This is a genomic window from Sporosarcina sp. P32b (assembly GCF_002743335.1).
Lineage (GTDB): Bacteria > Bacillota > Bacilli > Bacillales_A > Planococcaceae > Sporosarcina.
In genome coordinates this window covers 1-57671 of sequence record NZ_PDZB01000017.1, presented here as the reverse complement: position 1 = coordinate 57671, position 57671 = coordinate 1, and the positions used below count along the sequence as shown (strand labels likewise).

Below are 57671 nucleotides of genomic sequence, written 5' to 3'. Positions count from 1 at the left end.
GAATAGTGGAAGCCGTTGCTGGGAGTCGTGGGATACACGATTTCTAGTAATGGTTTCTTTTTTGGGGTTTGTATTGTTTTGTACAGGACTACTCGTTGAAGTCCTGTCGGATTACGTTTCTGTTAATTTTGCGTAATAAGCGGCAATGGGTTGCGGTTCTTGCACGTACTTTTCTTTTACCTATTCATCCAGGAGGTTGTGGTTTAGCTGTCTATGTAAGTGGCAAGTTCATTGTCCTCACTTCGGCGCTGGTGGATGGCTTTCGCGAGGAGCCATAGACAGGAAGTTCGCCTGTCTTTGTCTCCTCGCTGCGCCTACCACAGCAGGCGCCTTCGTTGGATAGTGTGAATGGCAGTTCCTACACTTCTTTTTCTAGAAATACATACTAGCTATCACAATGTCACTAATCTTCTCCCTATAAGAACCACAACCAAAGTAAATACCACTCAGTAGCGCAGGCACAACTGCGGGGTAGGCCGTGGCCAGGAGACAACTGGCGTCACTTTGCCAGCTGGCTCCTGGCTGGAGGCAATCCCCCACGTGCCTGCGCGAGTCCAGAAAGCAGACACTCACCAACTTCAGTAAACAACAACCAGTCGAGCAACGACCACAACCAAAAGTGCAACGCCCACCACCTCCTGTTTAGGTATTTCCTCACAACGCCTTGAATTTGTAACTATTTATTCAGTTTATACACTGTTCAAAACTACTATTACTACGTATAATTTAGGTAATCAACTAAAGGAGCTGGAGCTGACCTTGAAGCCTATTTCGAAATTAGCATCAAAGATTTTAGTCGTAGCCCTCTTTGTCACGGCGATCGCTGCAGGTGTCACTTGGAACTATTTACAATCCACTGGAGGAAAAGAAGTTTCCTTTGCCCAGATGGAAAAACTGATTGCTGACCAATCAGGTGCTAGTGTCTTATTAAACGAAACGGCCAAAGGTAAGTTATCGATCACTATAGATCACACAACATACAGCACGATGGTGCGTCCACAAAGTACGTTAGTGGATGACTTGGTACAGAAATATAATGTGTCTTATCAATATAAAGCAGCAAGTTCTGCGGGTGGTTGGATTTTTGGTGGGCTTGTATTGGTAGCTCTATTGACGCTTTTCATTCTTCACAAAAAAGGCAAACTCAATATTGGCCCGTCAGCTATGAAACATCAGGCATCAAAAGCGACTCCGCTTCCAGATATTACAATGGATGACATCGGCGGAATCCCCGAAGAAATGAAAGATGAAATTCTCCAGACATTGGAAGTATTCAAAAATCCTGAAGCTGCGAAAGAAATGGGCATTGCATTGCCTCAAGGTATTTTACTGTATGGACCTCCGGGAACTGGTAAAACATTACTAGCCCAGGCTATCGCAAAAGAAATAGGGGCTACTTTTTATTCTTCTAGCGGTGCAGCTTTTACAGAGTTATTTGTAGGCGTTGGTGCCTCACGCATTCGTACACTTTTTGAAAACGCTCGCAAGCAACGCCCTGCAGTTATCTTTATAGATGAAGTAGATGCATTGGCCGGAAAAAGAAAAGAACATGGTGGAGAAGAATCTGAAAAGACGTTAACCGAATTGCTAGTTCAACTTGATGGTGGAAATGATAATAATGGTGTTTTATTCATCGCGGCAACAAATCGAAAAGATATGCTGGATGATGCATTCTTGCGTCCTGGACGTATCGACTTTACTTTTAACGTTCAATTGCCAGATACAAAAGGTCGTCGCGAAATTATTGATATCCATACCAACGGCAAAACATTGGCATCTAATGTAGCAGCATCTCTTGATACACTTGCAGACAGTACTACCGGATTTTCTGGTGCAGAAATTAGCAGTTTGTTCGAAACAGCTAGCCGCCGCGCTATGCGCGAAGGTCGGAAACTAATTGAGAAACACGATTTGGATTTTGCAATTGACCGTACAATCCTCGGAAATACAGCGCGCACGTTAAGCGACCAAGAAACGAAGCGCCGTGTAGCCATTCACGAATCCGGTCACGCCATCATCGCCGCTCTTACAAAGCCAGGTTCTGTGAGAAAAGCAACGATCATTCCACGGGGTCAAGCACTTGGTTATGTAGCCCCTATTCAAAAAGAATTACATTTATCTACAGCTAGCGAATTGCTTGATCAAGTCAGTATGATCCTAGCGGGTGGTATTGCAGAGCGTCTTTATTTGGGTGAGCACAGTATTGGGGTTGGAGGCGACGTGGAACAGGCCAAAGATATTCTTGAGCGTATGGTGAACACTGGATTGTTCCAGGAAGGATTTTTTTTTATTTTCAATAAAGCTGAGCGAGAAGAAAAAATGCAAATGCTATTTAATCAAGCCGCAAAAAAGACGGAAACACTCATTAAAGAACATGCGTATCAATTTGAAGAGTTGGTCAATGCACTATATAAAGAAGAAACGCTTGAAGGTGACGAAGTACAACGCATCGTCGAGTTACCGACTCCTAAAGATGCGGTAGTGTTTATCTGATAACAAAACAGCGATCATCAATAGGATGATCGCTGTTTCTTTTTGTTTTGCGTCGGTTATATGCGCTTCTCTACCTTCATCGGCCAGCCATCTTTGATCCGCAATGAAATTAACGGTTCCGGAACGGGCGGATTGGATCGAACATTATGGAATAAAAACTTCTTATACAGCACTGACAGGATGAGTGTCGCTTCGAGCAGCGCAAATCGCGAACCGATGCAACTGCGTGAGCCGCCACCGAATGGAAAATAACTAAATGGCGCATACTTATTACCTACCGCAAACCGATCTGGGTCAAATGCACTCGGATCGGGAAACACTTTTTCATTTCGGTGAACCGCATACGGACAAATCATAAACGTACTTCCCTTTTTGAAAGATCTTCCGAACATCTCAACAGCTTCGTCAAGTTCACGATAGATTAGCCAGGCAGGAGGATAAAGACGCAAGCCTTCCTCAATAATTTGCTGTGTGTACGGTAATTCTCGCATCCAATTAAATGGGTTACCTACCAAGTCGGCTGTATTTAGTTCTTCTAACAGACGCTTCTCCACTTTAGGATGCCCTGCAATTTCAGCAAATAACCAACCTAATAAGTTTGCTGTTGTTTCATGCCCGGCTAACAACATCGTCATCATCTGATCGCGTACTTCTTTGTCGGGCAATCCGTTTCCCGCCTCATCTGTCACCGCCATCATCATGCCAAGCAACGAATCTTCGAACCATTCAGGATGCTCTTTCGCTGCCACTAACACTTCGTCAATCATGGCTTCTAATGTCTGTATTGCTTCTTTATGTTTTAAGTTGGCTTTAGTTGGAACAGAAGCCGGTATCATTACAGGACTGAATAAAATTTTGACACTTTGCTCAATCGTTGTCGTGACAGCATCCGCTAGCTCTTTCTCTTCTGACGAGACATCTGTCGAAAACATCGTTCGTGTAATGATCGACAATGTCAATCGCATCATAACAGTATGTATATCTAGTTCCTCTTCATGCTCAAGACGTCCGACTAGCTTCTCGGTTTCATCTACGATGGCATAGGCATAGCGCTCCAGTACATCTTTATAAAACGCCGGCTGAATATATTTCTTCTGCGTCGCATGTCGCTCTCCTTCTGTCGTCAGCAGACCTTCCCCCACTGTTCTTCGCAACACAGTCGTTGTCCGTCCTTTAATAAATGATTGGTCTTGACGAATTAAGATTTCACGAATAGCATCGGGACTGTTGACAACAAACGTCGGAGAAATACCCGTCTTCAATGAAATCACATCACCAAGCGGCTGTACTCGCGTAAAAAAAGCAATCGGGTCACGCACGAATTCCAAATAGTTCTGTAAACGTGGAGTCGCAATATCTTGTACAATAACCATGAATTCTCCTCCAAAGTGATCATAATGTATTACTTCCCTATCTCCTGTATGTATGAATTGATTCTGGATATGCTAGTAAAAAGGAGGTGGGTCAATTGGCAAAAGACGTATTATGTGAAGTAACGAACTGTCATTTTTGGGAATCAGGTAATCAGTGTGGAGCAGATGAAATCAAAGTGATTTCACGAAAAGGAAGAAAAGCAAAAGACTCAGCCGAAACAGATTGTGGTACGTTCATTCCAAAAGGATGATCCACCGAGCAGCAGCCAAGCTTTTATGCTTGGCTGCTTTTTAATTGTAAAGCTAGACGCCTATGTAACGCTTCTCGGTTCATGGTTATCATTTCAACTTGAATGTAGCAGTACAATGGGCAACTAATTCATCTTTCTCGTTGAAGAGTGTTCCTTCAACCAAAGCCGTAGAACGTGTTCTATTAATAACGGCAGCTTTTGAATAAACAGCTTCCTGAACGACCGGCTTCAGAAATTGTGTTGTCATTTGTATCGTCATGACATCATTTGCACCCATCGAACGACAAAGCATTCCCATCGTCGTATCGAGAACGGACATATACATACCGCCGTGAATAGTTCCGCGTACATTATCATAGTGTTGACGATAAGGTAAATATAATTCCACATGACCAGCTTCTAATCTTTGGGTTTGCAGACCTGCAAACTTCCAGAAAGGACTTGTCTCGAAATCTTGTCGAACTTGTTCCAAGTATTCCACTGTCGTATCGTTCATATCATTACCTCCAGAAAATGTAGTAATTGTTCTATATACCATATCGTAAAGACGCACTGACGACAATTCAAATCATTTTACCTTACACTTTAAAATATATGTTTTCTAATTCTTTTCAATAAAAAGTATATATTTTTAATTCACTTTCCTTTATAATGAGATTAATTTCATAAGTTTTTTAATTTAGGAAGAGTACCTGCGAGCATTATGCCAATCCAATCACCTGTTATGTAATGGAATAGAGATCCTCTCTATTGTTATATCAACAAGCGAAACAGAGTAAAGGTCCCTCTCCAATCTGTCATGTTTGTATTATTTCATGTGGATTGGAGAGGGACTTTTTTATGTGAACTTAATTTATAAACACTTTATATAGAAAGGACGGATGTTTCGGTTGGAAAATAAGCTGAAGCTCTACGGCTTTAACAACCTCACCAAAACTCTTAGCTTCAACATTTACGATGTAAGCTATGCAAAAAGTAGAAGAGAGCAGAGTGAGTATATCGCCTATATAGATGAGCAATACAATTCAGAACGTTTAACGAAAATTCTCTACGATGTCACCGAAATGATTGGTGCACATGTTTTGAATGTCAGTAAACAAGATTACGACCCTCAAGGTGCTAGTGTAACGTTAATGATTTCAGAGGAAAAATTCCCTGCATCACAAATTGATCCTTCTTGTAATCAAGGTGCGATCCCCATCTTGCCAGATAAGGATTCCGTCGTCAGTCATTTAGATAAAAGTCACGTAACGGTTCATACGTATCCCGAGTATCATCCGGATAACTCTATTGCGACGTTTCGTGTAGATATAGATGTGTCAACGTGTGGAGAGATTTCTCCTTTGAACGCGCTTGACTACCTAATTGGAAGCTTTGACTCGGACATCATTACTGCCGATTATCGCGTGCGTGGATTTACACGTTCAGTAGACGGCAAAAAACTATTTATGGATCATGCAATCACATCCATCCAAGACTTCATTGATGAGAAAACATTACAGAAGTATGATGCAATCGATGTGAATGTTTACCAGGCGAATATCTTCCATACAAAATTACTCATTAAAGAGATCGATTTACAGGATTACCTATTTAACAAAGACGTTTCAGAATTACCACCAAAAGAACGCCTTCAAATCTCTCATAATCTTCGCAAAGAGATGATTGAAATCTACAGCGGTTCTAACGTTTATGAAAATGAGTGAGGAGAGACCGTTGAAATTATCACAACATCGCGTTCCAATTATGGATGCATTGCAACAATATCAAGAAGCACGTGTCGTTCCTTTTGATGTTCCCGGACATAAACACGGTCGAGGCAATAAGGAACTTGCAGATTTCCTTGGGGAAACTTGCTTGCATCATGACGTGAATTCCATGAAACCTCTTGATAATTTATGTCACCCCGTTTCCGTTATTCGTGAGGCTGAAGAGTTGGCGGCAGACGCTTTTGGCGCGAAGCACGCCTTCTTGCTTGTAAATGGGACAACTTCTGCTGTACAAGCTATGGTCATGACCGCTTGTAAAGTAGGTGAGAAAATCATCATGCCGCGAAATGTTCATCGTAGCGCAATTAATGCCTTGATCTTGAGCGGCGCTATTCCTATCTATGTGAATCCTGGAGTTCAAGAAGAGCTTGGCATTCCACTTGGTATGGCTGTGGATGAAGTAAAGAAGGCAATCGTGGAACACCCTGATGCCAAAGCGATTCTTATCAATAATCCAACTTATTATGGTATCTGCTCCAATATGCAAGCCATTACGGATTTAGCACACGCACACGGGATGCTCGTATTAGTGGATGAAGCACATGGCACACATTTTTATTTCAACGATAAATTGCCTGCTTCCGCTATGTCCGTCGGCGCGGATATGGCTTCTATCAGTATGCATAAATCAGGTGGGTCTTTAACGCAAAGTTCATTTTTATTGATCAATAATGAAGTAAGTGAAGGCTATACGCGACAGATTATTAACCTCACGCAGACAACGAGTGGTTCATATTTATTGATGTCGTCATTGGATATTTCACGTAAAAATCTTGCGCTACATGGTCAAGAAATCTTCGATAAAGTGATCAGGATGGCACAGTATACGCGTGATGAAGTCAATAAAATTGGCGGCTACTATGCTTATTCTAAAGAGTTGATCAACGGAGATACCATCTACGATTTCGATGAATCTAAATTATCCATCCACACGCGAAAAATAGGTCTAGCTGGCATTGAAGTCTATGATATTTTGCGCGACGAATACGATATTCAAATCGAGTTCGGGGACGTGGCAAATATCCTAGCTTATATTTCTGTCGGTGACCGGACACTTGATCTGGAACGTTTGGTAGCAGCTTTAGCAGAAATCAATAGGCGTTATAAAAAAGACCCTAGTTCATTATTCGACCATGAGTATATCAATCCAGAAATTGTCCAGTCACCTCAACAAGCCTTTTATGCGGAGAAAGAATTACTTCCGTTGACTGAATCTTCAGGTCACGTAGCAAGTGAATTTGTCATGTGCTACCCTCCAGGCATTCCGATTGTAGCTCCAGGAGAACGCATTACCGATGAGATCATCGACTATATCGACTACTGCAAGGACAAAGGTTGTTTCCTGACAGGTACCGAAGATTCAAATGTTGATTATATTAACGTAGTGAAGGAGGACGTCTAATGAATCTATGGTTTACCGAAGATCATTCACCCCATACCCGCTTTTCCTTTCGCGTTGAAGAACATTTATATTCCGCGACAAGTGAATTCCAGAAAATTGATGTCTTCCAAACGACTGAGTTCGGTAAGATTTTGACACTAGACGGATATGTCATGGTGACGGAGAAGGACGAATTCATTTATCACGATATGATTGTTCACGTGCCGATGGCTACCAATCCGTCCATACAGAAAGTGTTAGTTATTGGTGCAGGTGATGGTGGCACCGTGCGCGAATTGACGCGTTATCCATCGATCAAACAAATCGATATGGTGGAAATTGATGAGGAGGTTGTGAATGTATGCCAGAAGTTTTTACCGCAAACGGCAGCAAAACTAACGGATCCGCGCGTCACGCTATATTTTGAGGACGGCCTGAAATTCGTCCGTCAACAAGAGAACGCCTATGACTTGATTATTGTCGATTCCACCGATCCATTCGGGCCGGGTGAAGGTCTCTTCACGAAAGAGTTTTATGGCAATTGCTATAAAGCGTTGAATGAACAAGGCATTCTTGTGAATCAACATGAAAGTCCTTTCTACGCTGAAGACGCACGTGGTATGCAGCGAGCACATAAAAGTATCATGGGGTTCTTCCCCGTTTCTAAAGTCTATCAAGCGCATATTCCAACCTATCCTTCAGGGCATTGGCTGTTCGGATTTGCTTCCAAGGAATATGACCCCATAGAAGATTTGGATGCTGAAGCATGGAACGCAATTGGTTTACAAACAAAATATTACAATACCAAACTTCATGTCGGCTCGTTCGCCTTGCCAAATTATGTTAAGGAGTTACTGATTCATGCTAAATAAAAATATAGAAACATTTTTAGGTTTCGAAGCAGATTACGAGGTTTCCTCATTCGTAATTTTCGGTGCCCCCTTTGATTCCACAACATCTTTCCGTCCTGGTACGCGATTCGCCAGTAAAGTGATGCGTAGCGAATCATTCGGTCTCGAGACATACAGTCCTTATCAGGAAGCTGATTTAACGGATTACTCATTATTCGACGGCGGTGATTTGGAATTAAGTTTTGGTAATACAGAGCGTGCTCTCGAGCAAATTGAAGAGTTCACTTCACTTGTTCTGAATGATGGAAAAATCTCTTGCATGATTGGTGGCGAACATTTAGTGACATTAGGCGCTGTGCGCGCTGTTGCGAAAATGCACCCTGATTTACATGTCATCCAATTCGATGCACATACAGACTTGCGCGAAGAGTATTTAGATCAACGTCTATCTCACGCTACAGTTATTCGTAGAATCTGGGATTTGCTTGGTGATAATAAAATATTCCAATACGGCATTCGTTCCGGTGATCGTCCAGAATTCGAATGGGCGGCAAAACATCATGTCTATATGAATAAATTTAATTTTGATGGTCTTGAAGATACGGTTGAAAAACTACAAGGTAAACCCGTCTATTTGACGATTGATCTGGACGTACTGGATCCTTCCGTATTCCCTGGAACCGGTACACCGGAAGCGGGCGGCGTGAGCTTTGTTGAATTGCTAAAAGCGATTATGACAGTCAGTGGTTTGAATATCGTTGCCTGTGATATTAACGAGCTGTCTCCTATCTACGACCAAAGCGGCGCATCAACTGCCGTGGCTTGTAAAGTGTTACGTGAATTAACGATTGCTATAAATAAAAATAACTAATTTGGTGGTGTCTTTAATGGGAAAAGCATTAATTATTGGAGCTGGCGGTGTAGCTAGTGTTGTCGTGCATAAGTGTTGTGAGGTACCAGATGTATTTGAAGAAATCTGTATCGCAAGTCGTACGAAATCAAAATGTGATGCGTTGAAAGAAAAGCTGGATGGTGGACAGACGAAAATCCAAACAGCACAAGTAGATGCAGACAACGTGCCTGAGCTAGTCGCGTTAATCAATGAATTCAAACCGGATATCGTCATTAATGTCGCATTGCCTTATCAGGATTTGACGATTATGGATGCCTGCCTTGAAACAAAAGTGGATTATCTAGATACCGCTAACTACGAGCCGCTTGATACAGCGAAATTCGAATATAAATGGCAGTGGGCTTATAAAGAAAAATTTGAGGAAGCAGGTATTACCGCATTGCTTGGGAGCGGTTTCGATCCTGGTGTAACCGGTGTGTTCTCCGCCTACGCATTGAAGCATTACTTCGATGAAATCCATACGATTGATATTGTCGATGCCAACGCAGGTGATCACGGCTATCCATTCGCAACTAACTTTAATCCAGAAATCAACATCCGCGAAATCACAGCAAATGGACGCTATTATGAAAACGGAGAATTCATTGAAACAGAACCTCTCGAAGTAAAACGCGTCTATGATTTACCTGAAATCGGACCAAAAGATGTCTACTTGCTATACCATGAGGAACTTGAATCATTGGCGAAAAATATTACCGGTGTAAATAAAATTCGTTTCTGGATGACGTTCTCCGAAAAGTATTTGACGCATTTGCGTGTACTTGAAAATGTAGGTATGACGTCTATTGAACCAATCGATTACGAAGGTCAGCAAATCGTACCACTACAATTCTTGAAAGCTATACTACCTGACCCTGCTTCTCTTGGACCACGTACGAAAGGAAAAACGAATATCGGTTGTATCTATCAAGGTACGAAAAACGGCGAACCAAAAACGTATTATGTTTACAATATTTGTGATCACCAAGAATGCTATCGTGAAGTGGGATCACAAGCTATTTCCTATACAACAGGAGTACCAGCTATGATCGGTGCCATGATGATGTTAACAGGCAAGTGGAAAAAGCCAGGTGTCTTCAATATTGAAGAATTCGATCCAGATCCATTCATGGAAGCGTTGAATGAGTATGGTTTACCTTGGCACGAAGATTTTAATCCAACTTTGATAGACTGAGGTGAATAGTGTGAACTTCGATGTACAAGCAGTCCCATCACCTAGTTATGTCGTGGATGAAAAACTGCTGATTACTAACTTAGAAAAAATGAAATCCGTTATCGATCAAACAGGATGCAAGATCTTACTTGCGCAAAAAGGGTTTTCAATGTTTGAAGTCTATCCATTAATCGGACAGTATTTGCATGGCGTTACTTCAAGTGGTCTATTTGAAGCGCGTCTTGGCAATGAAGAGATGGGGAAAGAAGTACACACGTATGCCCCTGCTTTCCATGAAGACGAGTTTGAGGAAATCCTTCGTTACTCTGATCACTTAGTATTCAATTCATTTGCGCAGTGGAAGCAATTCAAAGATCGAGTTCAGAAGCAGGAGAAGCCCATTGAATGCGGAATCCGGATCAATCCTGAGTACTCGGAGATTGATGTGGACATGTACAACCCTTGCTTCACCTATTCACGATTCGGTGTTACGTTGGAAAACTTTGAACCCGATGAACTTGATGGAATTAGCGGCCTGCACTTCCACACGATGTGCGAGCAAAACTCCGATACATTGTGGCGGACAATTCAAATCATAGATGAAGAGTTCGGTCATTATTTACAGAAGATGAAATGGATCAACTTCGGTGGCGGTCATCATATCACTCGTCCTGATTACGACCTCGAGACATTGATTCGTTGCATTCGTTTCATGCAAGATAAATATAATCTCGACGTTTATCTAGAGCCAGGTGAAGCTGTCGCCCTCAACACAGGTTTCCTCGTGGCGACAGTACTTGATACGATGCATAATGGCATGGACATTGCTATTCTCGACACATCGGCTTCTTGCCATATGCCAGACGTTCTGGAGATGCCTTATCGACCAGAGATTATCGATGCTGGTGCGGCAAATGAAAAAGCCCATACTTATCGATTAGGCGGCGCAACTTGTTTGGCTGGTGATGTAATTGGGGATTATTCTTTCGATCAGCCGTTGAAGCCGGGTGACCGACTTGTATTTTGTGATATGGCGCATTATTCCATGGTGAAGAACAATACGTTTAACGGGGTTAATCTTCCGTCCATCGTTCTTCATACGCTGGATAATGAAATCAATGTCGTAAAACAATTTGGTTATGAGGATTTTAGGCAGCGGTTGTCTTAAGATATGTGAGTGGGAATGTGAGGGCACGTTGATCTGCGTTCCAGGCGGACGCGTTCGGGAGGGCTCGCGGTGAACCAACTAGTCGCGGTGCTCCTTTAGTTGTTTCACCTGATCGGGCTGATCCTCCCCGAGTCGCCGCCTTCCACTCCGATCAACTAGTGTCTATTTCTGATTTTGAAAGTGGAGTTCAAATTCCTAACTACTAATCAAACTTACATTATTTTCTTTACTCCATTCGACTATTTCTTTTAAGACATAAAAACCCGATTCGCTGAAAAATGCGAATCGGGTTTTTACACTTTGATACAAATAAGTAATGTGTAAAAGTCTATAATAGTTTAAGGTTTCATTAGAATTATCAATCAACACACTGATACTTTTTATATTCTAGTTCAAGTTAGAATAGTACATTAGTTTTTCATTCCACTCATGAACATCATAAACCAACGTTACTTACCTCTATTCCGCTCTTAAACCTAAAACTTACCACTCACAGTAAGAAGAATCCAATACCCATAATTAGATAGGCTGAGAACAGCACGAGGCCTTCAAACCAGTTTGACTCGCCATCTTGACATATGTTGACGACTAGCAAGGTGGCTGTAATCATGGCAATTAGCTCTGGCCAAGTGAATACGAGCGGCATCGCAGTTGGCATCATCAAGGAAATCAATACAAGAACAGGTGCTACAAACATCGCCACTTGCAATGTAGAACCAATAGCGATTTCAACTGAAATATCCATCTTATTTTTCATCGCCATCGTGATCGCAGATGAATGCTCAGCCGCGTTTCCAACGATAGCAACAATGATGACACCGATAAACAGCTCCGTCCAGCCAAACTTCTCACCTAACGTCCCAAACGTATGCACTAGCTTCTCTGAAACAAATGCGACCGCTACTGTCGAAATCATTAATACTAATATAGCTTTCTTCTTACTCCACTCTGGTACTTCATCCGTCTCATGATTTTCCGAACCGAATACACCACGGTGAGTAAATAATTTAAATACTAGGCCCGCTAAATAAATCAGAATAAGTATGATCGAAATTCCAATACTCAGATTCAGTTCAGTTTTTGTATCCATCGTCATCGAGAATACTTCCGGTATCACGAATGCAACAACTATTGCAAACACTAGTAATGCAGAGTTGAATCGCGCATCATAAATACTGAAGTTCTGCCTTTTATGCTTTAGACCACCCGCAAAAAACGATAGTCCGAGAACCAATAATAAGTTTCCTAAAACAGAACCTGTCAACGACGCCAGCACGATGGCAATCAATCCGGCTTTCAGTGTAAATATAGAAATAATTAGTTCTACCGCGTTACCGAATGTTGCATTTAACAAACCACCAATTCGTGGACCACTAACAATTGCCAAACTTTCTGTAGCTCTTCCTATAAATGCAGCCAGAGCAATAATACTGTAACAGCATAACGCAAACATCCATAAATCTGACCAATTCAAGAATGATGCTATAAATACTAAAGGTACCCCTGTGAACGCCATACCAGTAAATACTTTATTCAGTGTCTCCACCTCTTTTCAAATCCAATTTGTTATAATCTTTCCCTTATTCTAGCCTAAATAAACTGGTTAAAAAATGGTTGATCACTGGTATGAAAATTAACTAAATAACTCATTTGTAAATTACTACTATTAGTATTCAAAAAAAGATGGAGGAGAGTCTGTAAATAAGACTCTCCTCCATCCACTATCAGTACCTGGATTATATCAGTCAAAAAACATAGCCTAACTTTTCATTTTCGGATCCAATGCATCACGTAACCCGTCACCCATCAAGTTAAAGCCCAACACCGTCAACATAATGGCAAGCCCAGGGAAAATCATTGTCCATGGGGCATTCTGCAAATAATCTTTAGAGTCAGCTAACATCTTCCCCCACTCTGGATAAGGAGCTTCAGCGCCTAATCCTAGGAATCCAAGTGCTGCCGCTTCTAAGATAGCTGTAGCAATCGCCAATGTACCTTGTACGATAACAGGCGCCATTGAGTTAGGTAAAATATGCGAAAACAGGATCCTGAAATCTTTCATCCCAATTGCTTTTGCCGCTGTAATATATTCATCCTCTTTTATGCTCAACACTTTAGATCGTATTAATCGTCCGAAGTTCGGTACGTTAATGATTGCAATAGCAATTAACGCGTTACGTAAACTTGGCCCCAATACCGATACAATCGCAATCGCCAATAAAATGGAAGGGAATGCGAGCATAATATCGAATATCCTAGAAATAATCGTATCAATCCAGCGCCCGTAATAACCAGCAATAATACCAAGGAAACTCCCCACAACAATCGAACCCACTACCGAGAAGAATCCAACTGATAACGAAATACGCGCACCGTGGATAATGCGTGAGAAAATATCACGGCCGAAGTCATCCGTTCCAAACCAGTATTCCGAAGAAGGAGGTTGCAGTCGATCCGTCATTAATTGTTCGTTGATGCCTTCTTTAGTGACAAGAGGACCGAAGAGCGCAAGTAGGATAAAGAATATCACAATGACTGCGCCTACGACCGCTACTTTACTTTTGCGAAAACCTACCCAAGCTTCCCGCCAAGGTCCTGTTGTTTTTTCTAATTTTGCTTCTGCTACTCCGTCTACCTTAGGCGTAAATTCTGACATGAACTGTTCCTCCTTCCTCAATCATACTTAATCCTCGGATCGATCAGTCCATATAGTAAATCGACGATCAGATTAATCATGACAAAGATAAATGCCACGATGAGAATGCCTGATTGAATAACAGGATAATCTCTAAAGTTGATCGCATCATAGATATAGCGTCCAATTCCAGGCCAAGCGAAGATCGTTTCCGTCAGAATAGCTCCACCAAGGAGTAGACCAATTTGCAAACCGATCACTGTCAAAACAGGAATGATTGCATTTTTTAACGCGTGCTTATACACTACCCAAAACATTTTCTGACCCTTTGCCCGTGCTGTTCGAATATAGTCGGAACGCATCACTTCTAGCATGCTCGAGCGCGTCATCCGGGCAATAATTGCCATAGGAATCGTTGCAAGCGCTAGCCCTGGTAAGATCAAATGTTTGATGACTACCCATAATTGATCAAACCTGCCTTGGATGAGCGTATCAATTATGTATAAATTGGTTATGGCGGATACGGGATCACGAACATTTTCACGTCCAGTTGTCGGCAACCATTGCAACTCAATCGCAAATGCCCACTGCCCCATTAACCCCAACCAGAAAATAGGCATGGAGACACCGACCAGTGCCAATACCATCGCTGAATAATCAAACCATGAGTTCTGGAACCAAGCAGAAATAATTCCTGCATTAATCCCTACAACGACCGCGATAATCATCGCAAATAATGCCAATTCCAATGTAGCTGCTAAATACGGCCAAACTTCATCCGCCACAGGTAGTCGCGTACGCATGGATTCGCCTAAATCACCTTTTAAAATACCACCAAGATAACTGAAATATTGTGTATACCATGGTTGATCAAGACCTAGCTTGATCGTCAAGGCTTCCACCGCTTCTTTTGTTGCTTGTTGCCCTAAAATTACTTGTGCTGGATTACCAGGAATTGCACGAATCAACATAAAAACTAGAAATGTCATACCAAGCAGGACAGGAATTAGCTGTAATAGCCTCTTAATCGTATAGTTGAACAACTCTTTCACCCCTCCGGCTCTTATCATTTATTAATCAAAGAAAGGGAGAATACTAGCTTCTCCCTCTTCTTCCATCATGTAATTTACCTATTACTTATTTGAATTCTACATTTGACAACAAATCAGAACCTGTAGGATGTGGAACGAAACCAGTTAGTTCTTTCGCTCCGCCTAACAATGGAATGGAGTGTGCAAGTGGTACCCAAGGAGCTTCTTCGTGAAGAATTTCCTGAGCTTGTTTATACAACTCTATACGCTTGTCTTCGTCTACTTCTGTTTGTGCTTCAAGGAATAACTTATGTGTTTCGTCGTTCTTAAAGTACGTGTAGTTATTACTTCCGATATTGTCTTCATCTAACAATACATATAGGAAGTTGTCTGCGTCTCCATTATCCCCAGTCCAACCAAGCATGAAAGCATCTGCTTCCCCTTTGCTTGCCTTGTCTAGGTAAGTCGCCCACTCATACGAAACGATTTTTGCTTTAATACCTACATCAGCCAAGTTGCTCTGAATTGCTTCTGCTACTTTTGTGCCGTCTGGCATGTATGGACGTGGAACCGGCATAGCCCATAGCTCCATTTCGAATCCATCTTCAAGACCTGCTTCTTTCAATAGTTCTTTCGCTTTTTCAGGATCATATGCATAATCTTCTACATCATCGTTATAACCTGAAATAGATGATGGCATAGCATTTTTCGCTACTTCTGCACGTCCTTCAAAGAATGAATCAACGATTGATTGTTTATCGATAGCATAGTTCATCGCCTGACGAACTTCTTTTTTATCAAATGGCTCACGCGTTACTGTTAATCCAAGGTACCCTACGTTCATGGAAGGACGCTCGAACAACTGCAATGTATCATTGTCTTCAATCTTTACTCCATCGGCAGGATTGATTCCATCTGCTAAATCAATTTCACCAGATAGTAAAGCGTTCAGACGAGCAGAGTTATCAGGAATTGCTTGGAAAATAATGCGATCCAATTTTGGTAACCCCTCTTGCCAGTATTCTTCGTTCTTTTCAATTGTAATTGTTTCATTTGGCTTCCACTCTACAAACTTGAATGGACCTGTTCCTACTGGATTACGCTCATACTCATCATCGCCCTTTTCAAAGGCTTCAGGACTTGAAATAGCGAACATACTCATCGCCAGATTTTTCAAGAATGGCGCTTGTGGACGTTTCAATGTAATAATCACTGTGGATTCTCCATCTGCTTTAACAGATTCAATTACGTGATCTTCATCATCTTTAAACCCACCGAACATAGAGTTATAGTATGGGAATGTATCTGAATCTCCATTAGCCCAACGCTCAAAGTTCTTTACTACTGCTTCAGCATTAAAATCAGTGCCATCATGGAATTTTACGCCTTCTTCCAATTGGAATGTATACGTCAATCCATCTTCACTTGTGTCATATTCTTTAGCAAGTCCCGGTTGAACCGTAGTATCCTGCTCCCCAAAGTTTAATAATGTTTCGAATAAATTCACTGTTACTTTAAATGTTTCCCCTTCTGTTACACGGGATGGGTCAAGAGATGTTGAATCTCCACCTCGTCCAAATACTAACGTTTTGTTCTCACTGCCGCCTTTATCCGCAGCGTCTTTGTCCTTGTCGCCACTGCCTTCTTTATCATCGCCGCCTGAACAAGCTGCCAAAGCAGTCGATAAGACAAGAAGCATGATCAACGCGAACGACCACAGTTTCCCTTTTCTCATACAGATCCCTCCAATTGTTTTTTTCTTTCTATATCATCGTTGCCTTCCGCAGTATAAAGATGGCAAGCAACAGAATGACCAGTTTTCTCCTCTGCTAATACAGGAGTTATTTTCGTACACACATCCATTTTGAAAGGACAGCGAGTGTGGAATGCACAACCGCTTGGTGGATTCGCTGGACTTGGCATATCCCCTTCAATAATGATTTGTTCCTTTTTATAATTCGGATCTGGTACAGGTACCGCAGACAATAACGCCTGTGTGTAAGGATGGAGGGGGTTTGCATAAAGCTCTTCACTCTCTGTAATCTCCACAATTTTCCCCAAGTACATGACTGCCACACGATCACTGATATGGCGTACAACTCCCAGGTCATGTGCAATGAAGATATAGGTCAAGTTAAATTCCTTTTGTAAATCCTGCATTAAGTTCAATACTTGCGCTTGAATGGATACGTCAAGCGCAGACACCGGCTCATCTGCAATAATTAACTTGGGATTCGTCATCAAAGCACGAGCTATACCAATACGCTGACGCTGGCCCCCACTGAATTGATGAGGATAACGTTTTGCGTGGTATTCACTCAAACCGACAATCCTTAAAAACTCTACTACTTTTTTGCGGCGATCCTTTGCACTGCCACCACCATGAACAATCAATGGTTCTTCTAAAATTTTGCCGATTGTATGACGAGGATTTAATGATGCATAAGGATCTTGGAAGACCATTTGGATATCTCGACGAACCGCTCGAATTTCATTAGCAGAGAGCTTAGTTAAATCTTTTCCTTGGAATTCCACAACACCCTCTGTAGGTTCTAGCAATTGCATAATTGTTCGTCCCGTTGTCGATTTTCCGCAACCACTTTCTCCTACGATTCCAAGTGTCTCTCCTTCATTTACATGAAATGACACATTATCGATTGCTTTGACATGACCCACTGTTTTACCAATCAGCCCTTTGCGAATCGGAAAGTATTTTTTCAGCCCTTCAACTCTTAACAGTGGTTTGTTCATTTGCATTCGTCACTCCTTCTTGTTCGTCATATAAGAAGCATCTCGTTTGATGATTTTCGGAGTTCCGGTACAATTCTGGTGTTTCTATCCAGCATCTAGAGAAAGCGCTTTCACATCTTGCTGCGAATCTACAGCCTTTATCAATGGATCCTGGTTTTGGCACATTACCTGGAATCGAATATAGACGATCTTTTTTATCACGCATATCCGGTACTGACTGGATCAATCCCCGTGTATAAGGGTGACAAGGATTTTCAAATATTTCTTCAGTTGGTGCTTCCTCAATGACTTGTCCTGCATACATAACGACAACGCGTTCACAAGTTTCAGCCACTACTCCTAAGTCATGTGTAATGAGTAATATCGCTGTATTCATGCGTTCATTTAAATCTCGCATCAATTTGAGGATTTGAGCTTGAATCGTTACATCAAGTGCAGTTGTCGGTTCATCCGCAATGAGTACTTTGGGATCACATACAAGCGCCATAGCAATCATGACACGCTGCCGCATACCACCGGATAACTGGTGTGGATATTCTTTCATAATTTCTTCAGAGCGAGGTAATCCGACTAGTTTCAACATTTCTATTGCCCGTTCCTTAATTTGCTTTTTCGACCACTTTTTCTGGTGAAGAGAAATAGCTTCAGACATCTGATTGCCTATTGTGAAAAGCGGATTTAACGACGTCATGGGCTCTTGAAAAATCATCGCGACGTCATTCCCACGAATCTCTCTCATTTCCTTTTCCGTTTTCTTTAGGAGATCTTGACCTTCAAAAAGGATTTCTCCTCCAGTAATTTTCCCTGGCGGACTTGGCACTAACTGCATGATAGATAAAGAAGTAACACTCTTTCCGCAGCCTGACTCTCCTACAATCCCCAAGACTTCTCCTTCTCTTACATAAAAGTCTACATGATCTACTGCTGGAATTTCTCCTGAATCCGTGAAAAAGGTCGTTTGCAAATCGTTCACTTCAAGTAATTTCTTTCTCTCGTTCATTTGCTCACCTTTTTCTATTTTTCTGAAATAACTCATTAATCATTATTATACTTTTATTCTGATTAAACGCAAGATGCTTTTTTGATAAAGTAATATATTAAGAGTATTTTGTTAAAAACAAAAGAAGTGCAATAGGTAATGTTCTACCTACGCACTTCTTAAATGAATTCAAAATAGCGGAATGTTATATTTATTCCTCTAGCTGTATAATTATTTCAACTCCCAAATTGCCTTTCCTTCCACAAAATCTGGAACTTGTAAACCTAATAACTCATATACACTGGGTGCAATATCTGTCATCGTAATTCTATTGCTCATTTCGCCAGGTGGAATCATAGGGCCGAATGCATATAAAACCGGCCGTAATGTTGATCGCTCAGGGTTTCCACCATGACTCCCCAATTCCTGCGTTGGTTCAACAGCATTTTTCGCGTCTTTGCCCATTAAAAATCCGGGAGCAGCAGATAAAAATACGTCTCCGCTATTATTACTATCGAATGCAGCATATCCTTCCTGATCCTCTGTCCAAACGGACTCATATGGATATACTTGGGACTCCTCGACGCTAGATAAGACAGATAAACTCGGATACGTATAGATCTTATCGAGCTTTTCATTTTTATTAGTAAGCCAACGTAAAATAGGATGAGCTACTTTTTTTGGATCTTGGGAAAGAGCAGTAAATACTGTCTTATTAGTAAATGTTGACACAATTTCCTTCTTTACTTGTTCATATTCTTCTTCTTTTACAATTCCTTTTTTCTCTCTGCCTTTCATATTCACATAAACATGAGCAATTGTTCCACTCGCTTCTGCATAAGCTTTCGTTTTAGACTCATCAATATTTCCCTCTTGATCTTTAACAAGTAGCCCTGCCTTTTCTAATTCTCTATTTGGTGAAAGTCTTGTATGAATTGGCTCCAATCCATGATCGGAAATAATTAATACATGATCGTCGGGGTTCAAATTATTTTTTATTCGACCAATTGCCCGATCTGCTTGGCTAAATGCCCAGTTCACATATTCTTCTTTTTCCAACACATTCGCTAATTGATATCCAGGTTGAGCAGGTTCTCTCAATAGGAACTCATGCAGTTCACTATCCACTACAGAATAATAATAGAACAGCAGGTCGGGCTGATAGTTCTCTTTAATATAAAAACTGACATCCGTCACCCAATTTGAGAATCGTTCACCCACCTGTTCATATTCTTCCCTAGTAATATCTCCATTTTTAAACGCCTCTATTTCATCAGCCGCTGGATAAAATCCGAATTCTGATTGAATTTTATCTGTAAATTGACCAGGTCCTCTATATAACCCGCCCATCACAGTCCCTTGAAATAACTGAAGTTCTTCTTTGTTCTCGGGATCTCCTTTTAGTTTCACATAAAATCCTGCACTATCAAAACCATGTAAGTTCAGTGCGACAGCAATCCAATCATTAGGTGATACTTCTTCTCCCATATTTTTTCTATCCATTGATATATAATATTTCGATTCTTTATCATCTGTTCGCAAAATATATAATTGTTTGGCAGGTGATTTTTTTATATCCAATGAAATAACTGCTTCTTCTACTTTTATTGATCCTGCATTTATTTGTTCCACGCGTTCATCATCTACTTCTGAAAACTTCAAGTTATGAAGTTTTGAATTCGCCAAAGTCCCACCCGAATAAACAGCGTAAGTAGCAGCAGATGCGTTATCAGGGTTCGAGTCAGGGAAGGAGACGGTAGCTGTGACTTTCCCTTGATTTCTTGCTTCTTTCCATATAGGTGTAACGCCTAGCGTCTGTGAAAATCCACTTTGGTCATCTTTCACTTTTTCTCCTAATGAATGATACTGATTACTGACAATTCCTGTCTTTGAAGGTCTAGCACCAGTAGACATTGCTGCATGTGAAGGGGCAGTCAAAGACGGTGTAACGGTAACAAAATCTGTAGCATAAGCTCCTTGTTGCTGAAAATTTTCTAAATTCGACATGACTCCTTTGCTTATGTAACGTTGTGCATCCTCATATCCTAAGCCGTCAAACGACACGACACTAATTGTGCCTGTTGTCTCAGCGGCTTTACTAACAGAATGGTTAATCATAACGGTCATACTACATAGAATCATAATGAAAACATTTATAGACTTAAACATATTGGCACCCCTCGCTTTATAGAACTATTCCCTTCCTGAAAAATAGGTAAACTTGCTAACTAGAAAATCATAAAAATTTCTTCATTGATTACGATTTACAAGTAAACCATTAGTAGTTCTTTAGATTTATTTTTGGTTTATTTCCCATAAAAGCCTTGCGTTTCTTTCATTTCTTTATTAATGTTTCCTTAAGGAAACATTATTTCCTTAGGGAAACTTTTATAGTTTCTCATCGTTTCTTTGGAGGTGAAAATTTGAAGCCATTTGTTCTTCCTGATTTGCCTTATGCAGTAGACGGTCTTGAACCGTATATCGATGCACGGACATTGGAAATCCACCATGGCAAACATCATCAGACGTACGTCAATAACTTGAATGCGGCTCTGGAAAATCATGAAGTGTTACAGTCCCAATCTCTTGAAACCATACTGACTGATCTCAGTCAGGTGCCCGAGGAGATTCGCACTGCCGTTCAGAACAACGGCGGTGGACATTACTGTCATAGCTTATTCTGGGAATCCATGACGCCAAAAAGTAAAGGTGAACCATCAGCAGATATTAAACGGGAAATCGAAAAGTATTTTAATTCCTTCGATAATTTCCAAGATGTCTTGTCAAAAGCGGCAATCAGTCGCTTTGGTAGTGGTTACGGCTGGTTGGTGCTTACTGACGGCGAGTTAGAAGTCATGAGCACGCCAAACCAGGATACACCATTGAAAGATGGAAAAACCCCATTACTAGTCATTGATGTATGGGAACACGCTTATTATTTGTCATACCAGAACCGCCGCCCCGAATTTGTACAAAATTGGTGGCACACTGTGGACTGGGACATTGTGAATGAGCGTTTCATCCAAGCTGCTAAAACAGCAGCAACTTAATTTTTTCTCTTTTCCTTATCTCCAGTTTTACCCTACATTCCAAAATTAGGGCTGCCAATCCGCGGAAACGGATCAGGCAGCCCGCCTTTTTATTTTCATAAAAAAACTCCCGCCACGTGTATACTGTGCGGGAGATTTTTACGATTTTATGTTTGCGACACTAAATTTTCTACTGGATTACCTTCGAGCCAAGCTAAACTTTTGTCGAACAGTTCATCTTCGAATGAATAACCGGAGAATGTATGATCTGCTTTGTCGATATACTGTTCAAACACATGTCTTGTATCTACACGTTTATTGAGTGAATTAGCATAGCGCACCGCATGTTCTTTCGGAATTTGCTCATCTTCCTTTGCATGAATAATATGCACTGGCCCTGTAAATGAGCGAACTGCTTTAAGAGGCTGGTGTTTTTTCAAATCTTTCAGGAACGTTTGACTGATCATAAACCCATGGTAGTCATGACTGCCATGTCTGGCAATTTCATGAACCGCTTTCGGTCCAAGAATCCCAGTAATATCTTCGTAAGGTTTACCTACTGGCGACCAGAGAATTAATTGTTTAATTCTAGTATCGCTTGCCGCTGTGAGCGATGCAACAGCTCCACCAAGACTGTGCCCAACTAGCGTAATGCGGTGTTGATCTATCCCTCTTATTGAGCTTAGATAATCGACCACATCCTGCACTTCCTTCAATTGGTTCGTTACTGTTACACCAGCATAATCTCCATCACTTTCACCACAACCGCTAAAATCAAAGCGGAATACCCCATATCCACGCTCCGTAAAATATCGTGCAGCTTTAACAAACAGACGGTGTTCCCCTACTTTACTGCCTACAAACCCATGAACAAATACAAGTAATGGTATGGCTTCTTTTCTATATTCAGGCAGATGCAGTGCACCGGATAAATTATGTCCCCCAGAACGAATCGTGATCATTTTTTGCATTTCTTCCACACTCCTGTCAAAATATATTATTCCAACATGTTTAATAGGTATTATACAGTTGAAATAGTTTTTAGTCAAATCCATCCTTTGATAATTCTAATTCTTACATAGAAAAAGACTCCCCTATTAGGGAGTCTGGTTAGTATATTAAAACGAATGATTAGTAAGTGGTTTCCTTTAAGTAAACACGGATCAACAATGCTCTGCCACTCTGCAAAACTACTTTAATTTACAATACCAAGCGTATTTAAGAACACCACAATAATAGTCAATGGCACTATCCACTTCATTAAAAAGTGCCAAAGCGGATAGAAACTTTTGGATTGTGTATTATACTGTGTAAACTCATCACGCACTAACACTTGGTCCATCTTACGAACAATAAACAACGCAATCAGCAAACTTCCTGCTGGAAGCAAAATATTACTGACGAGATAATCTGTCGCGTCAAAAACACTCTTATCGAATATCAGCAACCCTGATAATGTACTAGAAGACAAGGCAGAAGGAATTGCGGCAATGAATACTACCGCGCCAATTAACCAAGTTACAGACTTACGCGTACGCTTGCCACTCGCTGTCATCGCAGCCACAATGATCTCATATAAACTAAACGAAGATGTCAAAGTCGCAAACAAAAATAAAATTAAGAATAACGCCAAGAATACTTGCCCTAGCGGAAGTTGCGAAAAGACTGCTGGTAACACCATGAAGAGTAATTCCGGTCCTGCAGCCGGTTCTTGTCCGAATGCGAAGACTGCCGGGAAAATAGCTAAACCTGCTAGTAATGAAACAAATAAATTCATTCCCACTACAGAACTTGCAGATGAAGTTAGGCTAACGTCTTTCTTCAGATATGAACTGTATGTCACCATACAAGAAAATCCAACGGCTAATGAAAAGAAGGACTGTCCAAGCGCATATAATACGGACTCCCTTGTAATACTAGAGAAATCAGGTTTCAGGAAGAACGATACACCTTCCATTGCACCAGGTAACGTCAATGAACGAACGACTAAAATAATAAAAAATACAAATAATAAAGGCATCATATATTTATTCGCTTTTTCAATACCATTTTGCACACCAGAAGATACGACTAATATATTAATAATTGTAAACAAAAGCAGTCCAATTAACGTTGTTATTGGTGAACCGACAATCGAACCAAACTGTTCCGAGTAGGAAGCTCCTTCACTAATGATCTTGCCACCAATAGACAAGCCACTATATATGAATACCCAACCACCGACGACACTATAGAATGATAGTAAGAGAAAACACCCCGCTACACCGAGCTTACCAATCCATGGCCATGCACTAGCTGGCGCTAACTTTTTGTAAGCACTGATTGCTTCTCTACCCGAACCACGTCCAATAATGAATTCGGAAACCAACATCGGTAATCCAATCAAAATCGTAAACACCACGAATAATAAGAAGAACGCGCCACCACCACTCATTCCTGTAACATACGGGAATTTCCAGATTGCTCCAAGGCCAATTGCCGCGCCCGCTGAAGACATAATAAATCCAAGCTTCGAAGACCATTGTTCTTTACGTTGTTCCATTTTCTCACCCATTTCCTTTTACTTCTGCTTATTACAGTTATACTGTACTGCACCATTAGAAACAATAGCTCATTTGTATTCTTTATGGTTACGCACGACAAAAAAGACGTACCGAATCAAAATACTCCATTCGGGTACGTCTTTTTCTTCTTGAAAAACATGTTTCGGTTCGTTTTCTAGTTCATATTCTTATTCTGTTGTGCTCTAGCTTCTCCGCCTTTACGTCCGATATTCTCATAAAATTGTTTATCATACTTCTCGGAAGTAGCTTTTCCACCTTTACGTCCAATTTCTTTATAAAATTCAGTACTATGCTTTTGTGCTGTGGCTTCCCCGCCTTTACGACCAATTTGTTCATAGAACTCTTTATCATGTTTTTTAGAGGTTGCTTGTCCGCCTTTACGCCCCGCTTCTTCCAGAGACATTTTCTTTTCTTGATCTGTAGTATGTTGGTTAGCCATATATATACTTCCTCCTCGTATTCGATTTACAAAGCTTAATGAATATATTCCCAATCCACTACATGCTAAACACGAGGCGGGTTAAATAACCATGTTTCGACAGAAAGGCTTATGGAATGGAATAGTTCCCCATTCAACCATGGTAACTATAAGCTCTCGTCATATTCATGTATAAATTCTCTTTTTTGAACCAACTTACTTAGGAAGGTACTTACAGAAGGGAGAATGACCAATGGGAAGAGATGAACATAAAAAAGGAAGTAATTCAGCTGGCTCATTACCACAAACGCCAAAGAATCAAACGATTGCCGCACGCGATATGCATGAAGAGATCGCGAAAGAATTCGCTGAGTTACGTAAAGCACCCGCACAAAAAAAGCGTAAGTCATAAGTGAAAAAGACCAGGGGAAAATATAATCCCTTGGTCTTTTTTCATCATTTTCGAAGAGGAGCTTGTTCATCTATGAGTTTCTCTAGACGCTCGTCCCATTCTTCCGTTAATGTATTCCACACTCTAGTGAAATAGTTGTTTTCCGCACGATTGTAAACATAAAACTCCACACAAGGAATAAGTTGATGGTCAAGCGTTCGAGGACTCTCTATTTGATCTACAACCTTCTGTAGTGACCCTTCTGCAGCTTCTGCTCCAGTAGCAAGCAGTGTTGCCCGCAATTGTTTATCATCCAATCGATGCGCGTTTCTGGTGAATTTCCTAGCCAATCTAAATTCTTTAACTTTTGCTGTGAAGATTTTCTCAGGTTGTTGACATAAAATCGATTCGTGGCAGGCACTGTAATAAAACTTTTTTTCTGCCTTTTCTGGTGGATGTTCGTAAACACCTGATTGTAATTGCCTGACTCCAATGCTAGTCAATTCAAAACTTTCTTTACGTAACTCGATCATTTGTGCCGCTTCCATCTTAGTAAATAAATCCTCTATAAACAGTGGTTCTACAGCTAGAAATTCTGCAATTATTTTTGATTCAGATACATCTAATTTTTGAACAGTAAGTAAAATCATTTTCATTAATATATCCATTGTCGTGCGCTTAATAGTTGTGTAGGGTATATTAATGAGCTCGATCGGTAATCCCCAGCTATCTGATTTTTGTATTTGGATATCCGGCTGTCGTTGGAGTTCTTGTTGCAACCTTTTCCGAAGAGAATCCATCTACTCACCCCCTTGGATTTGCTCTACTTTGCGCAATCCACCTTGATGTTCTACTACTTCTCGTAATTGTTTATACATATCTCTCGTAGAGGCATTCTTTGTCTTAATCGTGAACATTTCAGAACTCCCCACAATAATAAGCAGTTCTCTTGCACGTGATAACGCTACGTTCAGTCGTCGATAGTCTTTGGCAAATCCAATGTCGCCATTTTTCTCACCATGATTCCTAACGAAGCTCAAAATGATAATATCCATTTCCATCCCTTGGAACTTATCTACCGAACCTGTTCGACAATGCAATTGCTGTGGTCTTATTTCCTGCTGAATCAATCGATCGATTCGCTTTACCTGTTCGCCGTAAAAACTGATTACGCCGACACTTTTCTTTTCGTCTGACTTCATTCTGCCATCTTTTTTAGCTTTTTCCGTCGCTTGTTCAATATCTAGCAAAGTATCTTGAATGATGGTTAGTTCCGCTTCATTGAAACGACTTGTCCCACCTTTGACTTGATTTTCGAAAAATGATGGGGTATTAGGTGTATCTAGCCATAGTAAATGATCTTTTCTAGCGATTTTTCTGCTTTCGAGCAGATGATCTCGTAATTCGTCTGAATTAGGAATTCCGCATTGTAACTGATAGTCCCCGTCTTTATAAAATGGTGCGATCGTTTCCATAATGTTTTCATGCATACGATACTGAATACTGAGCATCGTTTTGTTTTGCTTGGGCAACGTACGGAATAAACGTTCAAATAATGATTCATTGAGCAGTTTTTTCATTTCACGTTGCACTTCAGGATCTTTTTGTTGATCTACTAGTTCGTCCATCGTTTCTTGTCCTACGAGTGGCGGTAACTGATGATGGTCGCCCACTAGAATAACTTTTTTGCCTTTTAGCATGGGCAATAGTAATTCTGGCGGTGTTGCTTTTGATACTTCATCGATAATTACCACATCGAAGACAGGATATTCCTCCATGAACTTTTTGGAAGCTGATGCGACACATGTCGTGCCAATCACATTTGCATGATTGATATAAAGCTTTCGGATCTCATCAAGATCATAATCGTTGGCATCACGTAGTAACTCTTCCCATTGCGCCTGCAGTTGTTGTAGAATCGGAAGTTGCTGCTGTTCTCTTACTATTTCTGCTAGTTGGGGTTCAACTTGAGCAAGCACTATTTCTAATTTCTCCAATTGCTCTTTTATATCTGGTTTCAATTGAACTGCAAGCTCTTCTATTTCTTGCTGTCGTTGATGCTGTTCTTCTTGTAATTGCAGCGTTTTTTGCTCTACTGCTAGAACTTCTACTTTTTCTTGTTCAAGCTGTTGTTTAACTTGAGAACATTTTAGTTCCGAGGTAGTTATGGATGCTGTTAATTGCGTGACGTTTTTTATTTGTTGTCGGCACTCAGTGATCTTCGTTTCTAACTGATTAATTTCCTGAACAAGTTGACTTTCCTCCCACTTTTTTTCAGGTGGCTCATTGGTTTCTAGCCATTCTTTAATCTGCTTCTCCAATTCTTCCTGCTTAGTTTGTAGATGTTGCTTCTGCTCTTCTTTTCGTTGTTTATTGGCTTGAATTTCTTGAAGTTCCTGTTGTAGATACCTTAGGATTTCATGTTTCACTTCTGCAAATACTTCCTTTACAGAGTGGACTTTCTGTTGCTGAAGAGCTATTCCTTTTGCACGAACGATCTCTTCTTTACCGTAAAACAATGACATACCTTGTGCAATCTTTTGTAGAACTTCCGTTTTGGCGGATGAAATCTCTTTGTTTTGTAGCACTTTTTTTGTTGTAGGATTAATTAAAAACTTCCCCAAACGATCAATCATTTCATGCATTTCCTGAATGGTTGTAAATTTTTCCGTTGAGCGCTTCGTAATAGTTTCTACCGGGTAACGGTGCGTCTGCAAGAGAGACTGTGTTTTATTGATAGCCGTCTGAAAACGCTCATGAAGCTCTTTCCATTCTTGAAATTCATAGGAATACTCTCCACTTTCAATCGACTTGATGATTCGTTGTAAGTCGTTATTCCGCAACGTGATATGAATGGGTAATTCAATCTGGTTTTCAGCAAGCGTCATGTGGATATCTTTCATTTTTGTCTGAGACATCACATCACGATGTGTAACTTGTAGCATTTGTTCTCTGTCAGGAAGGGTTCTGTGTTCTTCTATAATCTTTTGTTGTGCTTCGGTATTACTCTGTAACTCTGCAAGCCAGTTACTATAGAATTGTGTCTGTCTTAGTAGGTGTTGCTCTTTTAACCATTTTTCTACTTGGGCTAATAATTCCTCTTTATGTAGTCCTGAATTCAACTGTTTACGTAGCTCTGCAATTTCTTTTTCGCGCTGTGCTAGGTCTATTTCAGCTTGCTCAATTCCTTGTTGCTTTTGAGAAAGCCTTCGTACAGATTGGTCGAGAAGTGATTTCCTAGAAAAGTATTCAGACTTTAGTTTTTTCAATTTTTCTTGTACTACATTTTGCATTTGCAACTGCACAGTTAACGCAATTTTCAATTCTGCGTTCTGTTTAACTTGCTCGGTTAATTGATCTGCACGTTTTTGTAATTCGGTATCTTTTGTTCGATAAACAGCACGTGTCGCTCGTACGGTTTCTATGGTTTCATTTCTCCAGTGCAACGCTACATTTTCCTCCATGAAGCGCTTGCCCTCTTCTTCAATACTTTCTGATCGTCCATAGCGTAAAATACGCGTGGCAGGATCTGTCAGTAATCGACCGAGTGCGTTATCCACCGCTAGGTTTGATTGCGATGCGACAAGTGTCCGCAAGCCAGCTTTGACGTTTTGATGGCAAATTTCGGAAATCACTGTTGTTTTTCCTGTCCCAGGCGGACCTTGGATAACATACAAATCATGTGCTTTCATCGCTCCCGATACTGCTTCTCGTTGGAATTCATTCAAATTATTATGGAACTCCAGTTGCGGCTGTTTATTAGTAATTTGCACAACAGGTCGTTCTTCAAATAAAACCTTTTCCAAATTCGCATTTGCAGCTAGACCGTCTTGTAAGTCTTTGAATCCTTTACGTAAGCGACGAATCTGACTTAATTCAGCAAAGTTCGTCAACACAAGACTTTTGTTACGTGTTGGTAACCATTGTTCGGATCGCGCTTTCTTTTGAAACCGTTGATTAAGTTCTACGACGATAATCTTTTGACCTTTTTGAGCATCGACAATTTGACCGATTTCAGTAGAAAGTTCATTCATTTTCACACTAAATCCACGGAGTTGCTTCCAGTTTTTCGTTTGTAAATCATTACATTGTAGACGTACTTTTGTAAAATCACTGGTGAAACTGGCTTGGCTAAATGTACAGGAGATATCCGCTACATCCGCATTTTTCTCCGCAATTTGTAAATAGCCTTCCCAACTTTCAATTCGCTTTTTTACATATTCTGAACGCTCTTCTGCAATTGGTAATTGACGTAACTTCGTATAGAATTCGATTGGCAGTGCTACTCCTGCGCGATGTAACTTAAACTTTATTGATGTATGCAGCCGCCGATTTGTCTGGACGGGCTCTTTTGTGCCTCTAACATGAAAGCCCGTAGCTAGCAGACCGTCCGGTTTCAGTACGCATTCCATAACCGCCACACGTTGCTGAACTTCTTTAGCAAACTTTTTATTTGTGAGTGGATCAAAAAATAGCTCATAGGATTGGTTCCCCATACGATTCTCCGGTTTCTTTTCAATATGTATATCAAAAGCAGGCTCTGAAGAAACGAAAGCCTCTTCACTTAAAAACCACTGTTCTAAACCTTTTCGTGCGTTTTTTGTTATATCAAGACTGCAAAGTATCATGTCTTTATTTTTCAGCATATTCATATTCGTACATTCTTTTCAATATAGGGCTTTACTTCAGCAAGATCACACATCATGCTTCTCCCTGTTATTCCCTTGTTCAAAGCTCTCACCTCAGTCCTCTATTATAGATCATAAGTGCATATACCGCGAGTAAGAAAAATCTTAGAAAAACTTTTAAAATTAATTTTAAAAAAGATGTTTAGGAATGATTTGCATGGGTATACTATTACTACAAGGCAAACTGAAGGAGCTAGTCAGAGAAGTAAGCTGCTAGATCCGGAAGAGATGCACAGCCTTGGCGGAAAATTTTTCTTTACTGGCAAGTGGTACACTCGGTTTGGGAATCTGCTTTTTAGATTCCAACAGAAAGACAGGTTTACCAGGTAATGCGAAAGAAGTTTTTTGTGTAAGTGCAAGTGAAATACCTGCTTCAAAGAAGTTAAGCAGTGTAGGATGCAAGACGCATACGACGAGGGTACAATATCGTCAGTATGGAGTAATCGCAACATAAAATTTTCCGCATAGTAAGAAAAGAGCAGTCAGTGATTGAGAGTTTTCAATCGCTGACTGTTTTTTATTTTTTCCCTCTCCAAAGTGATTTGTTTAGCATGATTGAAAACTGGGAAAACAATGTATAAGAAACAATTACGAGGAGGAGTACGTTATGAAAAAAAGAATGGCTTTGACTGCAATTGGTTTAGGCGCGGCATTTTTAATGCGCAACAAAGATGCGCGGGACAAATTGTCTCGTCAATTTGACGAGTTCAATGACACTCCTCTGCGCGGAGATCGTAAGGACCATCAACAGCAATCAGAACCGAATAAAGGATTATTAGGTAGATTTTTAAATTAAAACATTCGATTATAAAGGAGCAGATCTGCATGAGTGAAGATAAAAAAGTATTTACAGAAAAAGATCGCAACCAGGCAAAGGGCGGTTACATGGATAACCCTGAAAATTTAAAGACTGATAAAGAAAGCATTTACGATATGCATGAGGATATGCAGACCGTAGACGCTATTCCATTAGAAGATGTTCGTATGGAAGAGGAAGAAGAAAGAAATCATCGTGAGACAAAAGATCGTTCATCAAGCGAAGAAAAATTCGATAGAAAATAATCACATTAAACTAAAGACCACAGCCCACTCTTGAATTAAGAGCAGGCTGTGGTCTTTAGATTTCATTAGAAACTCTAGAATCATGATGCTGTCTTTATTTCATGCAATGGTTTTTACACCATTTTCAAAAGCGCTTCCGACCCAATCATACCTGCTGTGATACCGTATTGTTCAGCCTCAAGTGTGACTGATTCCAGCGGTGCTGCAAGCAATTGCTCAATCGTTTTTACGCCAACAGCACGACCCGCAACAATTTTGCGGTCCGCTAGCACACTATTTAATAATCCTACATCGAGTGCACCACACATAATATACCCTTTGTCATTCGATACTGTAAGTAATGTCGTTTTCGGTAATTTTACCGTAACTGCTTGAAATGACTGTCCATCTATAGAAATTCTTTGGTGTTCGATCAAGACACCCACCCCTTTCTTTATCAACATATGATAATAAATTTAAAATGTGCAAAACAAAAAACATCTTACGCACCGCATGCATGAGATGTTTTTTCCTCTATAATAAATCGTTGAAGCTGTACTTCTTTATCAAATCCACTTAACTGTGCTGTGAAAGATTCACCTACTAAATGGCCTATTTCCGGCCGTTCACTTATCAGCCGGTCATATACATCTCGATGAATGATTACATCTCCACCCGTACTCTGATGCTGGATGCGAGCTGCTTTGTTAACCGTCCCCCCGAAATAATCCAATAAGTCATTGGCATTTACTGCGATTACAGAGCCTGTATGGAAACCGACTTTAATTTTCACAGGCTGAGACAGCTTTTGATTTAACTGACTTATTCCTCGCTGTATAGCGAGTGCTGCGTCAAATGCATCATGCTCACTTGTAAAGGCCCCCATCACCGAGTCTCCTATCGTTTTGACAATAGTTCCTTTGTGATTTCTTATACAACGCGTCAAATATTCAAAATGCTTTTGAACATCGGAGTAAGCTTTTGCGTCCCCAATCTCTTCATACAGCCTCGTGGAATTTTTTAAGTCCGTGAATAAGATGGACATATGTCCAACACCAATTTGAAGCCCTGGCGCCAACACTTCTGTCCCAAGTAAATCACGGAACAACTGAAGAGAAGTAACTTCCCGCGCAGTTAATGCCTCATCATCCCAGTCCTTTTTCTCGAACACTACAATGATCTCTTTGGTAGTTTTATTAACAATAGTAAAACGCTTTGCGTCAGGTATTTCCGTTTGTAAAAAGCCTTTAGCAGAGTATATAATTTCAGCTTTTTCGACTACTTCATTCGTCATATCGATTGCATCATTATACTTCAGGACACGACATCTAAGAACTTCATTAAATTTTGGCCAATCAATTATTTTATTTTCCTGAGGGGCGACCTTGAATTGCGCCAGTACATGGGGAGTCTCGACAGGACCATTTATACAATAGATATCTCGACTAACTTTACGAATGCCGGCATTTACGTGAAATTTCATCTCTACATAACGGTCAAAATCCAAATCAAAGTCTACTCCACACAATTCGCAATGTACTTTGTCAGTTAGTTGTTTTAATGCGGCAGCCTTTCCCTTAGGCACACGACAATTTGGACACATCAAGTTCCAATCATAATCAAGCAAACCTACTGCATTGGCAAATAAAAATAATTCAACGGAAGCAAATCGGTCGAACTGGTGAATTCTTGCCCAGCGGTAAGGTTGCATTTCAGATACTTCTTCATTGGACCCTTCACAAATTGTATGTTCTAAGGCATCGATCATGTCAGTGTTAGGATATGCACCTTTTAACAGAGAAATCGCATGGGCCAGGCTTGTACTTTCTAGCTCTACTCTTGTCTCTCCAAGAGGTTTTTTTGTACCTTGCGTTTTTGCATATTCCATAGCATACGTGATCATTCTTCGAAGTTGGGGATAGATAGTAGCTCGTAGCGCAATTCTTCCCAGTAAGTTTTTGCAAATGAAGTCACCTTCTAAATATATCTTTGTTTCATTCTCAGATATATAAACCATACGAATAGTCCAGAAAACGGAATGGAAAGGTCCTTCGATATAATGACGCTCCAGTGTGTAGTGAGAATATCTCACCCATTCACTTACATGTTCTTTCCATTTCAATGACATCATTTTAAATATCTTGGCATCCGCCCATCGAATAATTCTTTCATCTTCTTCTGTAAACTGCGCAAAATTGACAGGAAAGATGCCAACGTATTTATTTAATTCATTCGTATTAGCTAATAATTCCCACGCTGCGTTTAGTGATAAATTCACAATTTGTTCTTCACGAAAGGTTACTAGCTTCTTCATACCAGCTCTTCACTTCCATCTACAAACTCATCGCGGATTAAGATAAATTGATCTAAATTCTCTAAGAATATATCCACGAGTCGTCCATCAAATTGTTTATTGCGTTCTTCTTTCATATAAGCTGTAATTTTTTCTAGCGGCCAAGCCTTTTTGTACACTCGGTCGCTTCCCAATGCGTCAAATACGTCTGCAACTGCAGTAATTCGGCCGTATATATGAATGTCCTCCGCTCGTTTACCTTCTGGATAGCCTTGGCCATCCCATCGTTCGTGATGTTCATTGGCAATGATCGCAGCGATTTGTAGTAATTCACGTTTTGACTTCTTGAAAACATTATGACCGATTGTTGTATGCTGTTTCATTAATTCAAATTCATTTTCAGTCAATTTTCCCGGTTTCAATAAGATGCTATCTGGAATTGCGACTTTCCCAATATCATGCATTGGCGAAGCATATTTCAATTTTAGCGCCTCGGCTTCCGATATTCCTGAAAGACACGCCAACAAATATGAATATTTCGCTACCCGCTTTACATGAAAGCCTGTTTCCTGAGAACGACTTTCTCCAATTTCACCCATTCGAACTATGATTTCTTTCTGTGTTTCCACTAGTTCATTACGTAAAATGAATGCTTCAAGTGATTTCCCTGTAAAGTTAGAGGCAATCTTTAACACTTTTAAATCCTCAATTGAAAAAAATTGTGATTCCGTCTGTTTATTAATGGCTTGAAAGGCACCAATAATTTCTCCTTCTGCATTATGGAATGGAATACAGATGATAGAAGTAGTATGATAACCCGTTTCTATATCGACCCTACGATTAAATCGCTGATCTGAGTAGGCATCCTCAATTAATAGTGCCTCCCCAGTCTTCACACAATGACCGACAATTCCACTATCATCCGGTATACTAATCTTTTTAACTCCGTGACCACCTACTGTCCACAGTATCTTCTCGTTCGCTTCATGCAACCAGACAGAACAGCGATCCGCCGCAACAAGTTGTTTTCCTAAATCCGCAAGATTCATAACCATCTTTTTTATATTCGTTTCAACTGATATTTTTGCCATATATTCAAAAATGACCGCCAATAAGCGATCAGAATTTGTGCCCGATGTTTTGTTGTTCATAAATAAATTTGATGAAGTCGGCACATCCAATGCCCCCTTTAGAAAAAAATAGGTTTTCTATCTATTTCCTTTGTATGTTAATATTAGCATGATAAGAGTATAAAATATAGTTACTTTGTTACACCTTTCATATTTAGGGGGAATCAAATGAATCTTTTTACTTACTTACTACTCGGTCATTTAGTCGGGGATTATTTGCTTCAAAATTATTGGATGGCTATGAATAAGGCTAACAAATGGATTCCTTTATTGACACATTGTTTAGTTTATACCCTCTCAATTTTTACGGCTATTGTTATTAGTGGATTTGAAGTTTCCTGGCTAGCACTTGCTATCATTTATATCAGTCATGCCTTTTTAGACAAACGTTTTTTCGTCTTCTGGTGGGTCCGAACCATAATGGGCGTTAAAAACCCTGAAGGTAATTGGTTGCTGATTATAACCGATCAAATTTTTCATTTATTAATTTTAGGTTTAATTGTGCATCTTCTCTACTAGTAAAATGGTATCTCTTTTTTAATACTCACTTCTCAAACCTCTATTTTTTGTCCAAAACAAGAACTTAAGTCATATATTACTTTCAAAAAATAGAAGAAAACTCTTGTAATTCACTTTCTTCAGCTTTATTATAGAAAAATGTTGCGAAGTAGATTCGTACCAAACAATCATAAGGAGTGTGGTCTGATGGGAAACGTTACAAGAGAAGATATTTATCAATTCGTGAAAGAAAATAATGTCAATTTCATCCGTCTTCAGTTTACTGATATTTTTGGCATGATTAAGAATGTAGAAATTCCGATCAGCCAGCTCGAAAAAGCGCTTGACAATAAAATGATGTTTGACGGATCTTCTATTGAAGGTTTTGTACGGATTGAAGAATCGGATATGTATTTAGTACCTGATTTGGATACATGGATGGTATTTCCTTGGCCTTCAGGTACTGGAAGAGTGGCACGCTTAATCTGCGATGTCTACTTAGCGAATGGTGAACCATTTTCTGGAGATCCCCGTGGTAATTTAAAGCGGATCATTGAAGAAATGAAAGGGCTTGGATTTACTGATTTCAACTTAGGACCTGAACCGGAATTCTTTCTATTTAAACTAGATGCAAATAAGCAACCGACAATGGAGCTGAATGACCATGGTGACTATTTTGATTTGGCACCCATCGATCTAGGCGAAAATTGTCGTAGAGATATTGTGTTGGAACTTGAAGAATTAGGATTTGAAGTGGAAGCTTCCCATCATGAAGCGGCGCCTGGACAACATGAAATTGATTTTAAATATGCTGATGTATTAACTGCTTGCGATCATATTCAAACCTTTAAACTAGTCGTTAAGACGATAGCACGTAAACACGGATTACATGCCACATTCATGCCTAAGCCCTTATACGGTGTGAGTGGCTCGGGCATGCATTGCAATGTTTCTCTATTTAAAGATGGTGAGAATGTCTTTTTTGATGAAAATGGCGAACGTCAATTGAGTGAAACTGCTTATCATTTCATGGCCGGCGTATTGGAACATGTACGGGGCTTCACCGCCATCACAAATCCAACCGTCAATTCTTATAAACGTTTGGTGCCTGGCTACGAAGCGCCTTGCTACGTTGCTTGGTCTTCACAGAACCGTAGTCCATTGATCCGCATACCCGCATCACGTGGAATGAGTACACGTGTTGAAGTGCGTTCTGTCGATTCTTCGGCTAATCCTTATTTGGCAATGGCCGTTATATTAAAAGCTGGTCTTGATGGTATTAAGCGCAAGCTGACTCCACCAGCTCCTGTTGATCGCAATATTTATGAGATGAAGGCAGATGAGCTTGCAGAAAACAACATTGGGTTATTACCGACTGACCTTGACCATGCACTCATCGCCCTATCGGAAGACTTGATTATACAAGACGCACTGGGTTCACATATTTATGCGAACTTCAGTGAAGCAAAACATCAAGAATGGGAAAGCTACCGAATTACGGTGCATCCATGGGAGCTTGAACGATATATGAAGATGTATTAATAGGTCTTCACAATAGTAGGATATACGATAAAGTAAACGGCTGTAAGTACAGCCGTTTTTTTAATAGAGAAAATTATATAGAATCCATTCTATTGTCGAATGGTCTTACTGCATTTACTATAAGAAGATAAGGGGGTTTCGCTATGATTACGATTTGGTTTAATGCACTCTTCTACACAATGCAAAATGAAGGACATACAATAGATGCTTTACTGACAAAAGACGGAAAAATAGTAGCGACCGGGTCATATGATGAATTAAAAGATCGAGCCGATGAACACATGGACTTGCAAGGTGCTTTTGTTTATCCAGGATTTATCGATAACCATATGCACATAATAGGACAAGGTGAAAAGTTATTACGCCTTGATTTATCAAACACTACTTCTTCAGAGGACATGATGGAGTTACTTCTGAATGCGTATAAAGAGTTGCCAAAGGATGAGTGGTTTATTGGAGAAGGTTGGGATGAAAATAGTTTTCCTGACAAGAAAATCTTCACACGCTATGAGTTGGATGCTGTAACAGATTCACCTATGTTATTAAAACGCACTTGCTGGCATGCAGCGGTCGTGAATTCAAAGGCGCTCGAACTCGCTAGTATTACAAAAGATACACCTGATCCTGATGATGGTGTCATTGAGCGCGATCATAATGGAGAACCAACGGGGTTATTGAAAGAAGGCGCTATGCAACGAGTGCTTCAACTTTTACCAAATCCAACAGTGGCCTATGTCACGAAAGCATTGGAAACCTCTGTTGATCACCTACTGTCTGTTGGCTTGACAGGTGTTGTGACGGATGACTTAGGTTACTACGGTAACTATCAGACACCATTGAAAGCCTTCAATAACGTGCTTGGCGGCGATCGTAAATTCCGTGCCCATTTACTGCGTCATTTTAGCGTATTTCCTGACTTGATAGAGGATCAGGCCCACTATAATACACCGTGGGTAGAACCCGGCGAGATGAAGTTCTTTATTGATGGTGCTTTGGGCGGTAGTACCGCGCTGTTAAGTGAGCCTTACTCCGATGAACCCGATAATGTAGGAACCGCCGTATTGACTGATAAAGAGCTCGAGAACCATATAAAAATGGCAAGACACTATGGAGAAGCTGTTGCCATACATATGATTGGAGATTTGGCAGTTGAAAAAGCATTAGATGTCATTGAAAAGTACCCTGTTCCAGCCGGTAAGAAAGATCGGTTTATACATGTCATTTTATTACGAGAAGATTTAGTGGAGCGAATGCAAAAGCTTCCGATTGTTTTAGATATACAGCCCGCTTTCGTTCCTTCTGATTTCCCTTGGGTTGGAGATCGGCTCGGTAAGAATCGGCTTGACTGGGCATATTCATGGAAGAAGCTTCTAACTAAAGGATTTATTTGTGGCGGCGGATCAGATGCACCTATTGAAGACCCGAATCCTTTGCTTGGAATACACGCAGCGATCACAAGAAGATTAAGTATTGAAAAGCATGAAGGGTATTTGCCAGATGAAAAACTTAGTCGCTATGAGGCAGTACAATTATTTACTTCGGGTGCAGCGGCTACTATAGGTAAAGCTAATTCACGAGGAAAGCTTTCAGTTGGATTTGATGCAGATTTCACTGTCTTGAAAGAAAACCTTTTCACCGTAGAAGTGGATCGAATAGCCGAGGTACAAGTAGAGAAAACTATAGTAGCTGGTGAAGTGATGTATACAGTGAATACATGATAACTGTTTAGTAAGTAGCAAATGGGGAAAACTTTCCGAAAAGGAGGTTTTACTTTGGAATTGCTAAAAGTACAAGGAGAACTGGATTGGAAGAAGCTAACGCGTAACGTGTTGATTCCGGTCATCGGTGGATCTATTATCGGATATCTTGCCAACCGCAATACACAACAACAGTATGCTGAGTTGGAGAAGCCTTCATTTTCTCCTCCTGGGGCAACATTCCCTATTGCTTGGACGGCCCTATACACGATGATGGGTGTAGCGAATTACCGCGTAGAAATGAAGCAGAGTGCAAAAGGGTACGATGCGGCTATCCCTCTATATGACGTTCAATTAGGTCTCAATTTCCTTTGGTCCTTCCTATTCTTCAAATGGAATTTACGAGGTACTGCATTGATCGAGATGATGATCATGTTAGGAGCAATTGCTATGACTGCTTATGAATTCAATAAAACGGATCGGACCGCTGGCGCATTAATGGTCCCGTATATCGGATGGGTCATGTTCGCTCTAGTACTAAATTACTCTACGTGGAAATTAAATAAGTGAAACAGAAAAATGTCCCTGCCACTTCCGGCTGGGACATTTTTCATTGTTACTTATAGTGATTTTGATTATAGTTCATACGCTCTGCAGTCTTATAAGCATCATACATTCCCCAAATCCATACAATCGGATACGTAATGAAACCGATACCTACAAACATGAGTAGACCGTTAATTCCTTGCAAGATAATAAGTAAAATCCCTTTAAGGATTTGTCCATTATAAATTTGACCGACGCCAGTCCAGAAAAAACTTAGCACGGCGGCAATACCTGGATGCTTAAACATGTCATCTCCCCTTCCTGGCTGTTACTTCTATCTTACATTATGCAGAAAGGGAATGACAAGGTGTTTGCTATATGGTATATCAGAAACGGTCTTTATCCAATGGTGCGCCCTTGACGTCTACGTCACCATCTTTTTCGAAATGCACTTCTTCACGTTTCACTGTTTCGTGAATCGTTTCATTTTCTACAACCTCACGTTTCTTGAGAATGATCTCTTCCGTTACGACTGGCTTCTTAGTTACTTCCACCCGTTCTTCAGTAATCGGAATACGTATCGTCTCATCATCTTCTCTAAACGCTGTCGCATCTTGATCGTAGCGACTGTCAAGACTCGCTTCACCTTCTACTACAGGCCTACGTTCAATTGTTACTTCATCGTGTGAAACGCTAACGTCTACTGACCTAGGCTCTTCCACTACTTCTTTTTCTACTCGGATTTCTCCACGCTGTGATTCATGCTTTTCCACTTGAAGACGTTCCTCATGTAAACGTAAACTCTCTTCTTCTGTATGAGTATTAGAGAAAGCATGTTCATTTGTGTGCAAGCCATGATCTACGTCACGATTCTGATGGTTGAGAGTTTGATCAGGTAATGTTTGGCTCAATCTGAATGCTGGATCTCCGCCATTGAGTTCCTGGTCTGTTACGCTCATACCATTTGCTCCAAGATTGACGTCTGTACTTTTTCCATCTCTACCGTAGAAATCCGTATTGTCCATATAGTGTCGATTTGCTTCACCGGAGTCAACATAAAGCAGCATGCCGCCCTGTTCAATTTCCTGGTAATATTTCAATGTGTCCTCTTTACCGAACTCTAAGCTATCTACCATACGACGTACATGATCTTCTCCTGTTACGAAGCCCATGAAACGATCCCACCATGAATCATCAGCGGATTTAATTTCTGCATCTGTATTACTTCTAACCATAGTTAATTGATCATCGTCTTTAACAACTACATAAATATTGTCTTCGGGCCATCCTTCTTTTTTCAGATCATCCAAACGATTCACCAATTCTGTTTCATTATAGTACATTCCAATATATCTATTCTTCCCCATCTAAATCTCCTCCTCATATTATAATGTATTATGTTAAATTCTTTTATCGTCGTGTTGATACATTTACCCCAGTAATTTAAAATAGAAACATTTTCAGTAATTTGTTTATGAGAGGTATAAATAATGACCTGGAAGGAATGCTAATATAAAGGAGTGATTTCATGCTGGAATTAGATACGTCGATTGAAGGCAAAATGGCTTGCTTTGGGACTTTACGGGATAAAGTAGATCAGCACGGGTATCATTTTGGCGGAGGCTGGGATTATGATAAAGGTAGTTTCGATTCAATCCTTCATAGAGAAGCTGGAGAAACCATTTATTTACGTGTTCCCTTTGAAGTCCATGACGGAGAACTTGATGATTTCAACACATCCATCAAATTCAAAAAGCCATACGTAATCAAACATGTGGTCAATACAGGACTAGATCCTGACTCAAGCTCTTTAATAAGTGGTTCATTCAATCAATTCCAAGAACCATTGGATCGGGATGCAGAAATTCGTGATAAGAGTCGTTGGGAAATTGCTGGGGAACTCGCTATTGAAGAAATATTGCAGTACTTGGAATAAAAAAGAGGATCTTCTTGCCGGCTTCGGTAGAAGATCCTCTCTTTTTTATTTTGTTATATTTTGTACCTTTTCATCCATTTCATCTGAACTCAACACTTCTTTAGGAAATTTCACGAAAACCGGTTCAAGTTCACTCATTAACTCTTCTAATTCAGCTCCAGTATAGAAAAGTGATTCGAAGTATTTAGCATTTCCATTTGACTCCACTACTATTCTTAGCCGTTGCAAAGGTTCTTTACCAGCTAAATCTTCATCTGACATGATCACTTCTTCACCGACATAATTGGCCTGATGAATCCAAGATGTTCCTGATTGATCTTCTCCTCTAGCAAACGAAAGGAGTTCTTCTGTATCGACCGTTTGTTTTTTCAATGAAATCCCTCACTTTACCTGTTTGCTTTAGTGTTCCCTGTTGATGATTCTTAAAACACTTCAATTTTCGAAGTATAGGTCTTTATGAAGACTGCAGCCTGGATTAAAGTTCGCTTTACAGGAAGGACATTGATAGGAGCTATGAAAGTATTCGTTGATCGTGAGTTCATGACCACACGCACCACAAAGTATGGCTTTCATGTCAAACCGACTAGCTGGCCAAACGGCATGTTGACCGCAACCAGTTTCTTCATGGCATAAGTGACATGGGAAGTAGGTATTGCAGCAATAGAACTTGATGGCAATTCGGTCTGTTTCTGTTGCGTAATGAATGCAGCGCGTTTCATCATCCACTAGTAGCCCTCGAACTTCGTGACTGTGTTTTTTCATTTTACCCACTCCTTACGTTCATCATAAAAGCGGAATAGTCAGTATGCAAGATAAAAAGACATCTCAGCAACCGTAAGTTTACGACTACTAAGACATCCTGTGTCTACATATCTTTATGAGTAAATGGACACTTTCCAGTTAGCGGCACGCTATCGTCACCGATGAAAAATTGTTTCCATTCGTTATGTGTTGGGTCTCCAAAATGACTAATGTCAGGATGCTTTGGTAGGTCATCCCATAGCTCTACACGTTCACGAACTTTCTCACGCGAGTTGATTCCGCCTTTTTCCGTACCCGTAAGACCTTTGAAAATCTTGCGCGGCTGAAACCCGATGACCAGTGCATTTCCTAAGTCACGAGTCTTTCGTTGCTTATAGGCTGGCGCATTACCGAAAGCAAAAATCGGCTCTCCTTGGAAATGAAAGTCCCATAGATAATGGTCAGGATCTCGTGGCGCTTCAGCAGGCCATTGTTCTTGGTCTTCTGTATGCAAGTACTGCAAAATATCCCAAAACTGTTGGCGATACTCCTCTATTGTTCCTTCTTTTTCAAAAGGTTCAACAAATACAAATAGACCATGGCGTTTATGCTTTGGATTTTCAAATAGCGTCAAAAATGCTTCCAATGCTTGGGGCAAGTTCGACCAGTCATTTTTAGACACGTAAGCGTATCGTAGTTCGCCTTTATTTTCGCCAGCCATTCCAAAATAGCATGGGAATGTCTTATCAGTCACGATAGTATGAAACGTCTGATATTCTAACAGTAACCATTCTGGTAAATCATTGCGTTGTGCGAAGTCTTCCTTTGTTAATAAAGCATTTGACGTTTGAATCAACGTTTTATCCCCCTCTTACTTACTATGCTGTATATCCTTTACCCTGTCGTTTGCAATATAACACATGCGTTTCTCGAATTCAGGTTAGTAACCTATATACTATACAGAAGATAATGAGGCATTATGAGTGTTATATTCACTTTCATTTCAGCTCTATTCTTTCTACTTCATTTCCGTACTATTTGATTCAATCTAATTGAAGAGATATCTAGACCCATCAAAAACACCTTATCGATTTTCATTCGACAAGGTGTTCTTTCATTGTAGAGGTTTTGGGTTTTCCTGTATTTCATCTATTGTCTGCATAACTAATGTAACTGCCTGACTTAAGGCACTACCACCGCCAAGGGCTGCAGCGACACCAACAGCCTCCAAGACTTCCGGAACAGTAGATCCAGCATCCATAGAAGCTTTTGTATGGTAAATGATGCAATACTCGCTATGTGCATAGACACTTACAGCCAATGCAATTAGCTGCTTATATTTCTGGCTGATTTCTCCCTCTTCAAAACTGACCTCTGTGAATTCATGGAATGATTTCATTAACTTAGGTAGTTTTTCACTCATTGCGCCCATACCGGTTTTGTAATCTTGCAGTACTGCATCTGTAAACGTATAATCTTCCATAAAATTGCCTCCCGTCATAGCAACAGTATGTCCGATTCTTTGTTTGCTATTCAGCGATAACGGAAATGATATAAGCAATTACAAATCAAGGAGGCTCATCATGAAAATTGTCGTCACGGGTGATACCCATATTCCTGGAAGAGGCAAAACTTTGCCTGTTAGATTAATAAAAGAATGTAAAACAGCTGATTTGATTCTACATACAGGTGATTGGAAATCCATCGAAGTGGTGCAGATGCTTTCTGAACTCGCAGAGGTGCGTGGTGTTTCAGGTAATGTAGATGGCGAGGTGATAAAAGGACAATTTCCATCGCAACAAGTGATGCAAGTAGGACACGTGAAAATTGGCTTAGTACATGGTCACGGAGAGAAACAGACGACCGAAAAACGTGCTATTGCAGCATTTGAAGGAGTGCCATTAGACATCATTATCTTTGGACACTCCCACATTCCTATGCTTCGTTATATGAATAAAATCCTATTGTTAAATCCCGGATCTCCAACCGACAAGCGTAAACTACCTCATTACTCGTTCGCTATCTTACATATTGAGGAGGAGATTCGTGCAGAGTTAGTATTTTTTGATGATAAAACGTGAATTACTGAACGAATGGATTAATAGGTCCAGCCGCGATTATATTGAACAGGGGATTCAATTTCAACACCGAGTTCTTTAGCTGCTGTATATGGCCAGTAAGGATCACGTAATAATTCACGAGCAAGCAATACCATATCCGCACGGTCATTTTGTAGAATTTCTTCTGCTTGTAGGGCTGAAGTAATCAATCCTACTGCACCTGTAGAAATATTTGCTTGCTGACGAATCACATCCGCAAACGGCACTTGATAGCCCGGGAATGGATGGATAGCAGCTGGAACTACACCGCCAGAGCTCACATCGACTAGATCGACGCCCTGTTCTTTCATCCAAGCCGCCATTTCTGCATACTGCGAAGGATCCATACCGCCCTCTTGATAATCTTCTGCTGAAATTCTGACAAATAACGGACCTTCCCAAACAGAACGGATGGCATCGATCACTTGGCCTAGTATACGGTAACGATTTTCTGCTGATCCACCGTATTCATCCTCACGATGATTACATAGTGGAGTCAAGAACTCATTAAGTAAATAACCATGTGCACCATGGATTTCAATCACGTCAAAACCAGCTTGTTTGGAACGGATTGCTCCTTGTTTGAATGCTTCAATCGTTTCCTCAATATCAATATTAGTCATTTCTGCTGGTGTTTTATATTTCTCATTGAACGCAATGGGACTTGGCGCATGAATGGTTCCATCCACTGTCGCCTTTCTTCCTGCATGTGCTAATTGGATACCGGTACGGGCACCATGTTGTTTCATCAAACGAACGATTTCAGTTAGACCTTCAATATGCTCATCTGACCAGATTCCTAAATCTTCACTTGAGATTCTTCCTTGCGGTTGAACGGCTGTTGCTTCAACGATGATCAGGCCGACTTGTCCTACCGCACGGGTAGCATAATGGGTTTTATGCCAATCCTCTACTTTTCCATCCTGATTATGTGAAGAATACATACACATCGGTGCCATTGCAATACGATTTTTAAATTCTACACCACGTATAGTATAAGGGCTAAATAATTTTGTCATGAACAATTCCTCCTCTGCTAGTTCCTAGGGAAAGTATAGCAAATCTATATGTTTTTTTAATGTTTGAGGATTTTAAACCAACTTTATGAAACATATGGTAGTACTTGAACGTATAGTAGACTATATAAAAGGAGGTTTTTTCTTGAATCCACTCATTTCGATATGGACACAACCTAAGCAAACAATTCGTTATGTTCTCGAATACAAAACATGGAGTTATAGTTTTTTCATCTTATTCCTCGTTTCGGTCAGCGTCGGGATAACATCCTTTGCCGAAACGGATATTTTACCTGACCTTTCATTGCCTATAATGATACTGCTTGGTATCCTTTCATCATTCATCGGAGCTGTTATCAGTCTCTTTATTAGTTCCGCTCTCTACACTTGGGTAGGTAAATGGCTTGGAGGTAAAGGTAATTTCAAAGACATGGTGCAAATGTCGCCAATTGCTTCAATCCCATTGATATGGATGATGCCAATCAATTTGCTACTAGTTTTTATTTTCGGCAAGAATTTATTTATTGATATGATGAACACCGCAGATGCTGATCTATTTGGAACATTATCTGTTGTTCTATTGTTAACCAACTTACTTATACTGGGGTTAAGCATTTTTAATACCGTGATTTTATCTAAGGGTATTGGAATTGTTCATCAATTTTCCTCATGGCGCGGATTCAGTACGATTCTGATTGTGATTGGCTTATTTTTAGCTTTAATGATTCCATTTATTATCTTTTTAGTATTTGTACTTCTTGCTTACTAAATTCAACAATAAAAAAACTGAAGACGACTCCATTTCTGGATTTGTCTTCAGTCTGTTGCAAAGCTTAACAAGCTTTGCACTTTTTTATTTATTAACCATTTTCATGAATTCTCTCATTAATCCTGGAAGATCTGGCCAAGCATGTCCTGATACTAAATTTCCTTCTGTATGAAGGTCTTTTTCAATATACGTAGCACCCGCTGCTGTGACGTCGGGCTTACATGCGATATAGGCTGTGTATTCTCTACCTTTCATAAGATCCGGAATGACGGATAACACCTGTGCAGCATGACAAACTGCCGCCACTGGTTTATTCTCTTCAAAGAAATGACGGACAATAGCTGGTAAGGATTCGTCTAGGCGAATATATTCCGGTGCACGTCCACCTGGAATAATGAGCGCGTCATAGTCTGCAGGATTGACATCTTTGAAGGCAATATGTGAATCCAAACCATATGCCGGTTTTTCAACATAAGTTTCCATTCCATCGATGAAGTCATGGGTTACGGTATATAATTTCTTTACAGACGGTGAAGCAATAGTCGTGTCAAATCCTTCTTCCAAACAACGATAGTACGGATAGAAAATTTCCAAAGCTTCTACGGCATCTCCGCCAAGAATCAATACTTTTTTACTCATATGCAGATCCACTCCCCATTCTGAATTGTGTTACTACCTTACTTCTTTCGACAGTTTAATAATGAACCCTCTTTCTTTCAATGAAATTCTCTTCTTTATGTATGGATATCTCAAATTAAACCATAGTACGACGAGGAGGGATTTCTATGGATAAAGATATACGTCATTTGTTTCATAAAGGAACGATCAACGAGGAAATGGGAATGGAGTTTGAAGCAACTGCCGAGGAAGCTTCACGCGCTCGAGAAAATGCAAGCGGTAAAGAGTATCGAGATGCTTTGAAAGAAGTCTATCGCGCAACAGAGGATAAAAGAAAATAATTCAAAAAAGTCCCAACAGTCCACACTGTTGGGCTTTTTTACATCTTACTATACGTCTTCCTTTGTCTTCTGCGTATCATATATTGCTCAATAATGATCGCAAGGATCGTTCCTGTAATCAATCCATTAGATAATGTGGAAGCTACAATGGCTGGGAGTTGTGATAAACTTTCTGCTGGTACGAACATTGTACCTACTCCTACCATTAATCCAAATGCTACAGCTTGACGCGCACGTTCTTTTTCTGGATCCGCATCGAGTTCATTGAATGCCATCGACACCATTTTCGTAAAGATGGCAAAAGTTACAGCGTATGCAACGGGCGCTGGTAAAGCCGCAAAAATGGCCATGACACTTGGAAATAGTGTAATGAATACTAATAGTGTGCTACCAATAATAAATGGTTTTATCGACGGCATGCGTGTCGTGCCGACAAATCCTGCAGATCCTGAAATCGGTACGGAACCAATGGCAGAAAAAGCTCCCGCAATCAGATGGATAAATCCTGAAGCAAATGCCCCTTGGCGTAATCGATCAGGGGTATTAATTTTAAATGATTCTTTCAATAAATGCTCCATGACACGGATCGATGCAAGCATATTCGCTACTAATAATAATGTAATAAAGATCGCTGTAACGAGTACACCACTATCCCATACCGGTTTTCCGTAGACGAACAATTTCGGTAGTTGAATTAACTGATCGGACACTTTCGCAATAGCTGGTGTTTTTCCTAGCAATAAGAAAATCCCCCAGCCAAGTGCAATCGAAATTAATATGGCGTATTTAGATATGGATGGCCGTTTATTAGCCATCGCAATAAACGTTATCAATAAAACAATGAAGCTTCCGAGTAAAATGACTGGATCCAGATGATCTCCTGCTTCTTCTACACCCATCATTCCTTTAATAAAGGTACCGCTTAATTGTAAGATCAGAAGCATTAAATAAGTGAACGTGATCGCTGGTGTGAAGAGCACTTTCATCTTTGTAATAATTCCCGTAGCTGCTAGGATAATGAATAGCACACCGCTGTACAACATACCACTTTGCAATGCTTGCAGTGCGTCTGTTGACGTTGTATAAAAAATACCGACCATGCCTGCATAGACAACATAGATTCCCCACCATAAACCTGCGGGTCCTTCATTTATTGGCATTCGATGTCCGAAAAATGCTTGGATCAGACAAGCAATACCGAGAACGAATATGGTTCGTTGCATGAATAGTGACGTGGCTACTGGGTCCATACCGAAGACATGTGCGATCGCGATAGGAGCTGCAATAGATGATGCAATGAGAAAGACGGTCCATTGTATGCCGCCTGCTAGATGTTTCATTTGACGATTCCTCCGATAGTGCAGTGCAAATTAGAATTCATTTAGTATACCATGTGAAATGCTTTTTTTGCTTTTTGTAATTAATCTGTGTTTTTTGGAGTTACTAGAGCTAAAGGGGCGGGGTTTTGGACCCGAAGGATGCTACATAGTTAGCGGATCAGCTAGATCATTTCTTTGTATTTTTTGTACAGAGCTACCCGTTTGACTGCCTATAGAAGTTTAATACTCTTTGGCAACGGTGCTACTATTCTTCCTATTAGAATCACAACCTACATAAATGACCCTGCAGTAGTGCATACAACTGCTGGGGAGGCTGTTCATGCTGGTTCAGACCCTTTACCTAACTGCAGTAGCCAGCAACCAGTCGTGCGACGGACCTAACCCAAGCACTCACAGCGTAACTAAAAAAAGGACCATTGCGAGAAGTAGTAAAATCACTACTTCAACGAAATGGTCGTAAAAATCCCGATTACTTCCCTTTCGGTTGTAGCGTAAGTACACGTCCGTCAGGAATTTCTTGTGTCATGAATGTTTCATGGTATTGGCCTTTTGCCCAGTCTTCTGCTTGGTCATGGAACCATTTAGATTTCAGGTGTCCACTTTGGCCAGGTCCGACGACGTGATAGGTTTTGTTTAAGTCGTCTAGGTCTGCAACGAAACGCCATGATGCGCCGTGGTTGACAGAGCCGTCATCCTTGAAGGCAGCGGCTTGTACTGTGATATTGGATCCGCCGATTGGTTGTTTTTCAGGGTTTAATAATTTTGCAAATATAGGTGATGCGCTTGCTAGTGGGTGAGGGAATGTCAGTTGGTGATAGTCGCCCCATGCCCACTTTTGTTGTTTGTCGCCGAAGTCATTGGCGATATTTTTCATTGCATTGCTAAATGAATTATACACCCACTGATCGACACCTTGCTTTTCTTCTAACCAGACGCTTTCTTCTCCACTATAGCCTTTACGCAAAAGCTCGTCTGTAATTTGGTTTTTGCCTGGCATGAGTTCATATACATCGGCCGGCATCTCGTCGCGGAACATGTCAATTTGCAGTTGTTTCATCCACTTATGGAAAATTAGCGGAGCACTGCTGTCTTTTGAATCGAATTGATCCCATTGTTTTAACGTATTCAATACTTCTTTATAGTCACCCGATTGATCTTTTTTCTCTACTGAGCCAATCATGGAATCAAGGAACTCTGCTGCATAGAGATTTTTTTGGTCCATTTGCAGTTTCATCATGTCATCCACTGTAAAATTATCCCCTTCTCGTAGCACTTCCGCAATCCGTTCGAAGCGGTATGGTTGTGCCCAGAACTTCGTGATGTGATACGGATACTGTTCATCCACCACTTCATTGTTTGCTGTGGCGATGAAACCTTCTTTCGGATTCACTATACGTGGTAATTCATCATATGGAATATAGCTTTCCCAACCGTAGTCGGAAGAATCTCCTGGCACTGCCAATTGCGCGTCACCTTGTTTACGGATAGGAATGCGTCCGTTCGCTTTATACGCGATTGTGCCATCTGTAGAAGCGAAGACGAAATTCTGTGCTGGTGCGTGAAATTTCTCTAATGCTTTCTCAAAACTTTCCCAATCCGATGATTTATTCATCTCCATAATCGCTTCGAGTTCAAGTGTGGGCTCTAGTGCCGTCCACTGCATGGAGAATAATGCTTCAGGATCTTCTTCTTTATACATTATGTCTGAAATAATAGGCCCGTGTTTCGTAACGATTACTTCATATGGAATGTCTTCTGCACCTTTAACTTTAATCGTCTCATCCCGTACTTCTGCCTGTTCCCACTTTCCATCATAACGGAATTGAGCTTTTTCACTTGGATGCGGAACTTCAATATACAGATCTTGCACATCTGGTCCAACGTTCGTGACACCCCAAGCAATGTCTTCATTATTCCCTAAAATAATTCCTGGAATTCCCGCAAAAATTACACCTTCCACATTTTGTTCAGGGGATTGTAAATGCATTTGATACCAAATAGATGGAGTACTTAATCCTAAATGCGGATCATCAGCTAGTAGAGGTTTACCGGAAGCTGTCTTTTCTCCTGATACTACCCAGTTGTTACTACCATTAAATTCTGGTGGTGAAAGTTCTGGTAGGAAACGTCCCGCCACTTCTACACTATGTTCTTTATTAGCCGTCATAATAGATTCTGCGTTTTTTGGATACGTGAGGAATAAATCTTTCACTTTCTCTTCTGGAAATGCATTAATTGCCCAGTGGCGGAATGCTTGTGGTTGCCATCTGCCACCCAAGTCATACGCCATGTACTTCCCGATGGTTAATGAATCAACAGGCGTCCACTCTTCAGGCTCATATCCAAGAAGCGCAAATTCATAGGACAACTTCTTTTCAGATGTAGCTTCCTTAATGAATGCATTAACCCCTTCTGCATACCAACCAAGCACCACTTTTGCATGTTCTCCATATCCTTCATATGAAGCTTCCGCAGCTTTTCGCAAACTAAATGTACGGAATAACTTATCTGTATCGACGGCCTTTTCGCCAATAACTTCTGCCAAGCGACCACTCGCCTGCCTGCGTGCTAAATCCATTTGGAATAAACGGTCTTGCGCTTGCACATAACCTTGCGCTCGGTACAAATCTTCATCCGAAGCAGCGTTGATATGCGGGACTCCGTTGTGATCCCGTGTAACAACTACTTCTTGATCAATGAATGATACTTGGTGCTCACCTGCTTCAAGTGGTTTTGATTTCAAGATGTAAGCGTTTGCAAATATAGCGACAAGCACTGCTATAATGGATAGTATACTAAGCACCCACAATGTAATTTTTATGCCTCTCCCCATATTACTCCCCCCTCTTTAGAACTTAGTATACTATTAATATTCTGAAATTACTTTAGTTATTATTCTTTGATAGAAAGTATGAAACACAGTGCATGAAATTGATAAGGAGGAATAGGTGTTGGGTCGGGGATTTGCAATGCGAGTAGGTGATACTAATTGTAGTTCACTGTCAGTGGGCTAGTAGTTGTTTGAAACTTGAGTTTGAGTTTGAGTTTGATCAGAATTTGAACTTAAATAAGTTCGAATACATCAACAAATTACACACTACCTTCAGTGAGTGATCTAAGTACATCTACTTTTAACGTAGGATTGAAGAGGAAGCTGGGGCGACTCCTGGGGAATCAGAGTGATCTTGAGACCCCACAGGGAGCGTAGCCGACGAGGAGGCTCAAGATTACTCCCCCGGAAAGCGTCCCCAGCTGGAGCTTCAATCCCCTCGTACTCACTACTTTCTTTCACTGTAAATAAAACTTGAGGTTGATCTAATTCTTAAAACCACATAAAAAAGAATGTCCCTTAAAGTCACTGACTTTTGGGACATCCTCTTTTGAGTCTACTTAACGGGATTCGAAAATCTTTTGGATGACGTGATTATTGTTCGATTTTCCAAAGTTTTTATGAATACAGCTTTCGGGTTTTTCACGCAAGATAGACGCAAAGCTTTTGGCCAATTCCGCTTCCCCTGCCACATGCACTTCTTTCCATCCACGCTTCTTCTTCATGTTACCAACTACAGAGCCCATGTCTTTATAAAAACGATCTAGATTCACTTTTAAGCGCTGATCAAAGCCGTCTGTATGCCCTCCTACTCCCCGCTGTATGGAAGACTTGATGTCCTTTTGTTCTTTCCAGACATCGAGACCCGAATCAAATTCATACACTGTTTCGTCATGGACTCTCCCCATTGCTGTATCCAAAATCCGGACATTGCTGTAACTCGGGAGTATTATTCCCGCTTCTGGATATGCTTGTAACATATACTCGAATTCATTCGTCATCGCCTGGTTCTCCCAATGAAAACTCGTCTTGACAGCCACTTGAACATAATGAACAGACCAAATTTCAGGATCTGCTGCCGCAAAAATGATAACGCCTTTCGCCAAATCATTTTGCTTATCTTCAACTTCCTTCATCACGCGGTCTTTCACCGAACGAAATGCTGTCAATTCCTTTTCATCTCCGGATGCGACAAGATATTCATCAAGCCTTTTCAAACCTGATTTCAAATGAATTCTCCACGCTGCTTGCTGTTGTTCAGGATCTGCAGGATTCGTGTTTAAGTATACTGACAGCACACATCGGTCATCACAGTGAAATGCTTTCAACTTTTTCAATTCTTCGCTAATACTCATCCAATCATCCTCCTTATTCCCTCAGCTGTAGCATGCCCGCTGAAATGAATATTACAAGGTAATTAGAGCTGTGAATTTTTTCAAGTAGAAAAAAATATATTAAAAATGCCCAGTTCGCAAAAAACGTGCAGTTAATTCAGCTACTTCTTTTTGGTGATGGATTTCTTTATGTCCATATGGCAACGTTATAAAATCAGCTAGTCCCGGATAGTAAACTGAACTCAACTCTATTCTTCCATCATTTTCTCCTCGGAGTAACATTCCAAGCCATAAATGGTTACGGTTTCCTGCGATTGCGCCAATTGAAAAGGGAGTCACGTCCGGCAAATTTAGTTGCTCAATATACGTTGCGTTCAATGACCGCAATGTTCTATAGTACTCAGTGTATCCTGAAATTTTACTCGCCACGTATGCAAGCTGACTTCCTTTGTTGGGCGTGGCAATTTGCACACAATGACCAATTGAATCCATCCATTGTGATTCCTGCAATACTTTTCGAATAAGAAGACCGCCTGTACTGTGACCAACCAAATGAATAGGCCCATCTTTTTTTGAAACCATATCGGATAAATGTTTTTCCACATAATAAAGAGATTGATCAAATTCATGATATGTTAACGGTAAGTCGAGCGATCTGCATTGAAAACCGAGATGTTCTAAATAGGTAGACAATGTCTGCATATCGCGTGAGTTTTTATTAAAACCATGAAGTAAGAGGACTCGTTTTTCCACACGATCACTCCTTTATCGTTAATTACCTGATTCGATTTTCTTAATAAGTTCCTTCGTTTGTTGATTCAGCTCTTCTACATTCACTTGCTCTCGTTGAATATCCTTCACTTCATACTGTTGCTTCATCAGTAAAATACGCTCGACACTTTGATTGATTCGTTGTTCTGTAATGACTCCCTCATTTATAGCCGCTTGTAATGCGGTGAGTAGTTCGTTTACTGGCGTATATTTATGCCCAACGAGCAAAATATCTCCACCTGCTACAATAGATTGGATTCCCACCTCACCAATCGAATAGTTTTCAACGATAGCTCCCATGACCAAGTCATCTGTAATAACAACACCGTCAAACTGTAATTCATCACGCAATAAGTCTTGAATAATTATTTTTGAAAATGATGCAGGTGTTTTCGGATCATATGCCTCTACAAGTAAATGGCCGACCATTACCCCATTTACGCCACCCTTAATCGCCTGTTTAAAGGGAAGCAGTTCTACATTCTGCAAGCGCTCCTTAGTATGCGTGATTACGGGCAAATCAATATGCGAGTCTATACTTGTATCACCATGTCCCGGAAAGTGTTTGACGACAGGTATAACATATTGTGATGCCATTCCGTTCGCTTGCTGGATTCCTGCTTTACTGACTAGCCGTGCATCATTACCATATGAACGGTCACCAATCACTGGATTATTCGGATTGCTATCTACGTCAAGTACAGGTGCAAAATCCATATTCAACCCGAATGCACTCATCTTCCGACCAATTAACTCTCCAATATCGTATGCATATTTCCCATTTGCAGCATTTCCAACTTTACGATTGGAAGGAGTTTTCATGAGCCCTTTTGGCAATCGCGTAACGCGCCCTCCTTCTTCATCTGCACCAATGAATAACGGGGTTTTTGAATTTGCATTGGCCTGTTTTAACTCATTAATCAAGTTAAGTGACTGCGAAACAGAAACGAAATTACGTTTAAATAAAATGATGCCACCGACATGTCTGTCTTGAATAAATGTTTTCGCTACTGAATCCAGCTGTGGACCTTGCACACCCATCATAATCATCTGACCTAGCTTCTCATCTAGTTGCATTCCCTCTATCACAGCCTGAATTTCAGCACTCGGCTTATGAAGTACAGCAATTTCTACGATGAATGCATGGTTTTCTGAAGAAGTAAACAACAAGGTTAATCGATATTCATCATTCAACTCATAAATAAATGCCGTTTGCTCATCTACTTGTCTCAGTTTATCCGGAGCTCCTAGTATTTCCTTGGTTTGAGACTGCGTAACATCATCGAGTGTTGATTCCACTGTACGTAATTTGTAGACCAGATTATTCTCTGTTAAACGAAGCTTCAGCTGCTCTCTTTCATAAACCACATGCGTTCCTTTACTATCACGTTCTACTTTATCTGCTTCTCCTATTTGATCTTGGATTTGTTGTAAAGTAGATTTTCCTGCCTGCCACTGTTGGTTGGGCAATTTTCCTTTTTCAGCCGCATCGCGGATCCCAATCAACGCTTGTTCGTTCTGTTTATTTCGTATTTCTATTTGTTTAGATTGTTCATTCTGATCGCTCTTTTGATTTGAACACCCTATTGCTATCATAAAAATTGCACTGACGACGAGTAACAGCAATATTCTAGATACTTTTTGCATAGCTCCACCTCATCTTTTAGTCATGATAACATTTTTCAGACTTCTATTGATATCGTTAGCTGTCGCATAAAACTTCGAATTTTGTCCATTCTAGTCAGTAGGAGGTGGACGAACATGACGAATAAAAATAATAAAAAAACCATGAATGAACGGACACACAACCCGTTGAATACGTATGAAAATAAAAACAAAGAAGCGAGTAACAGTAATAATCAACATCCGGAGGGGCATTCATTAGAAGAGTTTTCTGCAGAGTTTGGATCTAGGCCCAAAAATAAGAAGAAGAAAAAATAAAACAACTGCCGCTTTCTAATCTTTAGAATGGCGGCAGTTGTTTTATTTTATACCTCTTCAATAATCTTGTAATGACGTCTTCCATACCAATTCCCTACCTTATTGTATACAGAGGCAAGTACTTGCTGGAATAGCATACCCAAAACGACAGGCATTGCGACTTTCGCCGGGAAGAAAGTCGTCGCTATTACAACACCTGTAGCGATATTTCGCATACCCCCAACAAACATGAACGTCGTAGCAATTATTGGATCCTTCCATAGTACATGCGCGATCCATAAGGCAGTTGCATAGCCCGTTAACGCTATGAACAATACTAGAGCAATAATACCGACAAGTTCTAAAGAAACCTTCTGTACATAAGGCGCTACGGCACTACCATTGATTGCAACAATCGCAAATAGACTTAATTTAGAAAGTGGAGCTAAATAGGGGCCCCATTTATTTTGGATGCTTCCTTTTGATAGTTCATTTAACGTAATACCTAATATGGTAGGTAGTACAATCATCCAAAGTAAATTAAGTATTAGTGACATCGTATCAATTGTTACATTTTCTCCTACGACGAAATATAGAATAGCCGGTAAAATAATAGGTGCCAGTAATGTATCAATCAATATGATAGATAAGCACAAAGGCAGATTACCTTTCGAGATAGTTACCCAAATTACACTCGTAACACCCGTCGGAATAGCTACCGACAACACAAAACCTACCGTCAGTAAATGATCATCAAAAAAGATTGTGGATAAAAAATAAGCCCATGCAGGCATTACTATATGCAAAAAGGCGATGCTTGCAAGCACTACGGCAGGATACTTCCTTACCATACGAATTTCTTTAACATTCATACCAAGACTACCTACAAACGTCATAAACGCAAACAGCCAGGAGACGATAAATAATAACTGCTCCCCTACTTGATGAAACAATACACCTATAACTAAGCTAAGAGGTGTCAAGATGGCAATCCATCGTTGTAAAAAGGTATTCAATTTACTAAACATATAATTCCCTTCTTTACTAGCCTGACGTCATAGTTGATATAGTCGTATTCTAGCATAGTAGATTGTGTGAAAAACAATACTCTATCTTAAAAATAAAAAGAGATATAAAAAAACCGCAGCAATAAATCGCTACGGGTGTTTGATGACGAAATTATTTTGTGTATGAAAGAACTGCATATTTGCTGAAGTTCTTCATTGCATCTGTCGCTTCTGCTTTTTCAGCATATTCAAAAATACGTACGTTTGCTTGATCGAATAAAGTAATTACCCACATGTTTTCCAGTCTCCTTTTAATTTGTATTCATTTATCAATAGGTAAGTCAGTGCTTAGTATGTGTATGTTAAAACTGCGTAATTGTTAAAGTTCTTCATTGCGCTAGTTGCTTCTGCCTTCTCAGCATATTCAAAAATCCTCACGTTTTCTTGATCAAATAATGTAATAACCCACATGTTGTCAGTCTCCTTTTAATTTGTATTTATTTATCAATATAAAAGCCAATGCTTAGTATGTGTATGTTAGGACTGCGTAATTGTTAAAATTTTTCATTGCTTTTATTGCTTCGGCCTTTTCAGCATATTCAAAGATTCTTACGTTTGCTCGGTCAAACAATGTGATAACCCACATATTGTGTAGTCTCCCTTTTGTTTGGCAGCATACTTCCTTGAATGGAATCTGCTAACCAATTTCTTTTGTTACTCTTATCATACTCTGTTCTACAACAAAAGAAACCGCCATGTGAAACATTTCACAATTTATTCAAAGTCAAAACGCTTACATATGTCATAACTGTGTCTGCAAACGTTTTCTTATAAGTGAAATGTAATTTATGCATGTTTTAAAAATATAATTTGATTTTTTCATCAACACAAAATTACATCCTTCGACATACTCTGTGAACTGGTATCTTCAATTATAAATATTCCAATTCAATATACATGTAAAAAAACGTAGCGATGTATGCTACGGATTAAAGTACTAACTGCTTATTTCGTATAAGTTAGAATGGTATATTCACTGAAATTCTTCACGGCATTCATAGCTTCTATCTTCTCCGCATACTCAAATATTCGTACGTTTTCTTATTCAAATAAAGTAATGGTCGCTTTGTGAATTCTAGTCACAATTGGTTTAGCCGTTTGCTCACATTTCTGTTGAACACAAAAAGTGTTGATAGACATATACTATGATGAAAACATAAAGAAAGGGATGAGTTCAATCAATCAACCTGTTTCTAATTTCATGTTAGTGTGTTGGTATCAACCAATGTATGTATGGCCTTGTTTCAATTTTTATCCTACACATCAAATGAATCAAGCTGAGTATCCATCTGTACTAACACAACGTCGTCAAACAGATTTTGGTCCTATGCCCTTCACGATCAATATAGAAGAGGCAACCAAACGAAACCAAACGTTCCGCACTGCATTATGGACCGGTGACCATTTGCAACTCACACTTATGAGTATTTCACCTGGAGAGGATATTGGTTTAGAAATACATCCGCATGTTGATCAATTTATTCGGCTTGAGGAAGGGCAAGGTATTGTTCAGATGGGGAGTAGAAAAGATCAAGTAGATTTCGAGCGGCACGTTCAGGATAATGATATTATTATTATTCCAGCTGGAACTTGGCATAATCTTACGAACACTGGTGCTGTGCCCATCAAATTATATTCTATTTATGCGCCACCAAATCATCCGCGCGGTACGGTACATGAAACAAAAGCTATTGCGGAAGAAATGGAGTCCACACATACTACTCACAAGACAGATATGTAGTCATCTAAAGTGCACTGTTGCTGTGATAGTAAAAGTTAAAAGACAAGATACCCATTTACAGGGCATCTTGTCTTTGTTACTTCTATTCATAGTGTATAACTTATCATAAAAATAATAAGGCTAAGCTAACAACGATAGAAATTGAGAGCGCAATTTTACTTAACAGCACAAGTTCTTCACTTCTGAACTTTATAACAACTGCTAATATAGCTACAATCCCCATTGCTATCGCTAATGTTCTTTGAACTGCAAAGTTTGTAGGGAAAGTTGTAAACGCTAGGTAAGATAAAAGTAGGCCAAACACCATATTGACTATGATTATACTGTTATTAGATTTACTTTTATACAGTAACACTTGAATCCCTATTGCTAAGACTATTAAAATTATATACATAATTTCTAATATGCCTAATGCCATTTGAGTACCCTCCCTCCCTCTATAAATGTTGATGTATCAACGGTTTGAGCCGTTGTAAGGGTGCCAAAAAAATATTTTTTACACGATGATAAACAATAATAATTAGATATTTGAATATTCAAACGTCCATGGGTGCGCTACGCGG

At 40.2% G+C, this 57671-nt stretch carries 57 protein-coding genes; 23 read left to right on the top strand and 34 right to left on the bottom strand.

Annotated features, from left to right (window positions below; all coding sequences use genetic code 11):
- Nucleotides 1-759 precede the first annotated feature (759 nt).
- Entirely contained in the window at nucleotides 760-2493 is a 1734-nt protein-coding gene (locus CSV64_RS12025; protein WP_099634741.1) for an AAA family ATPase, read from the top strand.
- 56 nt (nucleotides 2494-2549) lie between these two features.
- Here CSV64_RS12025 and CSV64_RS12020 read toward each other — a convergent pair whose 3' ends face one another.
- A complete protein-coding gene (locus CSV64_RS12020; RefSeq protein ID WP_099634742.1) occupies nucleotides 2550-3866 on the bottom strand; it encodes a cytochrome P450 in 1317 nt (438 codons plus the stop codon).
- Between the two features lie 95 nt (nucleotides 3867-3961).
- Here CSV64_RS12020 and CSV64_RS12015 point away from each other — a divergent pair, with 95 nt between their 5' ends.
- Nucleotides 3962-4117, top strand: a complete 156-nt coding sequence (locus CSV64_RS12015; RefSeq protein WP_099634743.1) for a DUF1540 domain-containing protein — start codon at nucleotides 3962-3964, stop codon at nucleotides 4115-4117.
- Nucleotides 4118-4205: 88 nt separating this feature from the next.
- Here the strand turns inward: CSV64_RS12015 and CSV64_RS12010 are convergent, their stop codons facing one another.
- Nucleotides 4206-4613, bottom strand: coding sequence for a PaaI family thioesterase (locus CSV64_RS12010; protein WP_099634744.1), 408 nt, complete (start codon nucleotides 4611-4613; stop codon nucleotides 4206-4208).
- A gap of 385 nt (nucleotides 4614-4998) precedes the next feature.
- Here CSV64_RS12010 and speD point away from each other — a divergent pair, with 385 nt between their 5' ends.
- From speD to nspC, 6 genes are read left to right on the top strand one after another with little or no spacing between them, the layout of a single operon-like run.
- Entirely contained in the window at nucleotides 4999-5823 is an 825-nt protein-coding gene (gene speD, locus CSV64_RS12005) for an adenosylmethionine decarboxylase (protein WP_099634745.1), read from the top strand.
- Nucleotides 5816-7288, top strand: a complete 1473-nt coding sequence (locus CSV64_RS12000) for an aminotransferase class I/II-fold pyridoxal phosphate-dependent enzyme (RefSeq protein WP_369823527.1) — start codon at nucleotides 5816-5818, stop codon at nucleotides 7286-7288. Before speD ends, CSV64_RS12000 begins: the two co-directional genes overlap by 8 nt.
- Nucleotides 7288-8139 carry a polyamine aminopropyltransferase gene (speE, locus tag CSV64_RS11995; protein ID WP_099634747.1) on the top strand — a complete coding sequence of 284 codons (852 nt, stop codon included), beginning with the start codon at nucleotides 7288-7290 and terminating at the stop codon, nucleotides 8137-8139. Before CSV64_RS12000 ends, speE begins: the two co-directional genes overlap by 1 nt.
- On the top strand, nucleotides 8129-8989 hold the full coding sequence (speB, locus tag CSV64_RS11990) for an agmatinase (RefSeq protein ID WP_099634748.1): 861 nt from the start codon (nucleotides 8129-8131) through the stop codon (nucleotides 8987-8989). The genes speE and speB overlap by 11 nt, the downstream gene beginning before the upstream one ends.
- A gap of 16 nt (nucleotides 8990-9005) precedes the next feature.
- Nucleotides 9006-10205, top strand: coding sequence for a saccharopine dehydrogenase family protein (locus tag CSV64_RS11985; protein WP_099634749.1), 1200 nt, complete (start codon nucleotides 9006-9008; stop codon nucleotides 10203-10205).
- Between the two features lie 10 nt (nucleotides 10206-10215).
- Complete coding sequence (gene nspC / locus CSV64_RS11980) at nucleotides 10216-11352, top strand: carboxynorspermidine decarboxylase (protein ID WP_099634750.1); 1137 nt, start codon at nucleotides 10216-10218, stop codon at nucleotides 11350-11352.
- A 490-nt stretch (nucleotides 11353-11842) separates the two neighbouring features.
- On the opposite strand, the gene cax is transcribed toward nspC, so the two are convergent.
- The 7 genes from cax to CSV64_RS11945 all read right to left on the bottom strand — a co-directional run bounded on the left by cax (nucleotide 11843) and on the right by CSV64_RS11945 (nucleotide 20917).
- Nucleotides 11843-12889, bottom strand: a complete 1047-nt coding sequence (gene cax / locus CSV64_RS11975) for a calcium/proton exchanger (protein ID WP_233190457.1) — start codon at nucleotides 12887-12889, stop codon at nucleotides 11843-11845.
- 222 nt (nucleotides 12890-13111) lie between these two features.
- The gene (nikC, locus tag CSV64_RS11970) at nucleotides 13112-14008 is read right to left on the bottom strand and encodes a nickel transporter permease (RefSeq protein WP_099634752.1); all 897 of its coding nucleotides are present in this window, start codon (nucleotides 14006-14008) and stop codon (nucleotides 13112-13114) included.
- A 17-nt stretch (nucleotides 14009-14025) separates the two neighbouring features.
- Nucleotides 14026-15057 (bottom strand): ABC transporter permease, encoded by a 1032-nt coding sequence (locus CSV64_RS11965; RefSeq protein WP_369802936.1) that lies wholly within the window; start codon nucleotides 15055-15057, stop codon nucleotides 14026-14028.
- A 67-nt stretch (nucleotides 15058-15124) separates the two neighbouring features.
- On the bottom strand, nucleotides 15125-16753 hold the full coding sequence (locus CSV64_RS11960; protein WP_099634754.1) for an ABC transporter substrate-binding protein: 1629 nt from the start codon (nucleotides 16751-16753) through the stop codon (nucleotides 15125-15127).
- Nucleotides 16750-17769 carry an ABC transporter ATP-binding protein gene (locus CSV64_RS11955; protein ID WP_099634791.1) on the bottom strand — a complete coding sequence of 340 codons (1020 nt, stop codon included), beginning with the start codon at nucleotides 17767-17769 and terminating at the stop codon, nucleotides 16750-16752. Before CSV64_RS11955 ends, CSV64_RS11960 begins: the two co-directional genes overlap by 4 nt.
- A complete protein-coding gene (locus CSV64_RS11950; RefSeq protein ID WP_099634792.1) occupies nucleotides 17744-18769 on the bottom strand; it encodes an ABC transporter ATP-binding protein in 1026 nt (341 codons plus the stop codon). Before CSV64_RS11950 ends, CSV64_RS11955 begins: the two co-directional genes overlap by 26 nt.
- Before the next feature lie 210 nt (nucleotides 18770-18979).
- Entirely contained in the window at nucleotides 18980-20917 is a 1938-nt protein-coding gene (locus tag CSV64_RS11945) for an alkaline phosphatase family protein (RefSeq protein ID WP_099634755.1), read from the bottom strand.
- A gap of 254 nt (nucleotides 20918-21171) precedes the next feature.
- On the opposite strand from CSV64_RS11945, the gene CSV64_RS11940 reads away from it, so the two are divergent.
- Entirely contained in the window at nucleotides 21172-21798 is a 627-nt protein-coding gene (locus tag CSV64_RS11940) for a superoxide dismutase (RefSeq protein WP_099634756.1), read from the top strand.
- A gap of 146 nt (nucleotides 21799-21944) precedes the next feature.
- Here CSV64_RS11940 and CSV64_RS11935 read toward each other — a convergent pair whose 3' ends face one another.
- The 3 genes from CSV64_RS11935 to CSV64_RS11925 all read right to left on the bottom strand — a co-directional run bounded on the left by CSV64_RS11935 (nucleotide 21945) and on the right by CSV64_RS11925 (nucleotide 24780).
- Entirely contained in the window at nucleotides 21945-22748 is an 804-nt protein-coding gene (locus tag CSV64_RS11935) for an alpha/beta hydrolase (RefSeq protein WP_158233041.1), read from the bottom strand.
- Nucleotides 22749-22972: 224 nt separating this feature from the next.
- Nucleotides 22973-24319 (bottom strand): sodium-dependent transporter, encoded by a 1347-nt coding sequence (locus CSV64_RS11930; RefSeq protein WP_099634793.1) that lies wholly within the window; start codon nucleotides 24317-24319, stop codon nucleotides 22973-22975.
- A 176-nt stretch (nucleotides 24320-24495) separates the two neighbouring features.
- Complete coding sequence (locus CSV64_RS11925) at nucleotides 24496-24780, bottom strand: con-10 family general stress protein (RefSeq protein ID WP_099634758.1); 285 nt, start codon at nucleotides 24778-24780, stop codon at nucleotides 24496-24498.
- 232 nt (nucleotides 24781-25012) lie between these two features.
- On the opposite strand from CSV64_RS11925, the gene CSV64_RS16755 reads away from it, so the two are divergent.
- On the top strand, nucleotides 25013-25171 hold the full coding sequence (locus CSV64_RS16755; protein WP_199168529.1) for a YfhD family protein: 159 nt from the start codon (nucleotides 25013-25015) through the stop codon (nucleotides 25169-25171).
- Nucleotides 25172-25215: 44 nt separating this feature from the next.
- Here CSV64_RS16755 and CSV64_RS11920 read toward each other — a convergent pair whose 3' ends face one another.
- Nucleotides 25216-25950, bottom strand: a complete 735-nt coding sequence (locus tag CSV64_RS11920) for a hypothetical protein (RefSeq protein WP_099634759.1) — start codon at nucleotides 25948-25950, stop codon at nucleotides 25216-25218.
- Nucleotides 25951-29802, bottom strand: a complete 3852-nt coding sequence (locus tag CSV64_RS11915; protein WP_099634760.1) for an AAA domain-containing protein — start codon at nucleotides 29800-29802, stop codon at nucleotides 25951-25953.
- A 274-nt stretch (nucleotides 29803-30076) separates the two neighbouring features.
- Between CSV64_RS11915 and CSV64_RS11910 the strand changes: the two genes are divergently transcribed.
- The 3 genes from CSV64_RS11910 (at nucleotide 30077) to CSV64_RS11900 (ending at nucleotide 30900) form a co-directional block, all read left to right on the top strand.
- Entirely contained in the window at nucleotides 30077-30292 is a 216-nt protein-coding gene (locus CSV64_RS11910) for a hypothetical protein (RefSeq protein WP_099634761.1), read from the top strand.
- A 153-nt stretch (nucleotides 30293-30445) separates the two neighbouring features.
- The gene (locus CSV64_RS11905; protein WP_099634762.1) at nucleotides 30446-30634 is read left to right on the top strand and encodes a hypothetical protein; all 189 of its coding nucleotides are present in this window, start codon (nucleotides 30446-30448) and stop codon (nucleotides 30632-30634) included.
- Between the two features lie 29 nt (nucleotides 30635-30663).
- Nucleotides 30664-30900: a hypothetical protein gene (locus CSV64_RS11900; protein WP_099634763.1), complete on the top strand. Its 237-nt coding sequence runs from the start codon at nucleotides 30664-30666 to the stop codon at nucleotides 30898-30900.
- 113 nt (nucleotides 30901-31013) lie between these two features.
- Here CSV64_RS11900 and CSV64_RS11895 read toward each other — a convergent pair whose 3' ends face one another.
- The 3 genes from CSV64_RS11895 to CSV64_RS11885 are packed head-to-tail and all read right to left on the bottom strand — an operon-like array spanning nucleotide 31014 to nucleotide 34347.
- Nucleotides 31014-31343 carry a YunC family protein gene (locus CSV64_RS11895; RefSeq protein WP_099634764.1) on the bottom strand — a complete coding sequence of 110 codons (330 nt, stop codon included), beginning with the start codon at nucleotides 31341-31343 and terminating at the stop codon, nucleotides 31014-31016.
- A gap of 38 nt (nucleotides 31344-31381) precedes the next feature.
- Nucleotides 31382-33193: an adenylate/guanylate cyclase domain-containing protein gene (locus CSV64_RS11890; protein WP_099634765.1), complete on the bottom strand. Its 1812-nt coding sequence runs from the start codon at nucleotides 33191-33193 to the stop codon at nucleotides 31382-31384.
- The gene (locus CSV64_RS11885; protein WP_233190456.1) at nucleotides 33190-34347 is read right to left on the bottom strand and encodes an HD domain-containing phosphohydrolase; all 1158 of its coding nucleotides are present in this window, start codon (nucleotides 34345-34347) and stop codon (nucleotides 33190-33192) included. The genes CSV64_RS11890 and CSV64_RS11885 overlap by 4 nt, the downstream gene beginning before the upstream one ends.
- A gap of 123 nt (nucleotides 34348-34470) precedes the next feature.
- Here CSV64_RS11885 and CSV64_RS11880 point away from each other — a divergent pair, with 123 nt between their 5' ends.
- The 4 genes from CSV64_RS11880 to CSV64_RS11865 all read left to right on the top strand — a co-directional run bounded on the left by CSV64_RS11880 (nucleotide 34471) and on the right by CSV64_RS11865 (nucleotide 38609).
- On the top strand, nucleotides 34471-34821 hold the full coding sequence (locus tag CSV64_RS11880; protein ID WP_099634766.1) for a DUF3307 domain-containing protein: 351 nt from the start codon (nucleotides 34471-34473) through the stop codon (nucleotides 34819-34821).
- A 186-nt stretch (nucleotides 34822-35007) separates the two neighbouring features.
- A complete protein-coding gene (gene glnA / locus CSV64_RS11875; RefSeq protein ID WP_099634767.1) occupies nucleotides 35008-36342 on the top strand; it encodes a type I glutamate--ammonia ligase in 1335 nt (444 codons plus the stop codon).
- A 143-nt stretch (nucleotides 36343-36485) separates the two neighbouring features.
- Nucleotides 36486-38060, top strand: coding sequence for an amidohydrolase (locus tag CSV64_RS11870; RefSeq protein ID WP_099634768.1), 1575 nt, complete (start codon nucleotides 36486-36488; stop codon nucleotides 38058-38060).
- Between the two features lie 54 nt (nucleotides 38061-38114).
- Nucleotides 38115-38609, top strand: coding sequence for a TspO/MBR family protein (locus CSV64_RS11865; protein WP_099634769.1), 495 nt, complete (start codon nucleotides 38115-38117; stop codon nucleotides 38607-38609).
- 46 nt (nucleotides 38610-38655) lie between these two features.
- On the opposite strand, the gene CSV64_RS11860 is transcribed toward CSV64_RS11865, so the two are convergent.
- A complete protein-coding gene (locus CSV64_RS11860; RefSeq protein ID WP_099634770.1) occupies nucleotides 38656-38892 on the bottom strand; it encodes a hypothetical protein in 237 nt (78 codons plus the stop codon).
- A 79-nt stretch (nucleotides 38893-38971) separates the two neighbouring features.
- Nucleotides 38972-39952 (bottom strand): YsnF/AvaK domain-containing protein, encoded by a 981-nt coding sequence (locus CSV64_RS11855; RefSeq protein WP_099634771.1) that lies wholly within the window; start codon nucleotides 39950-39952, stop codon nucleotides 38972-38974.
- A gap of 161 nt (nucleotides 39953-40113) precedes the next feature.
- Between CSV64_RS11855 and CSV64_RS11850 the strand changes: the two genes are divergently transcribed.
- Entirely contained in the window at nucleotides 40114-40521 is a 408-nt protein-coding gene (locus CSV64_RS11850; protein ID WP_099634772.1) for a YugN family protein, read from the top strand.
- A 45-nt stretch (nucleotides 40522-40566) separates the two neighbouring features.
- Here CSV64_RS11850 and CSV64_RS11845 read toward each other — a convergent pair whose 3' ends face one another.
- The 4 genes from CSV64_RS11845 to CSV64_RS11830 form a co-directional block, all read right to left on the bottom strand.
- Nucleotides 40567-40893: a hypothetical protein gene (locus CSV64_RS11845; RefSeq protein WP_099634773.1), complete on the bottom strand. Its 327-nt coding sequence runs from the start codon at nucleotides 40891-40893 to the stop codon at nucleotides 40567-40569.
- A gap of 60 nt (nucleotides 40894-40953) precedes the next feature.
- Complete coding sequence (locus CSV64_RS11840; protein WP_099634774.1) at nucleotides 40954-41283, bottom strand: CHY zinc finger protein; 330 nt, start codon at nucleotides 41281-41283, stop codon at nucleotides 40954-40956.
- Between the two features lie 103 nt (nucleotides 41284-41386).
- Nucleotides 41387-42118, bottom strand: a complete 732-nt coding sequence (locus CSV64_RS11835; RefSeq protein ID WP_099634775.1) for a YqcI/YcgG family protein — start codon at nucleotides 42116-42118, stop codon at nucleotides 41387-41389.
- 258 nt (nucleotides 42119-42376) lie between these two features.
- A complete protein-coding gene (locus CSV64_RS11830) occupies nucleotides 42377-42745 on the bottom strand; it encodes a carboxymuconolactone decarboxylase family protein (protein ID WP_099634776.1) in 369 nt (122 codons plus the stop codon).
- Between the two features lie 100 nt (nucleotides 42746-42845).
- Here CSV64_RS11830 and CSV64_RS11825 point away from each other — a divergent pair, with 100 nt between their 5' ends.
- Nucleotides 42846-43343: a metallophosphoesterase family protein gene (locus CSV64_RS11825; RefSeq protein ID WP_099634777.1), complete on the top strand. Its 498-nt coding sequence runs from the start codon at nucleotides 42846-42848 to the stop codon at nucleotides 43341-43343.
- 17 nt (nucleotides 43344-43360) lie between these two features.
- On the opposite strand, the gene namA is transcribed toward CSV64_RS11825, so the two are convergent.
- A complete protein-coding gene (gene namA / locus CSV64_RS11820; protein WP_099634778.1) occupies nucleotides 43361-44380 on the bottom strand; it encodes an NADPH dehydrogenase NamA in 1020 nt (339 codons plus the stop codon).
- 142 nt (nucleotides 44381-44522) lie between these two features.
- On the opposite strand from namA, the gene CSV64_RS11815 reads away from it, so the two are divergent.
- Nucleotides 44523-45146, top strand: a complete 624-nt coding sequence (locus CSV64_RS11815) for a Yip1 family protein (RefSeq protein WP_158233042.1) — start codon at nucleotides 44523-44525, stop codon at nucleotides 45144-45146.
- Between the two features lie 84 nt (nucleotides 45147-45230).
- Here the strand turns inward: CSV64_RS11815 and CSV64_RS11810 are convergent, their stop codons facing one another.
- On the bottom strand, nucleotides 45231-45785 hold the full coding sequence (locus tag CSV64_RS11810) for a DJ-1/PfpI family protein (protein WP_099634780.1): 555 nt from the start codon (nucleotides 45783-45785) through the stop codon (nucleotides 45231-45233).
- A 146-nt stretch (nucleotides 45786-45931) separates the two neighbouring features.
- Here CSV64_RS11810 and CSV64_RS16670 point away from each other — a divergent pair, with 146 nt between their 5' ends.
- The gene (locus tag CSV64_RS16670) at nucleotides 45932-46105 is read left to right on the top strand and encodes a hypothetical protein (protein WP_158232208.1); all 174 of its coding nucleotides are present in this window, start codon (nucleotides 45932-45934) and stop codon (nucleotides 46103-46105) included.
- A gap of 38 nt (nucleotides 46106-46143) precedes the next feature.
- Here the strand turns inward: CSV64_RS16670 and CSV64_RS11805 are convergent, their stop codons facing one another.
- The 5 genes from CSV64_RS11805 to nagZ form a co-directional block, all read right to left on the bottom strand.
- Complete coding sequence (locus CSV64_RS11805; protein WP_099634781.1) at nucleotides 46144-47445, bottom strand: purine/pyrimidine permease; 1302 nt, start codon at nucleotides 47443-47445, stop codon at nucleotides 46144-46146.
- A 469-nt stretch (nucleotides 47446-47914) separates the two neighbouring features.
- Nucleotides 47915-50278, bottom strand: a complete 2364-nt coding sequence (locus tag CSV64_RS11800; protein WP_099634782.1) for a penicillin acylase family protein — start codon at nucleotides 50276-50278, stop codon at nucleotides 47915-47917.
- A 557-nt stretch (nucleotides 50279-50835) separates the two neighbouring features.
- Entirely contained in the window at nucleotides 50836-51630 is a 795-nt protein-coding gene (locus CSV64_RS11795; protein WP_099634783.1) for a VLRF1 family aeRF1-type release factor, read from the bottom strand.
- 99 nt (nucleotides 51631-51729) lie between these two features.
- On the bottom strand, nucleotides 51730-52362 hold the full coding sequence (locus CSV64_RS11790) for a lipase family alpha/beta hydrolase (protein WP_099634784.1): 633 nt from the start codon (nucleotides 52360-52362) through the stop codon (nucleotides 51730-51732).
- Between the two features lie 18 nt (nucleotides 52363-52380).
- Nucleotides 52381-54027, bottom strand: coding sequence for a beta-N-acetylhexosaminidase (nagZ, locus tag CSV64_RS11785; RefSeq protein WP_099634785.1), 1647 nt, complete (start codon nucleotides 54025-54027; stop codon nucleotides 52381-52383).
- Between the two features lie 114 nt (nucleotides 54028-54141).
- Here nagZ and CSV64_RS11780 point away from each other — a divergent pair, with 114 nt between their 5' ends.
- Nucleotides 54142-54321 carry a hypothetical protein gene (locus CSV64_RS11780; RefSeq protein WP_099634786.1) on the top strand — a complete coding sequence of 60 codons (180 nt, stop codon included), beginning with the start codon at nucleotides 54142-54144 and terminating at the stop codon, nucleotides 54319-54321.
- Between the two features lie 47 nt (nucleotides 54322-54368).
- Here the strand turns inward: CSV64_RS11780 and CSV64_RS11775 are convergent, their stop codons facing one another.
- The 3 genes from CSV64_RS11775 to CSV64_RS16980 all read right to left on the bottom strand — a co-directional run bounded on the left by CSV64_RS11775 (nucleotide 54369) and on the right by CSV64_RS16980 (nucleotide 55778).
- Nucleotides 54369-55328: a bile acid:sodium symporter family protein gene (locus CSV64_RS11775; RefSeq protein ID WP_099634787.1), complete on the bottom strand. Its 960-nt coding sequence runs from the start codon at nucleotides 55326-55328 to the stop codon at nucleotides 54369-54371.
- A gap of 151 nt (nucleotides 55329-55479) precedes the next feature.
- Complete coding sequence (locus CSV64_RS16985; RefSeq protein WP_255397466.1) at nucleotides 55480-55602, bottom strand: hypothetical protein; 123 nt, start codon at nucleotides 55600-55602, stop codon at nucleotides 55480-55482.
- A 53-nt stretch (nucleotides 55603-55655) separates the two neighbouring features.
- A complete protein-coding gene (locus CSV64_RS16980) occupies nucleotides 55656-55778 on the bottom strand; it encodes a hypothetical protein (protein WP_255397648.1) in 123 nt (40 codons plus the stop codon).
- An 856-nt stretch (nucleotides 55779-56634) separates the two neighbouring features.
- Here CSV64_RS16980 and CSV64_RS11770 point away from each other — a divergent pair.
- Entirely contained in the window at nucleotides 56635-57108 is a 474-nt protein-coding gene (locus CSV64_RS11770; protein ID WP_233190458.1) for a cupin domain-containing protein, read from the top strand.
- A 103-nt stretch (nucleotides 57109-57211) separates the two neighbouring features.
- Here the strand turns inward: CSV64_RS11770 and CSV64_RS11765 are convergent, their stop codons facing one another.
- Nucleotides 57212-57526, bottom strand: coding sequence for a hypothetical protein (locus tag CSV64_RS11765; RefSeq protein WP_099634789.1), 315 nt, complete (start codon nucleotides 57524-57526; stop codon nucleotides 57212-57214).
- Nucleotides 57527-57671: the final 145 nt, after the last annotated feature.

Coding starts and splice junctions, on each gene's coding strand:
- CSV64_RS11960 (WP_099634754.1), bottom strand. CDS start 16,753: ATGAGAAAAGGGAAACTGTGGTCGTTCGCGTTGATCATGCTTCTTGTC.
- speE (WP_099634747.1), top strand. CDS start 7,288: ATGAATCTATGGTTTACCGAAGATCATTCACCCCATACCCGCTTTTCC.
- nagZ (WP_099634785.1), bottom strand. CDS start 54,027: ATGCAAAAAGTATCTAGAATATTGCTGTTACTCGTCGTCAGTGCAATT.
- CSV64_RS16755 (WP_199168529.1), top strand. CDS start 25,013: ATGGGAAGAGATGAACATAAAAAAGGAAGTAATTCAGCTGGCTCATTA.
- CSV64_RS16985 (WP_255397466.1), bottom strand. CDS start 55,602: ATGTGGGTAATTACTTTATTCGATCAAGCAAACGTACGTATTTTTGAA.
- CSV64_RS11810 (WP_099634780.1), bottom strand. CDS start 45,785: ATGAGTAAAAAAGTATTGATTCTTGGCGGAGATGCCGTAGAAGCTTTG.
- CSV64_RS12020 (WP_099634742.1), bottom strand. CDS start 3,866: ATGGTTATTGTACAAGATATTGCGACTCCACGTTTACAGAACTATTTG.
- CSV64_RS11860 (WP_099634770.1), bottom strand. CDS start 38,892: ATGTTTAAGCATCCAGGTATTGCCGCCGTGCTAAGTTTTTTCTGGACT.
- CSV64_RS11965 (WP_369802936.1), bottom strand. CDS start 15,057: ATGATAAGAGCCGGAGGGGTGAAAGAGTTGTTCAACTATACGATTAAG.
- CSV64_RS11870 (WP_099634768.1), top strand. CDS start 36,486: ATGATTACGATTTGGTTTAATGCACTCTTCTACACAATGCAAAATGAA.
- CSV64_RS11770 (WP_233190458.1), top strand. CDS start 56,635: ATGAATCAAGCTGAGTATCCATCTGTACTAACACAACGTCGTCAAACA.
- CSV64_RS11825 (WP_099634777.1), top strand. CDS start 42,846: ATGAAAATTGTCGTCACGGGTGATACCCATATTCCTGGAAGAGGCAAA.
- CSV64_RS11830 (WP_099634776.1), bottom strand. CDS start 42,745: ATGGAAGATTATACGTTTACAGATGCAGTACTGCAAGATTACAAAACC.
- CSV64_RS11925 (WP_099634758.1), bottom strand. CDS start 24,780: ATGGCTAACCAACATACTACAGATCAAGAAAAGAAAATGTCTCTGGAA.
- speD (WP_099634745.1), top strand. CDS start 4,999: ATGTTTCGGTTGGAAAATAAGCTGAAGCTCTACGGCTTTAACAACCTC.
- CSV64_RS11950 (WP_099634792.1), bottom strand. CDS start 18,769: ATGAACGAGAGAAAGAAATTACTTGAAGTGAACGATTTGCAAACGACC.
- CSV64_RS11805 (WP_099634781.1), bottom strand. CDS start 47,445: ATGAAACATCTAGCAGGCGGCATACAATGGACCGTCTTTCTCATTGCA.
- CSV64_RS11855 (WP_099634771.1), bottom strand. CDS start 39,952: ATGGGGAAGAATAGATATATTGGAATGTACTATAATGAAACAGAATTG.
- CSV64_RS11985 (WP_099634749.1), top strand. CDS start 9,006: ATGGGAAAAGCATTAATTATTGGAGCTGGCGGTGTAGCTAGTGTTGTC.
- CSV64_RS11765 (WP_099634789.1), bottom strand. CDS start 57,526: ATGGCATTAGGCATATTAGAAATTATGTATATAATTTTAATAGTCTTA.
- namA (WP_099634778.1), bottom strand. CDS start 44,380: ATGACAAAATTATTTAGCCCTTATACTATACGTGGTGTAGAATTTAAA.
- CSV64_RS11920 (WP_099634759.1), bottom strand. CDS start 25,950: ATGGATTCTCTTCGGAAAAGGTTGCAACAAGAACTCCAACGACAGCCG.
- CSV64_RS11780 (WP_099634786.1), top strand. CDS start 54,142: ATGACGAATAAAAATAATAAAAAAACCATGAATGAACGGACACACAAC.
- speB (WP_099634748.1), top strand. CDS start 8,129: ATGCTAAATAAAAATATAGAAACATTTTTAGGTTTCGAAGCAGATTAC.
- CSV64_RS16670 (WP_158232208.1), top strand. CDS start 45,932: ATGGATAAAGATATACGTCATTTGTTTCATAAAGGAACGATCAACGAG.
- CSV64_RS11915 (WP_099634760.1), bottom strand. CDS start 29,802: ATGAATATGCTGAAAAATAAAGACATGATACTTTGCAGTCTTGATATA.
- glnA (WP_099634767.1), top strand. CDS start 35,008: ATGGGAAACGTTACAAGAGAAGATATTTATCAATTCGTGAAAGAAAAT.
- CSV64_RS11905 (WP_099634762.1), top strand. CDS start 30,446: ATGAAAAAAAGAATGGCTTTGACTGCAATTGGTTTAGGCGCGGCATTT.
- CSV64_RS11900 (WP_099634763.1), top strand. CDS start 30,664: ATGAGTGAAGATAAAAAAGTATTTACAGAAAAAGATCGCAACCAGGCA.
- CSV64_RS11800 (WP_099634782.1), bottom strand. CDS start 50,278: ATGGGGAGAGGCATAAAAATTACATTGTGGGTGCTTAGTATACTATCC.
- CSV64_RS12000 (WP_369823527.1), top strand. CDS start 5,816: ATGAGTGAGGAGAGACCGTTGAAATTATCACAACATCGCGTTCCAATT.
- CSV64_RS11945 (WP_099634755.1), bottom strand. CDS start 20,917: ATGTTTAAGTCTATAAATGTTTTCATTATGATTCTATGTAGTATGACC.
- CSV64_RS16980 (WP_255397648.1), bottom strand. CDS start 55,778: ATGTGGGTTATTACATTATTTGATCAAGAAAACGTGAGGATTTTTGAA.
- nikC (WP_099634752.1), bottom strand. CDS start 14,008: ATGTCAGAATTTACGCCTAAGGTAGACGGAGTAGCAGAAGCAAAATTA.
- CSV64_RS11935 (WP_158233041.1), bottom strand. CDS start 22,748: ATGCAAAAAATGATCACGATTCGTTCTGGGGGACATAATTTATCCGGT.
- CSV64_RS11890 (WP_099634765.1), bottom strand. CDS start 33,193: ATGAAGAAGCTAGTAACCTTTCGTGAAGAACAAATTGTGAATTTATCA.
- CSV64_RS12010 (WP_099634744.1), bottom strand. CDS start 4,613: ATGAACGATACGACAGTGGAATACTTGGAACAAGTTCGACAAGATTTC.
- CSV64_RS11795 (WP_099634783.1), bottom strand. CDS start 51,630: ATGAGTATTAGCGAAGAATTGAAAAAGTTGAAAGCATTTCACTGTGAT.
- CSV64_RS11955 (WP_099634791.1), bottom strand. CDS start 17,769: ATGAACAAACCACTGTTAAGAGTTGAAGGGCTGAAAAAATACTTTCCG.
- CSV64_RS11775 (WP_099634787.1), bottom strand. CDS start 55,328: ATGTTTAGTAAATTGAATACCTTTTTACAACGATGGATTGCCATCTTG.
- CSV64_RS11840 (WP_099634774.1), bottom strand. CDS start 41,283: ATGAAAAAACACAGTCACGAAGTTCGAGGGCTACTAGTGGATGATGAA.
- CSV64_RS11895 (WP_099634764.1), bottom strand. CDS start 31,343: ATGTTGATAAAGAAAGGGGTGGGTGTCTTGATCGAACACCAAAGAATT.
- CSV64_RS11930 (WP_099634793.1), bottom strand. CDS start 24,319: ATGGAACAACGTAAAGAACAATGGTCTTCGAAGCTTGGATTTATTATG.
- CSV64_RS11880 (WP_099634766.1), top strand. CDS start 34,471: ATGAATCTTTTTACTTACTTACTACTCGGTCATTTAGTCGGGGATTAT.
- CSV64_RS11850 (WP_099634772.1), top strand. CDS start 40,114: ATGCTGGAATTAGATACGTCGATTGAAGGCAAAATGGCTTGCTTTGGG.